The sequence below is a fragment of the Nodularia sp. LEGE 04288 genome (genome assembly GCF_963896525.1).
Classification (GTDB): Bacteria; Cyanobacteriota; Cyanobacteriia; order Cyanobacteriales; family Nostocaceae; genus Nodularia.
This window is the reverse complement of sequence record NZ_CAWQOY010000125.1, coordinates 1-42,801: the sequence shown is the minus strand read 5'-3', so window position 1 is coordinate 42,801 and position 42,801 is coordinate 1. Positions and strand designations below refer to the sequence as shown.

Genomic DNA, 42,801 nt, shown 5'->3' with positions numbered 1-42,801 from the left:
TCAAGACCGGGAGATTCTAAATCCAGTCGGTTAAAGACTTGTGTCCCGTTCATCAACCAAGCATGAACCTGTCCATTGCTATGTCGCCAGAGAATATCTGTGTTGAGATCACGGTTGAAGTCAGCTTGGGCTGATGCTGAACTAGAAGATAGGATACAGGTAACAAATGTAGTTGCGAAAAAGATAAGTTCTCTGCACTTCTTAAACATGATTTTGTGATTCCTTATTGAAGAAAACCTGATTTGCATTTAGCTATTGGGGAGATGGTAATTTTTTTCTCGCAAATAAATACAACAGCTATCGAACTCGATGGTTTTAAGAAAAGTAAAACCAGTCAAATATTCAATATCAGTCGCAACACTATAAATTTCTGGGTAAAGCAACAAGCTAAAACAGGTGACTTTTAGGCTTTGCTTTGTGCTTCACTTGAATATCTAGGTTGATAATTTAATTTTTATACTGCCTTTTGAACCCATAGGAAGACTGTACTGTAACCTTTAACCCTTGCATAGCAAGAAAAAGTGTGATTTGGTGGGGAGTTGTATAAAAAAATTGGTAATAAAAAGTAAGTTTTTGATACTTGGGTATCTAAAAAAATGCTAAATTTGGTCAATATACCAGAAAAAACCTCTTTAACGCTGCCGTAGAATGAATATTGACGATGCGGTAAAATTTACTCAAAGTATAATTGAGAACTACACGAAACAACCCCTCAACGATTTTCCAATGGCGGTGCTGAGGGATTCTTTGGAAGGTGATAGTTATAAAACAATAGCTGAATCATATAAATTTGACGACGTTTATACAAAAAAAGTCGGTTCTGATTTGTGGAGAAAACTTTCTGCGGCTTTGGGTGTGAAAGTTTCTAAAAGTAATCTCAGAAGCGTTATAGAAAGATATTTGCCTCCTGAACAACAGCTAATATCTGATGCTGAAAATTTGCCTAGATGTAATGATGAAATAATTTATATTGTTGGACGTGACGAGGCTATTAGCGATATCAACACTCTCATTAGTCAGCGTCATAAAATCATACTTATTCAAGCAGCCGGTGGGGTTGGTAAGTCAACTTTAGCCAAGGAATATCTAAATAATCAAGGATTTGAGTTAGTGTTACAACTCGAAATGGCGAAAGATAAGGAGAATATAACTGCCGTTGAAAGTATAGTTGAAGAATGGCTAAAACAAGATTTTCAGGAAGAACCAGGAAGAGAATTTGGAATTACCCTCACAAGGCTACGACGACAACTGCAAACCCGTAAAGTGGGGATATTAATTGATAATTTAGAACCTGCACTAGATAAACAAGGTAGATTTATTGAAAAACATAGTCTTTATGTAGAACTGTTGAGGGTTTTGGCTGATTCATCTGTGCAGTCTGTCACCCTAATAACCAGTAGAGAACGTTTATCTGATGAACGTGTCAATGGTATTTATTCTTATCCTTTATCTGTGTTGGATGTAGCTGCATGGGAAGAATTTTTTACATCTTTCAAAGTTAAGATTGATGCTGATACTCTTTCAGCCATGCACAAAGTTTATGGGGGTAATGCGAAAGCAATGGATATCCTCTTGGGGGTGATGAGAACAGATTTTGATGGAGATATGGCTGCTTATTGGCAAGAAAATTCTACTTTGGTGGAAACGGAATTAAAAAATTTAGTCGATAGTCAATTTAACAGATTGCAAACTTTAGATACTGAAGCTTATAAATTGCTGTGTCGCTTAGGATGCTTTCGTTATCAGGATGTACCAAGAGTTTCTAGTGATGCGCTGTTAGCTTTACTATGGGATGTTCCTGAAAATAAGCAAAGAGATGTAATTAAATCTTTGCAGAATCGGTATTTAGTTGAGTTTGAAAAGGGTGAATACTGGTTACATCCGATTATTCGTGAACAGGGTATAGAAAGGTTCAAAGCAAGTGGGGAATGGGAAAAAGTCAATCGTAAAGCGGCTGAGTATTGGAATGAAAGTGTGAAAACGGTTGAAACTATAGAAGATGCGCGAAGAGCTTTTGAAGCTTATTATCATTATTTAGTAGTTCCTGATTATGAAGAAGCTGCTGGTGTGATTATAAGAGAGAGAGATAATAAATGGGAGCATAGTGAATACCTTGGCCGCTCTTTCTATAGGTTAGGTTTGTTACAGCCAATAATTTCTGCAATTTTACTATTAATAAAAAGTGTGGAAAATGACTATTATTCAAGCTACCTTTATAATATTTTAGGAGATATATATTGGCATAGTGGCGACATTAATAAATCTATTAAATGCCATGAAAGTTCGAGAATTAAAGCGAGCAATTATATAAATTTTAAAACCTCGATCAGCCAAGAAAAAAATGTATTATTTAAACTAAAAAATCTTCAAATAGCATCTTTTGTCAATATAGGTATTTGTAAACTGGAGTTATCGGAACTGGAAGATGCAATCAATTATTTTGAAATAACTATTTCTATGTCTGAAACAACAGGTTACGATAGGTGTTTGATTCCTGCACTTTTTGGCTTATCTTTTGCAGAATCATGTTTAAATTCTAAAACTTCTAAAAATGAATCTTTTCATTTAATTGCAAAATTACACTCTTATACAAATACAGTTAATAAAAAAGTCACTACATGGGCTACTATTTGGCTCGTATATTTAGGTTTAACATATAAAAATCTGAGAAATATGGAAAAGTCTTTTGAAATGTATAAGCAAGCCATTTTTTATGCTGAGAGAACCCACTATACTCAAGTAAAGGCTAAAGCATTAACTGGTTTAGCAGAACTATATCGAATACAAGGAGACTTTGAAAAAGCACTTTCTAATCATTCTGAATCAATCGAACTATTAGATCAAATTGGTGCTAAATGTGATTTAGCAGAAGCATACTACCAACTAGGTTTAACATATCAAAACACGGGTGAAACTGAGAAAAGCTACATTAACTTTGATGAAGCTATCCGACTATTCAATGAAATGGAAGCACCCAAGCAAGTTGAGAAAGTGGAAACAGCTAAAAGAGGAAATATTGATTAACTAAACAGGCTTGTAAATAGCAAAACTTGTAGAGGTGAGTCTACAAGTTTATGGTTTGTTCTATTAAATTCTCAACTTAGGTCTAACTCAATTGTTCATGCTTAAATTTCCCTTTAATGGATTTGTTAAAGTATTGACCTTTAGACGATGCATTGTCTAAGTCTTCCTTGACGCTAGGAGGTACTTTGAAATACTCGTAAACACTGCCACTATCAAATTCAATAGTCAGTGTTTGAGTTTGGGGATTATAGCTGAATTGCCTAATCACGCTGCCTTCTGGTTTGAGTAATGGAAAGGCGATCGCATCCCGAATACTGGCACAATCAGTTAATAGCATCACCAACCGATCAATACCAATCCCCAAACCACCTGTAGGCGGCATTCCGTATTCCAAAGCTGTGATAAAGTCTTCATCCACACCTTGGGCTTCTAAATCACCAGCAGCCTTCAGCGCCGCTTGGGCTTCTAAACGTTCTCTTTGATCCACTGGATCTGTTAATTCCGAGAAGCTGTTAGCAGTCTCACGCCCCACAATAAATAACTCAAATCGTTCTACCAAACCAGGCTGAGAACGATGAGGTTTAGCTAAAGGTGAAATTTCTACAGGGTAGTCAATGACAAAGGTAGGCTGAATTAAGTTTTCCTCTATCTTTTGTTCAAAAGCTACATTCAGAAGTTTGCCGATTGTGGGGATATCTTCTATACTATGAAGCCCCGCATTTTTACTAGCCGCTTTCGCTTCATCCAATGTCGAAAAAGAATTGAAATCCAAGCCCGTATATTCTTTAACTAAATCGTGCATCGTTACCCGTCGCCAAGGTGCTGATAAATCTATCGGTGTGCCTTGGTAGGTAATTTGTAGTGTGCCGAGTACCTCTTGGGCAACAGTGGTAATAATTCCCTCTGTCAGCGCCATCATATCGTTGTAATCAACGTAGGCTTGATAAACCTCAATTGAGGTAAATTCAGGATTGTGGCGAGTTGATACGCCTTCATTCCGAAAAATTCGCCCTAATTCAAATACCTTTTCAAACCCACCGACAATCAACCGCTTCAAATGCAGTTCTGTAGCAATTCGCAGATACAACTGCATTTCTAACGTGTTGTGGTAAGTCACAAACGGACGCGCATCAGCACCGCCAGCTTCACTTTGCAAAACCGGAGTTTCAATTTCCAGAAAATCCCGTTCTGTCAAATAGCGACGAATCCCCGCAGTAATTTGGGCGCGACGGCGGAAAGTTTGCCGCACTTCGGGATTGACAATCAAGTCAACGTAGCGCTGACGGTAGCGTTTCGCAACATCCGTTAAACCATGCCACTTGTCGGGTAAAGGCAACAGGGATTTAGTCAGGATGTTGTATTCTTTGACGTAGACAGATAATTCGCCCTTTTCAGTCCGTTTAATAGTGCCTTTGGCTCCCAGAATATCACCTGCATCTGTAAGTTGTTTGAGGTGAGCGAAGGCATCAGGATCAGCCTCTCCCATGCATTCTTGGATACGGCTTTTCTCTAAGTAAAGTTGAATAGTGCCAGTTTCATCTTGCAGCGTGAAGAAAGCCAATTTACCGAAAACCCGACGCGCCATAATACGTCCAGCAACGGCAACATCTAGATCAAGTTCTTCACCACTGGGTAAATCAACAAATTTTGCTTGTAATTCGGCTGTGTGATGAGTAGACTCCCAACGATAGGCGTAAGGATTAGATCCTAGCTGCTTGAGTTGGTTGACTTTTTCCAGCCTGGCGGCACGGATATCTTCTTCCGACATGGTAAGGGACTAAATAGGGCAAGATTCATTATAGATGCTGGAAAAGTTGATAGTCATAGATATTTTTGATCTGTGGGCTACCTCAAGAATGCCAGTCTAGGGATTGAAATCTTTAATTTTGCCCTATTTGTAGCGAATGGCGGGATGAAATGGCCTGCATTTTCAGGCTAGTAAATTGCATGATCGCATTTACTAGGTCTTTTTGTTCTGGTGGCAAGTTGAGTTTTGCTAAACCCTGATTGATGTCATCGCCAGAACGCATATCGTGAGACAGTTTGGTTCGCTGGGATGAATTCAATACTGCCCCAATTTCTCTATTTCTTCTCTGACGTACAGCCTGAATTTGTTGCTGCTGTTGTGGTGTCAGGTTAGTATCCGAAAATAAGCTAGTGTCAGCAGTTGTGTTGACAAGTTTGGCAATAATGATACTAGGAGTAGAATTGATTTGAACTGGTGCAGCCAAGGCAATTCCCGGAATAAAGATCACAAAGGCCAGAATACTAGCGAATAAAGATAGCCGTTTTATCAGGTGAATTGCCATATTGAGAAGTGCCTACATCAAATTTTGTGCTGAGTTATATTTCAGCAATTTTTCACTGTGTTAGTTAGGGGGACAGCAGTCCACCTAGAAAATATTATCCAACGTCAGGGAATCTGGAAAGATAAATTATGCTACAGCCTGTGTCGCTCTGTAACCTTTTTATCGGCGGTTAGCGGGCAAGAGGCCTGCTCCACAAGAAATTTCATTAAATATCTGGTGAAAATTAAATACCCGTGATCTGGAACGTCTCTACATTGCCCGGAGCGCCATTTTATGCAGTTTAAAAGTTTTATATCGGCTATTCAGACTTTTTCATTTTGTTAATTTCTTGTTGCAATTCTTCAATTTGTTTTCGTAAAGTTTCTACTTCCTGGGGGGAGGTTTCAGCGGCAACGTTGACAGCACCTGATGTAGTGCGCTGATAATTTCCTCGGCGAATTTGCTTATATTCTTCTGATACAGCCCACTCATGTAAATACCGTAAACGTTCCACAGGGAAAGGATGGCTCAACATCGTACCTTGAGCGCCGTTGTAGATCAAGAATTTATAAACCTGATTCAGTCCATCTTCATCCAGTGCATGATAATTTTCTGACTGCTTCATAAACTCCGGCAAACTGCATTCATGAGCATATTTGATACTACCGCCAGAAACTTTCATCATGGATGACATGACAGTATTTAAGTCATCCATCACTAACAAAGCAGCCCGGTCTGCGGTTAACTCGGCTTTGCGTCGCCATTCAAAAAAGGCATAAATCAAGGCTTGAGAGACGAAATTGCCGATACCGAAGGTTAATTCCCCCAAGGCGGAAGCAGCACTCATCGCCCACATCGCCATTTGAATTAAAATAGTATGACCACATTTAATATGCCCCAGTTCATGGGCTAACACCGCCCGAATCTCGGCTTCTTCGAGTAAGTCTAGTATCCCTGTATTGATAACTATGTAAGGATTCTCTTGCCCCAGGGCATAGCTATTTGCTTGGGGGTTCTGCACGACAAACAGCGCCGGTTCGGGATAAATGTCCAAATCCCGCACGCATTCGCGGAACATCTGGTAAATAGTGGAATATTGCCGCGGCCCTACTTGGATGGCGTTACCCATTAGATAGACTAACTGAGGGCGTTCGTAGACAAATTCCACAAATTTACGAGCTATTAAATCAAATCCCGGTAAATTTCGTAAAGCTTCTTCGGCTTGGCGATCCAGTGGATGCCGGAAGGCTTCGCTGGAGATTCCTGTGTAAGTTGGCATAATTTAGGGTAGTAGGTCAGTTATCAATTATTAGTTTAGTAACTGCTAAGTGATGACTTACAGCTGAATAATAGAAATGGGGCGATTGGAATTAGAAATCACTTTGTATGGGATTAAAAGCTTGTGATTGAGGCTGAAGTTCATTTGTCACTACATAACTTCCTGCGATCGCAGTCGGGGTTTCCTTCCTGGCCCCATCATTTAACGATGGCTAGATTGGTAGCACGTGCCTTGCGCTTAGGACGTAGTGCCTTAATTCAAGTTGGGGCGGTTTCTGGCTATCAAGGTCGTTATCGCACGAGTTTTGTGGCATCGGCTTTGATGTGGCATGGCCCTGTAATTATTGTGGCCTCAGAAGCAGTACAGCAACGTCTCCTGCAAGTGGAAATTCCCCGTCTCCAGCCGTGGCTACAAGCTAATAAACCCATCAGAACAGGTGAAGCTTGGCCGGGAAATGATTTTCAAGGACTACTCCTCACCTCCCCAGAAGCTTGGTTAAAAGGGCAGTTCACATTTGCTGATAATTTTCCTCCCGGTATTCCCACAATTATTGATGGGGTAGATGATTTAGAAGATTGGGTACGTGATCAGCTTACCCAAGATATTCAACCCCATGACTGGGATCAACTGATGTTAGCTTGTCCCCACCAAGCCGAAATCATTCGCTCTACACGGGCGCAACTCACACACAAACTGTTTCAGCACCCAGCTAATCCTTATGAGTGTTATCTGATTTCCCAGTCAGAATTAGAGATTTTGAGTGATCTATATTCACAACTGGATTCAGTAGAAACATTACCAGAACCCTGGAACAGCTTCTGGCAGGAATTTTCCACCAGTAACGAAAATCTCCCCCCTTCTCATCTGTTCTGGGCAACAATTGCCCGTCGTCAAGGCTTATTTTCTTTACACTACGCCCCGATTGAATTAGGCAAAAGTCTCGCGCCTATTTGGCACAGACAACCAGTGGTCTTAATTGGTAGTGCCTTAGAACCAGAAACTGAAGCTTCATTGTTTCGTCAGCGTTTGGGTTTAGATGACGTAACTTGCTTGAAGTTTTCCAATGATCACCAAGGGACACCCATTCAACTGTATGTACCCCATAAGTTGCCTTTACCCAATACCCCAGAGTTTCAAGCCGCATTTATTCACAAAGTCCGGACACTGCTTTGTCTGAGTGCCGCAGCCCCAGGTTTGACGCTGGTATTGGTGGGAGATGTGCCTCTGAAGGCTCAAGTAGGTGCTATTTTGGCTTCTGAGTTTGGTTCACGGGTGCAGGTGGAAAAAACTTGTTTGGATGATAATGGGATTTTAATTAGTGGGTGGGAATTTTGGCGATCGCATCAATCAGTTTTACCAGCACCACATTTATTAATTATTGCCACTTTGCCGTTACCATCTTTGGAAAATCCCCTCGTGGCTGGTAGAGTGGCTCATTACAAGCGATCGCATCAAGATTGGTTTCGGTTATTTTTGTTACCAGCGGCTTTGAATGAATTACAACGAGCGATCGCACCAGTCAGAGAAAGTCAGGGTATTGTAGCCCTACTCGACAGCCGTGTAGTTAACCGTAGCTATGGCGCGCAAGTCCTGGCTGTCCTCAGTCCTTTGGCACGAATTAACTACCTTGATCCCAGTCTGTTTTCCCATCCTAGTGAGGAAGATTCTGGCTAGTTGAGTATTTACGATTTGTCAATTCCAGCGCGATCGCCTGATAGCAAGCGCTATCATCAATTTTGGTGCAAGTTATCTGAAAACCTCATTGAATTTGAATTTCTGATTATGGGTGAAGCAAAGCGTCGTAAAACTACACTGGGAGATAACTACGGTCAAGATACACGCATCTTGCCTTGGGTTCCCATCACCAAGACCCAATCTCAAAAGTTTATGGAGTTGACTACTCGTTCAACCTGGTTCTGTATTGGTGCGATCGTCGTCGCGTGGATCACTATCCGTTTTATCGGGCCTGCCTTCGGTTGGTGGGAAGTCGTCTATTAAAATACCCACCGCTATACTCAAATTACTAGGTATAGCGGTGGTTTCCAGTCTCGCGTGTCCAAATTTCTCTAGTTCTAGCAACCGCCAAGGAGGTTAAGACACAAACAGATAAGTAGGTCGGCGTAAATAAAGTTAACTAGCTAGGGTCGTCATTGGTTATTGGTCACATTGGGAAGTCACTATATTTCCCCCAGCTCCCCAGCTCCCCAGCTCCCCAGCTTGCCGCACAAGCTGAAGAACTGAAAAAATACTGGCGAAATGGCAACATACTTATTCCATGTTCAGTTATTCTCAGTGTTAAGCCATAGATATTAAGAATACATATTTGGTAATTTGTGGAAATTACTGAAATATTTTCGACCAATTCCTCCCACACAGCCGCCAGTACCGAGTTTCAACCTAAAAATAACTACCAAAATCTCTATTTTTAGGAGAATTTAACTCTGTATACCTAATACTGCAAAAGCACCATACTTTCCTTAAGGCACACATAGGCTCACAACCTGATAAAGGATATAAAGAATACTGAACTAGTTTTAAAGCCTTGGCCAGTCAAGAGCTTGGCAGTATATGTAACCAAAAAATTATATCCGTAACTTTTCTGTTGTTGACCAATACCAAATTTGCGTTACTCTTAAAACGTAATCCTTTCAGCTCGGCATTTAATCGGACAGAAATATATAAATAAAAATTTAAGTTGATCCTATCTGTCTGATCAATTGAACTTACAAATTGAATAGTTTGATACCGCAAGCTGAATATTTATCTACTACCCTAAGCAAGGTAGTCAATTAACGATTTCATGAAGTTCTGGTAAATGTAATGAATAGTTTACAATACCAGTAGATGAAAAAAGCTAAAGAAAATATAAAAGAGACTAAAATGACTGTGGTGTCTGGAGGACAAAAGTGTTTCTGAGACTAGCGCATCAACACCGACAATTCGTCCAAGACTTGGTGATGAACCTACAAGCCTTGGCAATTGTACTAGAACGACGCGGATATCCTGCGTCCTGTTATACCTGCGGCGACCAGATGAATAGTGCTTCATTTATGGTTAGCTTGGGCGACAATCACTTAATTCGATTCTTGGTATCCGATTACGGGATTACCTGGACAGAAATGCGAGATGACCGCGAATTAATGAAGTTAGAGGGTGCAGAGGCAATTAATCAGTTGCAAGAACTGGCTAATCTTGTCAAACAATCTACACCAGCTAGTTCAGACAATAAAACACTGTCCAAAAAGTGTTAGGGATTCCAGTATCTGATGAGGTACTTCAAAACAGGTTCCAATAGTCGCTCTCGCCTTGGAAATGTATCGCTAGTAATTGGTAATAGGTAATTGTGGCTGGCTTGGCGATTCCACATTACCTATTTAAAATTACTCGGAAGTGATTTGCCCATTGCTGGGGTGTCACGTATTTTAAGTTTCGTTAATTAAAACCTTATGAGAGAATTCTTTCAGATGTGAAAAATTCATAGCTGTTAAGAAACTCAAAAATGTCGGAAAAACAACCAATTCCCGCACAATTACCACCAACCAGCGCCATTGATATTCAATCGAACCGAGAATTTGAGAGTTGGTTTGAATATCCAGTCAGAGTGCAACCCCATCATACTGACTATGCAGGTGTTGTCTGGCATGGTACTTATTTAACTTGGATGGAAGAAGCACGGGTAGAATGTTTGAGATCAATCGGTATTGAATTTGCTGATTTAGTGGCGTTAGGCTGCGATTTACCAGTTGTAGAACTTTCAGTCCGCTACCACAGTGGAATTCAGTTAGGTATGGCTGTAATTGTCAAAACACGCATGACTGAAGTCACTGGTGTCCGGATCAACTGGGATTATGGAATTGTCTCAACTGATGGACAGCAATTATATACTACGGCCAAAGTGACATTAGTCGCATTGGATCGCGAAAGAGGTAAGATCATGCGTCAACTACCTGCAAATGTGAAGGACGCATTAGCTAGGATTTCCCTATTACCCAATAACTAACAAAAAAGGATGAAGAATGCAGATCCTTTGCAAACAGGTCATAGCAGGTTTGCGTGAAGATTTTGTTCTTCATCCTTGGTTTTATCTGAAATAATTACATCCACCTACTGCTTTGGCGAAATTGTTTGAGCAAAGTGTATGATTTGATGCCAAATATCTTGAGGTGTAATGTCAAATCCGATATTTAATAAAATCAGTATTGCCGCTATTGTTAAAGCATTCTTCAAAGTAGTTTTGAGAATTTTCAACAAGAATACAAATACTATCCAAGCAAGAATTAGGGTAGGAATCATCAATATCAATTCCTGAAAATATCCCTTATTTAAGGGTTACAGCAGATATTTATGCATTGAACAATTACTGTGATAAAAGTTGTTGCACCCAACATAGAAAAATTATTCCTACTAACTTTTTAGGAATTGTTTGAGTAATTGTTATTTACTAACTATACTAGGAAATTTTCAGTTTTTTTTGCTGAACAAGCTTTTTTATATAATAAATTAGTAAATTTTTCAGAGTTATTGTTAAATAAATATAAATCATCTAATTAAATAAAGCCTAAAACTAGTGAGGAGGGTTTGCTCAAACAACCGACCTCACTAATGTTTTTATCCTATCGAGTTGTTTGGTGCAGCGAAATTACCTGCGAAGGAGATTCTAACTTGTTAGCTACCGTTAAAACTTCTTGCCTTGCCCATTTATCTGCTGCCAAAATGTCATCTAAAGAAGGATTTGTACAGTTATCATTTTGATGGCGATCGCACACCAATTCGATACAACGGGGAATATCTAAAAATCGAATTTTCTCCTCTAAAAATAACGCCACAACCTGTTCATTGGCAGCATTTAACACAGCCGGCATCGAACCTCCAGCCTTACCAGCAGCATAAGCTAACTGCATACAAGGATACTTCTCGTGGTCTGGTTCACGGAAAGTTAAATTCCCCGCTTTCACCAAATCCAGCCTTTCCCAGTCAGTGTAGATGCGCTCAGGCCAAGATAAAGCATAAAGTAAAGGTAAGCGCATATCCGGCCAACCAAGTTGAGCTAAAACAGATGTATCTTGCAACTCAATCAGCGAGTGAATAATGCTCTGGGGATGAATGACAATATCAATATCTTCATAATCCAAGCCAAACAGAAAGTGAGCCTCAATCACCTCTAGGCCTTTATTCATCAAAGTAGCCGAGTCAACGGTGATTTTCCGCCCCATCGACCAGTTAGGATGTTTCAGAGCATCAGCAACTGTCACCTCTGCTAACTTTTCTACATCCCAATCTCGGAAAGCCCCACCAGAAGCTGTGAGCAAAATTCGCCGCAAGCCCCCCTGGGGAATACCTTGGAGGCATTGAAATATCGCGGAATGCTCGGAATCTGCTGGTAATAGTTTGACACCATGTTTTTCTACTAAAGGTAGAACCACGGGGCCACCAGCAATCAAAGTTTCTTTATTTGCTAAGGCGATATCTTTACCAGCTTCAATAGCTGCGATGGTCGGTAATAAACCAGCACAACCGACAATACCCGTAACCACAGTTTCAGCATCACCGTAACGGGCGACTTCTATGACTCCAGAAATACCAGCTAGTAGAATCGGTTGTGGATCTAGGTCTTTGATCGCTTCTTTGAGTGCTGGTAATTTCTCCTCCGCCGAAATCGCCGCTATACTTGGTCGAAACTGCCGAATTTGAGCCGCCAACATTTCCACATTACTTCCCGCCGCCAATCCGACAATCCGAAACTGATCTGGATACTGAGTGACGATATCTAAAGTTTGAGTACCGATTGAGCCAGTAGAACCAACAAGAGTAATAGCTTTCACAATTGCTTTAAAATTTACAGACAACTTCCAGTTTGACACTCTCCCGCCCCAGATTGTGGAGGATTCTGAGACTCAACATTTCCAGATAGTGAAAATCTGTGTGTAGCGTAGACAGTCAAATCTAAAAACCCAAAAATTATTTAATTGATGAATAAATCAAGGTAAATACCTCAGATGTGCCTAAAACTTGACCGCCAGATAAATTGAGATTCTCTAAACTGGCATGATCTAATAGTAAATAAGATTGACCTGACCACATTTGTTGTAAAACTGTGATATCTGCGGGAATGACTTGGCAATCACAGTAAAAATCTAAACTAGGACGACTATACGCAAAAGAAGTATAAATTTTTGTTCCTGGTGAAACGTGGGCGCGAATTAATGCCGCCACTGGCTTGACTGGAAACGTTTCGTTTAACTCCCAAATCCAGGATTGCGAACTCATCAATAGTCCTAAAACGAGATACATCCCTGAAAATAGCACGGGAATAAACAGGCGACTTCGCTGTTTAATTAGCCCTGCTGCTACACCCATACTGATTGCCAAAACCAGACTCATGGCTATCAACACAGGCTGAGGATCTGCAAGAGCAAAGTAAATACATCCTCCGACACCTGCTAAAGCAATAATAGCCAAAAATCCTGCCCAATATTTGTTAATCAAATGGCGATGTTGCCAAACTTCGCTCAGTTTCGCCCCAATTGCTAAAGCTAAAAACGGATAAACTGGCATGATATACCACGGCAGTTTTGTTCTCATCACAGAAATAGCGACAAAATAAACAATTGTCCCCATCAGAACTAGACGCGCCCAAGTGGTATGACGTTTTTTTGCAGCTAGATATAACCCACCCGGCAAAAATATCAGCCAAGGAAAACCGTATTTGATTAACTCAATTAAATAGTACCAAGGAGGGCCACTATGACCTTCCACTGATTGCACAAGACGGTTAAAGGTTTGTGCCTGAAAGTTTATTTCTAAGAAATTACTGCCATAATACTGCCATTGGGCAACATACCAAGCCAAAGGTGCAGCCGTACCGCAAAACATTCCCGCCCAGAAATAGGGGTTTTTCCACAAAGCTAATTGTCCCTCGGCGATCGCAAATAAACAAGCGATCGCACCCAGCAATAAAACAAGCATCCCCTTTGTCAGAGTAATCAGCCCCAAGCAAATGCCCACACCTAGAGCATACTGTTTATGTTGACGTGCTTTGAGGAGAAAAAATAACAATAAGAGGAAAAAAGAAATACTCGCACCATCTAGCATCGCCAGTCGTCCATGACGTACTATAGGCAACATTGTTAAATAAACCAAAGCCGCAAATAAAGCTGGCAAATTTTGCTGAAAAACCAACCCCCCGACCAAATACAGTATAGGTACTCCCAAGGCAGTTAAAATTGCACTAGGTAAGCGTGTTGTCCACTCATTCACTCCTCCGAGGGAATAAGCCCAAGCAATTAGTAAATGGATCAGAGGTGGTTTGTTGTGATATGGTTGATCTCCCAAAATGGGGTAAAGCCAACGCATCGAACCAACCGGGGCGCGCCAAATTTCACGGGCAACCTGTGCTACAGTACCCTCATCCCAGTCACGTAAAGGTAAGCTTCCCAAAAATATTAGCCAGAGAATCAGAGATCCCACAACCAAGCTAAATAGCCATTCTTTTTCTCCGAATGGACGCATATCTGAAATTAGAATAATCTTTTAACAATGATTAGATAATAGCTTTCCCTAGTGCTAATATCTGATCAAACATCTTTTTACCTCAGCGGGGCGTTAGCCTGTGCGGATTGCAACTAAATATATAAACATTCTTAAGTTATCAAGCCGTAATTAATTTACGTATTTATACTGCATTTATATAGCTTGAAATTCTCATACCAATGATCTATTATTCAGAATTAGCTTGCTACGGTTATTCGCAAGTGAAAATATTCTAGAAATTTAGCTATTAGCTAGTTGAAGTATCAGCATCGATAAATTAACTGCGATGCTGGGGCAATTTGTGCGGCATAAATGAGTAAAAAGTATAGAAATTAACGGCTTAATTCACCTTAACAATGGGAAACTATATCTAGTTGGTTATCGTCCGTTTAGTTCATAGCAGACAAAAAGTGACCGTCAGAAAGTTAAAAATTTAACTTTTTCTGAAAAAGGAAGCAATGGCGGTAAGCACTAAATTATACTCTACTAACCAATTATCTAGTTGGTAGAGTTAGGTCTTGATGTGAAATATTGACAAATATTATCAGGGTATTGTTCATCTAAAAACTAGATTATCTAGGTTAGAGTTGAAGCTTTATCAGCCATAGCCCATAGTTATTAAATTTCTGTGAATCTGTATCCAAAAGTTCTGGATTACCAGTAAAAATCTGCGTATCTAATCTTTAGAAATAAGTGTGCTTTAAAGTACCGTCAAAAATGTGACTGATGGTTCTACCCTTGAAGGAGCTATGAAGTGGAAAACAATAAGTCGTTTTTTTGGTCGCAAGGAATATTAATTGCGTTGCTGGCCTTGAGTGCTACTTTAAGCATTAGCTTAATGTTACTTATCAAGCCCCATACTTCTGATGCTCAGAGCAAACCAAGTATAGATATGAATAATTTATCTGCTGCCAAAATAGGAACTCAGCAACGGATTGAGGAATTAAAGGCGACTATGCTCACAAGTTGGCAGCAAGAAGCAAACACTAAGGGTTTTTCCTCTGCTGCATCAGCACGCTTTCAAGGGGCGACGATTAAGGCGGCGAAGCTTGCTCAAGGTCAAAAAGTAATTGCTCTCACCTTTGATGATGGCCCTTGGCCGGAAACCACTTCACAAGTGCTGGATATCCTGAAAAAAAATAATATCAAAGGCACATTTTTTGTAGTTGGAAAGAATGTTAAAAATTATCCCCACCTAGTCAAGCGGGTGGTTACTGAAGGTCACGCTATTGGTAATCATACGTGGCATCATTGGTATCATTATATGAACCCCAAAGCGGCTGCCTACGAAGTCGATCACACAACAGATTTAATTTATCAAACGGCTGGTGTGAAAACAAATTTGTTTCGACCACCTGGGGGGATCATGCACAATGGGGTGAGCGCCTATGCTAGAAATAGCAAGTATGCCATCATTATGTGGTCATCTGACTCATTAGACTATTCGCGTCCTACAGTCCCAAATTTAGTCAATAATGTGTTCAGAACCGCCGAACCTGGTGGTATTGTGTTATTGCATGATGGTGGTGGTAATCGCTCCTCAACGGTGCAAGCTTTACCAGCAATTATTAGTAAATTTCGCCAGCAAGGCTATGGTTTTGTCACTGTTCCAGAACTTTTAGCAATGGAAGAAAAGGCGCAAAAATTGCTCGCAAATAACAAGTAATATTATTTAACTGTTACACCGTAAGTCCCCCACTGAATTTGGGAAGGACGAATCAGTTGTGGGATATAAAGTGGATGATAACGATTGCATCCAGTATTGCTTTTTTGCTAGGCAAAAACAAATACTGGATGTATTATTTTATTTGATTGGGCTATTTTACCGCCATATCAATTGGTGGTAAAGTATTGCTACCAAGGAGGTGATGTTAAGTGTTACACAAAGCGGTTCTTGTCCGTTTGTATCCATCAAAAGAACAAGAAATACAACTAGCTCAAGCATTTGGTTGCGCTCGTTGGTGGTGGAATTACGCTCTAAATAAGTCAATTGAAACTTATAAAGAAACGGGCAAGGGACTTAGCCGTGTAGCACTCAATGCGTTTCTTCCGGCGCTCAAAAAGGCAGAAGAGACTGTATGGTTAGCCGATTGTTATAGCCAAATTTTACAGGCAACAACACTTAATCTAACCACAGCATACAAGAACTTTTTTGAGAAACGTGCTGGGTTTCCTAAGTTCAAATCCAAGCATGGTAAACAGTCTATTCACTATCCTCAAAACGTCAAAATTATCGATGGCAATGTCAAACTTCCAGGCAATATTGGGATAGTCAAAGCCAAAATACATAGGCTAATTGAGGGGAAAATCAAGACTGTAACTGTATGTAAAACTCCATCAGGTAAGTATTTTGCATCCATCCTGACTGAAGTAGAAGGGGAAAATCCAACTATTACATTCGGTAAGATTTACGGTATTGATTTAGGGTTGAAGCACTTTGCTGTTGTAACTGATGGTGAAAAGGTTTCTAAATATGATAATCCCAAGCACCTTGCCAAGCATGAGAAAAACCTCAAGCGTAAGCAGAAAAAGTTAGCCCGTAAACAAAAAGGGAGTAAGTCAAGAAACAAGTATAGAAAAGTTGTTGCCAAAGTGTACGAGCGAGTTAGTAACTCCAGGCAAGATTTTTTACATAAACTTAGTTATAAGTTGGTCAGCGATAGCCAAGCTGTCATAGTAGAGAATCTTCATGTCAAAGGCATGGTTCGTAATCACAATTTGGCGAAGGCAATTTCTGATTGTGGATGGGGAACATTCACCAATTTTCTAGCCTATAAGCTAGAGCGTAAAGGTGGAAAGTTGGTTGAGATTGATAGATGGTTTCCCAGTTCCAAGCTCTGTTCTAATTGTTTCTATCAAGTGCGTGAGATGCCATTGGATGTGAGGCAATGGACTTGTCCTCATTGTGGTACTCATCATGACCGTGATGGCAACGCAGCGATCAATATTAGAACCGAGGGGATCAGAATCATAAAGGCGGAAGGTTCAGCCGTCTCTGCTGTAGGAGGGGATGTCAGACCAAAGCTTGGGCGAAAGTCTAAGTTGCGGCATTCCCCTGTGAGTACAGAAGCCGACACTTTACTTGGTACTCCAAGTCAGTGTGGGTAGTTCACTTTGTGAATACTACAAAGTTCAGATCCCCGATTTTTTAGAAAAGCCGGGGATCTTTTTGTGCAGAAATAAGTCAGAGTGAATTAAACAGAACTCAACTGCTTCTCTAGAACAGCTTGGGGATTTGCTTCGGGACTATCAGCTTCAGACGGTGGTACTAACTGCCAGAACTTAGGCAAATATTCTGACCAGTTTTGCAGAATCATTTTCGCTTTTGGCGAACCAGTGCGATCGCCATGAGTTTTAATTAATTCTTGCAGTTGTTTAGCACCGGCTGCTGTCAGCACTCGCTGGATTTTGACAATTTCAGGATTGACTAATTCCGGGAATGAATTGTCTTCATCTAAGAAGTATGCCAATCCTCCAGTCATTCCAGCGCCGACGTTACGCCCAACTTTGCCGAGGACAACAATCACGCCACCAGTCATGTACTCGCAGCAGTGATCCCCAGCCCCTTCAATAACTGCCATACCTTTGGAGTTGCGTACAGCAAAGCGTTCTCCGGCTAAACCGTTGGCAAACAATACCCCACCGGTAGAACCATAAAGACAGGTATTGCCAACTATCACATTTTCTGCTGGGTCATAAGTGGCATCAGCCGGCGGTTTGATGATGATTTCACCACCGTGCATTCCCTTACCTACGTAGTCGTTGGCTTCTCCTTCTAATGAGAGAATCATGCCGGGAAGGTTGAAAGCACCAAAGCTTTGTCCCACACTACCTTGGAAGTTGAGGTTAATTTGTCCTTCAAAACCACTATCACCATATTGGGTAGCGATCGCACCAGCCAACCGTGCGCCCACTGTTCTATCGGTGTTGACTAACTTTAAGCTTTTGCTAACAGTGGATTGATTGCTAATAGCCGCTTGAATTTCGGGATCAGCCAGCAATTGGTCATCGATCACCGCACCGTTGCTGTGGACTTCTTCATGTACCAACCAGCTACGATCATTTCTGGCATCTGGTAACTGAAGTAAACAGTCGAGGTTGAGTCCTTGGGTTTTGGTAACTGTTGCATCGGCGCGTGTTTTCAACAAATCAGCACGTCCCACGATATCCAACAAAGAACGGTAACCGAGTCTTGCTAGTAAATGACGCACTTCTTCAGCAATAAAGCAGAAGAAATTCACAACGTGTTCCGGCATTCCGGTGAATCGTTTGCGGAGTTCTTCCTTCTGAGAAGCAACACCCACAGGGCAGTTATTGGTGTGGCAAATCCGCGCCATAATACAGCCTTCCGCAATCATGGCGATGGAACCAAAACCAAATTCTTCACCACCCATCAATGCACCTATTACCACGTCCCAACCACTTTTGAGTCCACCGTCCACACGCAAAATTACGCGATCGCGCAGGCCATTTTGCATCAAAACCCGATGTACTTCACTTAAACCCAGTTCCCACGGTGAACCCGCGTGTTTAATAGAACTCAGAGGTGATGCACCTGTACCACCATCATGACCAGATACTTGAATGATATCGGCGTTAGCTTTCGCTACACCCGCCGCAATCGTCCCAATGCCAATTTCTGCCACCAGTTTCACTGATACCTGGGCTTTGGGGTTAATTTGGTGCAGGTCGAAAATTAACTGTGCTAAATCTTCAATGGAGTAAATATCATGGTGGGGTGGTGGTGAAATCAGTGTGACACCGGGTTTGGAACGCCTTAACATCGCAATGTAAGGACTAACTTTTGCCCCTGGTAGTTGTCCACCTTCCCCAGGTTTTGCACCTTGGGCAATTTTAATTTCAATTTGTCTGGCGCTGCTTAAATATCCTGGTGTGACACCAAAGCGTCCTGATGCGACTTGTTTAATAGCACTAGAAGCAGTATCACCATTCCGTAATCCATGTAAATGGGGCAGAGTTGGAGATTTACCTGCTGCGTCTACATCATTGAGAACTTTATAGCGGACGGGATCTTCGCCGCCTTCCCCTGAATTAGATTTTCCGCCAATGCGGTTCATGGCGATCGCTAAAGTTTCATGGGCTTCTCGTGACAACGCGCCCAAAGACATCCCACCTGTACAGAAGCGTTTGAGAATCTCACTGACTGATTCTACTTCCTCTAAAGGAATGGGTGAGCGATCGCTTTCAAAATCCAACAAGTCACGCAAAGCAGTCACTGGTCGGCCTTGCAGATGCTGTTTATAAACCTCATAGTGGTCATATTGCTTTCCATCCACCGCCTTATGCAGCGCCTTAGCCAGTTCCGGGTTATTCATGTGATATTCACCCTTGGGAAGACACTGCACAAAACCCAAATTTTCTAACTTCTTCGCCGTCAATTCTGGAAAAGCCTTGCTATGGAAAGACAGCACCTCTTGCGCCAATTCGCTCACACTTAACCCACCAATGCGGGAAGTTGTGCCATAGAATCCCAGTTTTAATAAATCCCCACCAATCCCAATAGCTTCAAAAATTTGTGCTGCTTGATAGCTGGAAAGCAGAGAAATTCCCATTTTAGAGAGAATTTTCAGTAACCCTGAATTTATCGCTTGGCGGTAATTTACGATAGCTTCATCTAAAGTCAGGGTAGCAATTTTACCCCGTTCCATGAAGCTTTGAGTTTTAGGTTCAAACCACCAATTGCGGACAGTATCCAAAGCTGTGTAAGGACAAACAGCATCCACACCATAACCAATCAGGCAAGCAAAATGATGTGTACTCCAGCACTGGGCTGTATTCACAATCAGCGAAGTTTTGGTTCGTAATCCTTGGCGAATCAAATAATGATGTACAGCACCTGCGGCTAACAAAGGTGGAATATAGGTATACTCTGTACTGATGCCATTTTCTCCTTCCAGGTGGCAGTCGCTCAAAATTAAAATCTTTGCCCCAGCCTTGACAGATTCCGCAGCTTGTGCTTGCAAAGACTCTACAGCATTTTTCAAACCATCGGGACCGTTAGCAATAGCAAACAACGTTGATAATTCCGCCGTTGCAAATCCTGATAACTGAATCGCCTCCAATTCCGTCTCAGTCAATACAGGCGATTCTAATTTCAGTTTCCGGGCGTGTTCTGGCTTCACTTCCAGTAAGTTACCCCGTTCACCCAGTTCCACATTCAGCGACATCACCAACTTTTCCCGTAACGGGTCAATAGCTGGGTTTGTGACTTGTGCGAAACGCTGTTTGAAATAGTCATATAGCAGGTGAGGTTTTTCTGACAGCACCGCCAAAGGAATATCATCCCCCATGCAGAAAGTCGCTTCTTTACCCTCAGCCGCCATTGGCTGAATTACCATTTCTACATCTTCTGTGGTGTAGCCAAAGGCTAATTGATGACGCAGTAAGGTTTGTTTATCACTTCGACTCCGCTCAGTGTTAACAATTGTGTTTGTAGGAGAATGACTCTTGCCATTACCATTAACTGATGAAGGCTGACTAACAAGATTTTTCAGTTCTTGACGATACTGTTTTAACCATTCCCCATAAGGATGCTGCTTGGCGATCCGCTGCTTAATTTCCCAATTTTTCAGCACTTCATGATTGACTAAATCCACAGCAATCATTTGTCCTGGGCCAAGTCTGCCTTTTTCCACAATGTTGGCTTCTGGGATGTCCACTACACCAGCTTCGGAACCGACAACAATATAATCATCTTTAGTAATCACGTAACGAGCTGGTCTTAAACCATTCCGGTCTAAGGTCGCACCAACTTTTTCCCCATCACTAAATACTAAAAGCGCTGGTCCGTCCCAGGATTCTTGTAGACCACTGTAATATTCGTAGAAATCGACAATTTCTGGATATTTAGCCAAAGAAGGCTGATTTTGGTATGCCTCTGGAACCATCATCATTAAAGCTTCCAGGGGGCTACGTCCAGAAAGCACCATTAATTCTAGGACGTTATCTAACGTAGCTGAGTCACTATTATCAATGTGAACTAAAGGCTTAAATTCATCGGCGCGATCGCCCCAGACTGGATGATTCAGGCTAGCTTCTCGTGCCGTCATCCAGTTAATGTTACCCAATAAAGTATTAATTTCACCGTTATGACCCAATAGCCGCATCGGTTGAGCTAAAGGCCACTTAGGCAGAGTGTTAGTACTAAAGCGGCGATGATAAACAGCAAAAGCACTTTTGTAAGCTGGATTTTTTAAATCAAGATAAAAGTCTGCCAAAATCGCAGAACGCACCATGCCTTTATAAACAATTGTGCGACTGGACAAGGAGCAAATATAGAATTCCTCGGAAATATTTTTGGTAGCTTTGAAAATTCTTCTGCGGGTGATATATAGTTCTCTTTCTAGTTCTTCACCACTCTTATCGGCTGATGCTAGAAAAACTTGTTCTATCTGGGGTTGATTTTCTCTGGCTTGTCTCCCCAGCAAATGAGGCTGCACTGGTACTACTCGCCAACCCAGGACAGTGAATTTTTCTTCTGCGGCTATTTGCTCAATAGTGGCTTTAGCTTTTGCGGCTATTTCGGGATTTTGGGGTAAAAATATCATTCCTACCGCTACATTTCCCACAGTATAGTCCTTTTGGAACAATTCCCAAGGGATAGCTGTCAATATTCCTGCACCATCACCAGAATCTTGGTCAGCGCTACAACCGCCCCGGTGTTCTAAGCAGGTCAAAGCAGCTAAAGATTTTGTGACAATTTCATGGCTGGCATGATTCTGGCGATGAGCAATAAAACCTACACCACAGGCATCTCGTTCTTCTACTAACCACCTTTGTCCCTGATAGTTCTCTTGAGAGTTAATATCCGCAGTTTTCATTGTTTGTGATTGATGCATCGCTTTATCTTTCATAGCCTGTTCCTGAGATGGTTAGTCACAAATCTTGCCAGTATTTGTGAGAAAAATTTGCTAGTCCTGAGCGTAGCCGAAGGGCTAAAATTGGTTCCCTGGAAAATACATAAATAACCGAAATTTAGGAAAAAAAATTTTAACTTCGGATTTGTTTTTTTCTTTAACCGTGTTAAAATGGTTGCGGTATTTTATTATATTTTATGTGGTAATGCTGAGTTAAACAAATTGCTTTTGCCCTCACATTCCTTGATTGATATCGTGATAGTGCAGCTTGGCCTTAACCATAGCGATTGTTTTGCTCAATGCCCTATTCCCAGATTAAGATTAGCTTTCAAGTAAAACGTGTTTGGCTTACCAATAACACAAGTTAGTTTGAAAGGCCAAAATAATCCTGATTAATTCACAAAATCAGCGTATTACACAATATACCCATTTGACAATTCCTAGAAATATCTATTGTTGTGTATATTTATTCCGTGCTGATCATGTGATCTCTCTTGCAGAAATCCAAACCTCACTTAAATATCAACCATCGGTGAGGATTAAATATGCTCAACCAGTTTAAAACACTCAAACTACTCTGTATAGTCCGACTGAAACTAGTGATAGTTAAAACACTTAGTAACAGTGCTTTTAGTGGTATGATTACTTGTTGAATTTTACAAGAGACAAAGATCCAATATATAGAATATCATATTTGTTCAAAAATTAAATCACTATTTTTTAAGATTTCCCCACAATTTAGTTAGCTACTTGTTGTGGTGATAATTTTCTCCAGTACCTAGTCAATTATCGTAAAAATGTCGCATCACCGCCGCAGAAAACATCACAGCGCTGTAGCCAAAAAGGCTAATCAAAAGTTGTTCCGCTTGATAGCGCCAACAATCGTCGCAATTATTATATTGTGCTTATCTACTACTTGGGCGACAAGCGCCCAGGAATCTCCGATTAATACCCAACCCATTGGGGAGTTGATTGTCCAGTCACCCACCTCTCCCACCACAGCATTAGCTTCTGGTAACCAAATCACCCTCAATGGTCGTACCTTGTCCGGGGCTTGGTTGCAGCAACGCGGAACAGACGGACAGCTAAAAACTCATCTGAGTGATGGAGCATTTAGGCAATTTATTGGAGTAGATTTTTTAAGCAGCAATAATGCAGCCCAACAACCAGTAGAGTGGTTTTCACCAGTTAATCAGCTACTGGTTTTAGCTACAAGGCTGTTAAAAGGTTATCGCTATCTTGATATTACTAATTTTGCCCAAACAGCAGGTTGGCAATTACAAGGCAATGGCAATACTTTGGCGATCGCGATTCCACAAGCCCAAATAAAAGATATTCGTCAGAGTCAGCAACCGTCAGGGGTCAGTAATCGTCCTTTCCAGTCAGCCCGCATCGTCCTAGATTTAGATCGCCCCGCACCTTGGCAACTTTCCCAAGGCTTACCCATAAATACACCTGTTGACTCTGACGGTCCGACCACCCAAGCAACTACACCACCCAATAGAGAGTGGGTAGTGGCAATGGAAGGCATAGCGAATCCGGCTTTAATCCAACGCTACGCGCCGCCAACATCACCAACGGATCTGCTGCCAGAATTACCCGTACAACGAACTGCTGAACAGCTAATTAGAAAATTGGAGGTAGTCAACAACCGCACAATTATTAGTCTGAGTGTGCCTTTTGGGATGACTCCTCAAATCATCACCTTAGCAGACCCGCATCGCCTGGTGATTGACCTTCGTCCCGATGCCCTGGTACAAAGAAATATTACTTGGGCTTCCGGATTGCGCTGGCGACAGGAATTTGTCAATTTAGGTACAGAACGTTTTCCTATAGTTTGGTTAGATATTAATCCCCGCCAAGCTGGGTTAACTTTAAAACCCATTGGCACAGAAGCCAACACTCAAACGGGTACTGCACCGCTCATTCAAATGGCAGCGCAGTCTTCAGCAGTAGCAGCAATTAACTCTGGTTATTTCAACCGCAATAATAGATTACCTTTGGGAGCGATTCGTCGGGATGGTCAGTGGTTATCAGGGCCGATTCTCAACCGGGGAGCGATCGCTTGGAATGATTCTGGACAATTTTACTTCGGTCGTCTCACCTTGCAAGAAACTTTAATCGCTCCGAATAATCAGAAATTGCCGATTCTATTCCTCAATAGTGGCTACGTTCAGAGTGGTATGGCTCGTTACACCCCAGCTTGGGGAAATAGCTACACCCCTTTAACAGACAACGAAATTGTCCTGGTTGTCCAAAAAAACCGAGTGACAAATCAGTTACCAGGTGGCAAAGTTGGCGAAACAGCCGTTCCCATTCCCCAGGATGGCTACTTATTAACGTTACGTGCTAATGCTACTAACATTGCATCACAACTGCCTATTGGTACAGCAGTCAGCATTACAAGCACCACTAATTCGGCTGACTTTAACCGCTATCCCCAGATTATGGGAGCCGGTCCGTTGTTAGTACAAAACAATCAAATTGTCTTGAATGCTGAAAGCGAAAAATTCAGTAAAGCTTTTAGTACACAAAAAGCAATTCGCAGTGGTATTTGCACAACAGCAAGCGGCTCTTTGCTCATTGCTGCTGTACACAATCGTGCTGGCGGGCTAGGGCCAACCTTAGCGGAACACGCCCAATTAATGAAGAATATTGGTTGTGTGAATGCCCTCAATTTAGACGGTGGTAGTTCAACCAGCCTTTATCTAGGAGGACAACTACTCGACCGTTCCCCGAATACTGCTGCACGTGTCCATAACGGCATTGGGGTTTTCTTGCAACCACAGTAATCAGAGAGCAGGGGGAAGAAGAAGCAGGGGTGCAGGGTGCAGGGAGCAGGGGGGAGAAGACCGTAACTTCCCAATGACTAATGACTAATGACCAATGACTAATGACTAATGACCAATCCTTTTTTAAATTTCAGGATAAGCTACGATTTGTTGAATGAAGACTTGGTATGGATAGGGCAGATTTGGCAGTAATGCTTTACAGCTTCAAGTTTGATTTTGCTATGTTTAGCAAAGTGCAACTAAATTAAGAAGTTTTACGGTTGCAAAACCACGACAAATTTTTCCATTAATGGTTAAGAGTAATGACGGTTTGTTATGTCTCCCAATGAGGTAACTATGGCTCAATTTCAAGAAACCACACAAACTAACACTCTGCCTCTACCCGTGGCGATCGCGAATAAAGGCGTTGCGGCAACTGAACTGCGTCCTTGGGGTTCTTTTACAGTTTTGGAAGAAGGGCGCGGATATAAAATCAAACGCATCGAAGTCAAGCCTGGACACCGCCTCAGTCTGCAAATGCACCATCACCGCAGCGAACACTGGATTGTGGTTTCTGGTACAGCCAGGGTAGTTTGTGGCCAGCAAGAAGTGCTACTTAGCAACAATGAATCAACCTATGTACCCCAATGTACATCCCATCGTCTAGAGAATCCTGGTGTGATTCCTTTAGTGTTAATTGAAGTCCAAAATGGCGAATATTTAGGCGAAGATGACATTATTCGTTACCAAGATGACTACGCCCGCACCAAGGATTAACACCGCAGCAGCGCTGGTTAGGGTGTAATAATTACAAAGTTAATATACTGAGTATTTCTCTAAACCGTTTGAAATAACTACCTTCAAAGAAGGGGAAAGGCAGTTAAGCAGCCGGAAGTGCAAAGTAATTTCAATCCCCCCGTTCGGCTACTCATGGCGCAGCCTGTTTCTTCAGTCCCTACCGAAATTTTGGTGGGGACTAACACTGAATAGTGATATGCTTAGGTAATAATAGTAATCTACGACAGACAGAAATAGGAGCGCTTAGTCAAGCATAGGCTCATATCTAGTCTCAAAAAATCAAAACCAGATTTTTGCTTAAGTGTAATTTTTGTACCTCACTCGTCTGTAACATTTAAGATAGGGTTTTTTATTGCCAAAACTAATTCCATGATTCACCTGAGTCAAGCAGCCATTAGTGAAATTAGACGATTACAGTTAAAACAGCAACCAAATGCTTTGTTGAGATTAACAATTAAGCTAGGCGGCTGTTCTGGTTGGTTTTATGATCTGTCGTTTGATGAAACTGTAAAAACTGACGATCGCGTCTTTAACTTGAGCAGTATTAAAGTTGTCATAGATGACGAAAGCTTTAATTATGTAAATGGGTTGGCATTGGATTATTCAGAAGATTTAATGGGTGGGGGTTTTCGCTTCCACAACCCTCAAGCGATCGCTACCTGTGGCTGTGGTAATTCCTTCTCCATTGCTACGCCCGTCCCTGTTTAACTAAAAAAATCTATAAGTTTGACATAAAAGCCCAAAAAAAGATATAATCAGGATTTGTTAAAACTTAGACCTCTAAGCAGCTTTACGCGCTGTAACTCATGCCAACAATACAGCAACTCATCCGTACTGAACGCGAAAAAGCGCGTCAGAAAACCAAGTCTCCAGCTCTGAAGCAATGCCCACAACGTCGGGGTGTTTGTACAAGAGTATACACGACTACACCGAAAAAGCCTAACTCAGCTCTACGTAAAGTAGCAAGAGTCAGACTGACCTCTGGATTTGAAGTCACAGCTTACATTCCAGGTATCGGTCACAACTTGCAAGAACACTCAGTAGTCATGATTCGTGGCGGTCGGGTGAAAGACTTACCAGGTGTGAGATACCACATTATCCGTGGCACATTAGATACAGCTGGAGTCAAAGACCGCAAGCAAGGGCGTTCTAAGTATGGAACCAAGCGCCCGAAAGAAGCTAAAAAATAGGAAATAAGCGATAAATCGTATTGGATGACGATTGAGCTTCTTCGGTGATCAGCGCCGAAGAACAAACGAATTAGCGGTACTTGCTATTTGCAGAAATCTCGCTCAAGCCTGATCAAGCTGGCAGAAGTAGGTAATGTTCAGCAGTATCCAGCAAAGCGGAGCTTGCCAACCTCAGCATCGCAGCGGTTGCATCTAAATATTAAAATTTATGATGTTATCGCCTTCTCTAGTTGTAGTGAGCAAATTAATCGGTCAGTCTCGCTGCAACTGTAGAGAAAAAAAGACAAAGTTTGAACGGTGGCTTTCTCCGCTCATATATCCAGTGTCTGATAGCATATAATTTCGTTGCCAAATCCGAATTAAAGGTAAAGTATGTCTCGTCGTGGTGTTATTCAAAGGCGTCCAGTTCCGCCTGATTCCGTATATAACAGTCGCCTGGTAAGCATGATAATCCGGCGGGTGATGCGTCATGGGAAGAAATCACTAGCTGCAAGGCTGGTTTATGATGCCATGAAAACTATTGAAGAACGCACTGGTGCTGCTCCTTTGGAAACCTTTGAAAGAGCAGTGCGAAACGCCACACCTTTGGTGGAAGTAAAAGCTCGACGAGTTGGTGGAGCAACCTACCAAGTACCGATGGAAGTGCGTTCAGATCGTGGTACAACTCTAGCCTTACGCTGGCTAGTAAATTTTTCCCGGTCTAGGCCCGGTCGCACAATGGCAAGTAAATTAGCCAACGAGTTAATGGATGCTGCCAACGAAACCGGGAATGCAATTCGTAAGCGCGAAGAAACACACCGGATGGCAGAAGCTAACAAAGCTTTTGCACACTATCGTTACTAAAAAAAGCAGCGGTATATCGTGGATCTAAAAGCGGTATATCGCGGACTCAGAAAGATAAATACGGTTTTCCGTAGAAGTATAGAATCTTAACAAAGAGTAATATACAAGCTATCATGAGGCAAAAACTATAATAGGAGGCTACTGTGGCACGTACCATCCCGCTAGAGAGAGTACGCAATATCGGTATTGCGGCGCATATAGATGCGGGCAAGACAACGACAACCGAGAGAATATTGTTTTACTCTGGCATTATTCATAAAATTGGCGAAGTTCACGAAGGAACTGCCGTCACCGACTGGATGGAACAAGAGCGTGAGCGGGGAATTACCATCACCGCGGCGGCGATCACTACCAGCTGGAAAGATCATCAAATTAACATTATCGATACTCCAGGACACGTAGACTTCACAATTGAAGTGGAACGTTCCATGCGCGTGTTGGACGGCGTAATCGCAGTATTTTGTTCTGTAGGTGGGGTACAACCGCAGTCGGAAACAGTGTGGCGACAAGCAGACCGCTACAAAGTACCTCGAATCGCCTTTATCAACAAAATGGATCGTACAGGCGCGAACTTCTATAGAGTTCACGATCAAATGTGCGATCGCCTGCGGGCTAATGCCATTGCCATTCAACTGCCAATTGGTAGTGAAACTGAATTTAGCGGCATCGTTGATCTGGTACGGAAATGTGCCTATATTTATAACAACGACGAAGGCACAGATATCGAAGAAACCGATATCCCCGCCGAAATGCAAGAGAAGGTAGACGAATACCGCACGAAGCTGATAGAAGCTGTGGCAGAAACCAGCGACGTACTGATGAATAAGTACTTCGAGGGAGAAGAACTGACAGAAGCGGAAATTCGGACTGCCCTGCGTAAAGGTACAATTGCCGGTAAGATTGTGCCGGTACTTTGCGGTTCGGCATTTAAAAACAAAGGCGTGCAGTTGATGCTGGATGCAGTGGTAGATTATCTACCAGCACCAACTGAAGTACCAGCAATTCAAGGTACATTACCGAATGGTGAGACTGTTGAGCGCAAAGCTGATGACAATGAACCGCTATCAGCTCTAGCGTTCAAGATTATGGCTGACCCCTACGGTCGTCTCACCTTTGTTCGTGTTTATTCTGGTGTTCTGAAAAAAGGTAGCTACGTTCTCAACGCTACCAAGAACAAGAAAGAGCGCATTTCCCGTCTGGTGATTTTGAAAGCAGATGAACGCATGGACGTGGACGAAATGCGGGCTGGCGATTTGGGAGCAGCATTAGGATTAAAAGATACCTTGACAGGTGACACCATCACTGATGAAGGATCACCAGTAATTCTGGAATCTCTATTCATTCCTGAGCCTGTAATCTCGGTAGCGGTTGAACCCAAAACCAAGAATGACATGGACAAGCTCTCCAAAGCGCTGCAATCTCTTTCAGAAGAAGATCCCACCTTCCGCGTTCATGTTGATCCGGAAACGAATCAAACCGTGATTGCCGGCATGGGGGAGCTACACCTGGAAATCCTGGTAGACCGGATGTTACGAGAATTCAAAGTAGAAGCGAATGTCGGTGCGCCGCAAGTAGCTTACCGCGAAACGATTCGTAAAGCAGTCAACAAGGTGGAAGGGAAATTCATTCGCCAAAGTGGTGGTAAAGGTCAATATGGTCACGTTGTGATCAATTTGGAACCAGGCGAACCTGGTACCGGCTTTGAATTTGTTTCTAAGATTGTCGGCGGTACTGTACCTAAAGAGTACATTAACCCCGCAGAACAAGGAATGAAAGAAAGTTGCGAATCCGGTGTTTTAGCTGGATATCCATTGATTGACGTGAAAGCAACTTTGATTGATGGGTCATACCACGATGTAGACTCTTCAGAAATGGCTTTCAAAATTGCTGGCTCAATGGCAATGAAAGAGGCAGTGTTGAAGGCTTCACCCGTACTTTTAGAACCTATGATGAAAGTTGAGGTGGAAGTTCCGGAAAACTACCTTGGGGATGTGATGGGCGACCTGAATTCCCGTCGTGGGCAAATTGAGGGTATGGGATCTGATGATGGAATTGCCAAAGTAACTGCTAAAGTCCCATTGGCAGAAATGTTTGGCTACGCTACTGATATCCGTTCGAAGACCCAAGGACGGGGCATCTTCTCAATGGAATTTAGCCGCTACGAAGAAGTACCTCGCAACGTGGCTGAAGCAATCATAGCTAAAAGCAAAGGGAACGCTTAATTAATAAAGGAAACGAGCATTCATGGCACGCGCAAAATTTGAAAGGACTAAACCCCACGTTAATATCGGTACAGTTGGCCACGTTGATCATGGTAAAACCACTTTAACAGCAGCTATTACCATGACTCTGGCCGCTTTGGGTCAAGCAACAGGTAAAGGCTACGACCAAATTGATAACGCCCCCGAAGAAAAGGCGCGGGGTATTACCATCAATACGGCTCACGTAGAGTATGAAACCGAAGGTCGGCACTATGCTCACGTAGATTGCCCAGGACACGCTGATTATGTCAAAAACATGATCACTGGTGCGGCTCAAATGGATGGTGGTATTCTCGTAGTTTCGGCGGCTGATGGCCCCATGCCCCAAACCCGCGAACATATCCTGCTGGCAAAGCAAGTGGGTGTTCCCAGTCTAGTTGTCTTCTTGAACAAGGAAGACCAGGTAGACGACGCAGAACTACTAGAGTTGGTGGAATTGGAAGTCCGCGAGCTATTATCTAGCTACGATTTTCCTGGTGACGACATTCCCATCGTCACAGGCTCCGGTCTCAAAGCACTGGAAGCAATGACTGCTAACCCCAAAACTAAACAGGGTGAAGATCCGTGGGTAGATAAAATCTATGCTCTCATGGAAGCAGTAGATTCTTACATTCCTACTCCTGACCGTGCTATAGATAAGCCCTTCCTGATGGCTGTGGAAGACGTATTCTCGATCACAGGTCGTGGTACTGTTGCCACTGGTCGGATTGAACGTGGTAAGGTCAAAGTCGGCGATAACGTTGAACTGGTGGGCATTAGAGACACTCGCAACACCACTGTGACTGGTATCGAGATGTTCAAGAAGAGTCTCGACGAAGGTATGGCTGGAGATAACGCCGGTGTACTCCTACGCGGTATTCAGAAGGCTGATATTGAACGCGGTATGGTGATAGCCAAACCAGGTTCCATTACTCCTCACACTCAATTTGAAGGTGAAGTGTATGTGTTGACAGAAAAAGAAGGCGGTCGGAAGACTCCATTTTTCTCTGGCTATCGTCCTCAGTTTTACGTGCGGACAACCGATGTAACTGGCACAATTAAAGCTTTTACTTCCGATGATGGTAGTGAAGCCGAGATGGTGATGCCAGGCGATCGCATTAAAATGACAGTAGAACTGATCAACGCGATCGCTATTGAGCAAGGAATGCGCTTCGCAATTCGTGAAGGTGGCCGTACCATTGGTGCTGGTGTCGTCTCTAAAATTCTGAAGTAATACCTTTTTGTCCCATAACAAAGGAGCAGAGATGGTAGAATTCCTCTCTGCTCCTTTCTCTTCCTTCTGGGATTATGTATAATTACGGTTTACAAAAATCTGGCCGCTCAGGCAAGAATCCCCAAAAATTGTCACAACAATCACAAATATTCATCAGAACCTGGAAAATTAAAGATGGCAACTCTACAGCAGCAGAAAATTAGAATTCGTTTACAAGCTTTTGACCGTCGTTTATTAGACACATCTTGCGAGAAGATTGTAGACACGGCTAACAGAACTAACGCTACAGCCATAGGACCAATTCCCTTACCCACAAAACGCAAAATTTTCTGTGTGCTGCGATCGCCTCACGTAGATAAAGATGCGCGGGAACACTTTGAAACTCGCACCCATCGCCGGATTATTGACATTTATCAGCCTTCTTCTAAAACTATTGATGCCCTGATGAAACTAGATTTACCTTCTGGTGTGGACATTGAAGTAAAACTATAATTTAGTCATTGGTTATTAGTCATTAGTCCTTGGTTATTAAAACTAATGTAGAGACACGATTAATCGCTTCTCTACTAATGACTCGCCCATTCGGTTGTGATCAAAAGCAGCGACAGTCATTTTTTCATGGCCGGGGATGCTTTAAATTCATGGCTATGAATATTTACCCAGCCCTGAAGAAATTTATCTCAGGGCTTTTTATTGCCTGGGAAACAAATGATAGAATATAAATAAAGTACGGGAAAAGCAGAGAATAGTAAATTTTAAAATTAAATTTATACCAAGGTAACAATGACATCCTCGAATATAATTGCAGTTCGCGAACTACCTCTGTTCCCGTTACCTGAAGTAGTTCTATTTCCCACTCGACCATTGCCCCTACACGTCTTTGAATTTCGCTACCGAATCATGATGAACACGATTTTGGAAAGCGATCGCAGGTTCGGTGTGTTGATGGTCGATCCAGTCGAAGGTACAATTGCCAACGTTGGTTGCTGTGCAGAAATCATTCATTACCAACGGATGCCAGATGACCGCATGAAAATGTTGACTTTGGGACAGCAAAGATTTCGGGTCTTAGAGTATGTTCGTGAAAAGCCTTACCGTGTAGGCTTAGTGGAGTGGTTAGAAGACCAGCCACCAACTAAAGATTTACGTCCTTTGGCTAGTGAGGTAGAACAACTGCTGCGGGATGTAGTGCGTCTCTCAGCCAAGTTAACCGAACAAAATATGGAATTGCCAGAAGAATTACCCGACCTGCCCACAGAACTTTCATATTGGGTAGCAAGTAATCTCTATGGTGTGGCCTCAGAGCAGCAGGCACTGCTAGAAACACAAGATACTGTGCTTCGCCTGGAAAGAGAAGCGGAAATTTTGACTACTACTCGTAATCATTTAGCAGCCCGTGCTGTTCTCAAAGACACTTTTAATAATTCGTAATGGGCTGCGCCCCGCTGCGCTAACGTAATTTGTAATTCGTAATTACGCGTATGTAACGGTCACGGTTCAATGCTGATCGGTAGAACATGATAGCTGCCAAAAATCTTGATGATTTCGGCATAAGTACTTAGTTGTGCTAAAGCGGATTGCATTTGGGCTTGCTTGACATCTGCTTCCAAGTCAATAAAAAATAAGTATTCTCCGAGCGATCGCTTTGTTGGTCGAGACTCAATGCGGCTGAGATTAATCCCTAGTTGAGCAAATACTTGTAGCGGTTTAAGCAGCGCTCCAGGTAAATTTGCAGGCACGCTAAAGGCTAGGGAGGTGTGACTTGGACTATCTGAGATATTGATTAAATCGTCTTGACTTTGACTGACCACCCAAAAGCGAGTACAGTTTTCTGGATAGTCGTTAATATTACTGGCTAATATAGGTAGGTTATAGATTTGAGCGGCTCTGCTGGATGCGATCGCAGCTGCTGTTGAGTCTTGCTCTAGTCCCTGTAGTGCTTCGGTTGTGGAATTGCTGGGTATTAGCTGTGCCGTTGGCAGAAACTGCCCCAACCATCCTTGACATTGCGCCAAAGCTTGTGGGTGAGAATAAACAGTTTGAATACTATCTAAACTAGTGGCACAGGAAATAAAAGCATGGGCAATGGGCATGACTAAAGCCAACTGAATTTGTAACCGATCCAATTGCCACAGTGTATCCATTGTCATAGTTACACTGCCTTCAATAGAATTTTCCACTGGCACAACAGCTAACTGGGTTTGTCCACTAGCAACGGCTTGGAGTGATTGGGCAATGCTGGAATAGGGACATAACATAGCTTGAAGTCCTGTTTTCTGAGCTAGCCAGTGGGCATAAAAAACAGTTGCTTGTTCTGCGTAAGTGCCAGGAGGCCCCAAATGGGCAATGGATATGGTCACAGCGTTTATTCCTGAGTGATTTTTTCGGTTAATCGAAATTACTTCATTTGGTGGCTTTTATCAATGATTCTCTAAATTTAATTAATAATAGAAGTATTAAACAATTAGGGCTTCTTTAATTCATGTCCACCCAGTTTACCGCCTCCCAAACTGTCAAAATTAATGTTCCACCACAACCCATTCCTATTCAACACTATTTACGTCAGCCCCAACGTTTAGTCAATGCCTTAGCCGACAACAGCCGCATATATCAGCTTTCGGAAGAAATATTTCGCTTGAAAATGCGGCCTCTATCTTTTATGTCCCTCAGCATTCAGCCCACCGTAGACCTGAGAATCTGGGCAGAATCAAATGGCACAATTAACTTGCGATCGCTAAGTTGCCAAATTCTAGGCTTCGAGTATATTAACCAACGCTTCGCCTTAAACCTACAAGGACATTTGTCATTGCACGAGCTAAACGGTATTACTAGCCTGCAAGGAAAAGCCGATCTAGAAGTTCAGGTAGAGATACCACCACCATTTTGCTTTACGCCCAAGGCCATCTTAGAAGCCACTGGCAATGGTTTGCTCAAGAGCGTACTGATGACTGTGAAACAACGCCTGCTACATCAACTTTTAGCTGACTATCGCGCCTGGGTGACATCACAAATCTCAGCCAACCCGCGAGAAAATTATAGTGCAGAACTACCCATCCTCAATCAGTGAATAACCTGGCATTTTCTCAGTATTTTGTCACATTAGTTAGACCAATTTTAGCCCAGCCGTCAGGGCAAATCTTCCCCTGATAAATCTAGTAAAGCCTATGGCTACACCACACCAAGGCATAGCCCCAAGTCCATAAAAAATCAGTCCTCCTATCCTTCCAGCATGGAGAAATTAATTGCACCAACGCTACTGACTACAAGGGAAAACACACACCGACTGTCTAACCTACGGACTTGGGAGTGATCACAGGGCTGACTTGACAAGGACGAAAAGACTGGCGATGCAATGGTGAAGCCCCGTATTGTTGCAGAGCTGCTAAATGTTTTTGACTGCCATAACCTTTGTTCTGCTCTAGATGATACAGGGGGTACTTTAATGCTAGACGTATAATCAAGTCATCGCGCCACACTTTAGCGACAATACTAGCAGCCGCAATAGTTAGCGATCGCTCATCCCCCTTGACCATTGTTTCTTGCGGGAGTAACAAATCCTGAATGGGCTGATTACCATCAACTAAGCATAGCTGAGGACTGACCTTCAGTTTCAGCACAGCCCTCTTCATAGCCAACAGCGTCGCCTGCAAAATATTTATTTGATCAATTTCACTGGTGGAAGCAAAACCAATCTTCCAGTCAGTGGCCAGCCCACAAATCTGCTCTGCTAGGCGAATTCTTCGAGAACTAGACAGCTTTTTACTATCCTTAATCTCAGATGCCACTAATTTTGGCAAAGCACAAGCAGGCAAAATCACTGCTGCGGCCACGACTGGACCAAATAGCGCACCTCGCCCAACTTCATCCACACCGGCAACCAAGTCCGGAAACTCCAACCAATTTGCCGAAAACTCCAGCCAAATCGGTTCCTTCTTGAAAGTAGAGGCAGAAATATCAGCCCCAGCTTTTTCACTCCTCACCATGAGAAATTTAATTATCCTCTCCGGTAGAAGAATCAGACTCTAGAGCTGAAGAACGACGGCGGCGGCGACGGTTACCAGGAGAAATATGGTTTTCTGGATCCCCGGGTTCGGGTTCGGGTCTGATGGATGCGGTAGGAGGGTCTTCAGGTTCGGGTTCGCGTCTGATGGATTCGGTAGTATTTTTCACCACTTCCACGAGGTTTCCTTCGACTGCGTTTCCTTCGACTATGCTCAGGGGTTTCAATTCTAGCTCTACCTGTGAAGTCTTCACTTCAGCATCGAGGGTTTTGACGGCGGTGGAACCTGAACTAGTTTCATTTGGTTTAGTTCTCACAGCATCGGGGCCAATAATATTAATAATTACAGACTTGGAACTTTTAACCTCTTGATCTAATTTCACTAAAGGAGAAACTCCCATCAATGCGAACACGTCTTGTTCCTCTAGAGTCATTTCCACGCTTCTAATCTCCGGTGGCTCGACTACGGGTTTGACAGGCTCGACTTTGGTCACTTTAGTTCGTTCTGCCCTTTCCTGCCAACCGGATTTACCCAGGGTGGGGGAGGGAATTTCTGGACTAGCTCTTTCCAGTTCTGGGACTGAACGCAGCCGCAGTTCCACCTCAGCATCGGAGTCCAAAACTGGCTCGTTGTCAAAACCTAGTGGCAGAGGCGTAACCCCACTTTCATCCTTGAGGTTGGCTCCATTGATACCAGTCCGACTCCGACGGATGCGTTGACGACGCTTGTTGTCTCCTGGTTCTTGATAGCTGGGATGATTTATTAAATCCAAGGGACTGATGTCACCATCACCATCAAAGACTTCCCCAAAACTATCGTATGCTTCTCGTGGTTCGCTGATTCGAGCTATTGGCAGACGTGGTTCTTTCTGAGGCAATGATACCTTGGACTGAGTGTAGCCAAAGTCAGAACGGTCGGCTAAATCTGCTGTGGTTGGCGATCGCACTTCCGATTCTCCAGGCAGATGCATAATATGTCCCAATCCACCACAAGTTGGGCAAGTATGACCAAACAATTCGTAAATATTTTGTCCTTGGCGCTTACGGGTCAGTTCTACTAGACCTAATTCGGTTAATTGAGCAATCTGAGGACGAGCTTTGTCGGCTTTCAGTGCTTTATTAAAGTGTTCTAGGACTTGCAATTGGTCACGCCGCGATTCCATATCAATGAAGTCAACGACTATGACTCCGGCAATATTTCGCAGACGTAACTGACGAGCAATTTCTGTTGCGGCTTCGCAGTTAGTCCACAGAACTGTTTCTCTGGCGGTGGCCGAGCGGGTGAAGGAACCAGAGTTGACATCGACAACTGTCAATGCTTCTGTGGGTTCAATGATAATATAACCGCCAGAAGGTAAATCTACTCTCGGCTTGAGGGCTTCTTTGATGGCGGCACTGATGCGGAAATACTCTAATATAGGTGAGCGATCGCGGTGATGATCAATCAACACACCTTGGGGAGTTTGACCTCCACTCCAGTTCTGCAAATAATGTTTGACTCGTTTCAAACCCGTACTAGAATCGACGACAATCCGATTCACATCGGCACCGTACATATCCCGCAGGACACGCTGGATAAAATCATCATCTCGATTTAAGAGGGCGGGCGCACGAGTGGAATGAGCTTCTTGCTGAATGGCTTCCCATTGCTTTTGCAGCACTTCCAAATCTTCGATAATCGCTTCTTCTGGTTTGCCTTCGGCTTCGGTACGCACGAGCAGACCCATACCGGCGGGTTTAATCAAAATCGCTAAGGCGCGCAACCGGTTGCGCTCACTTTCACTTTTAATCCGTCTGGATAAATTTACACCCCTACCATAAGGCATCAGCACGACATAGCGCCCTGGTGAGGTAATATTCCCGGTGAGCCTGGGACCTTTTGACCCTGTTGGCTCTTTCATTACCTGGACTAGGACTTTTTGCTGTGGTGCTAATAGTTCGGTAATGGCGGCGGCGGTCCGCTTCAGCTTCAATGGCCCCAAGTCTGTAACATGAATAAAGCCGTTGCGCTCTGGGTCGCCGATATTCACAAAGGCTGCATCTATTCCAGGTAATACATTTTCTACTACACCCAAATAGACATCACCGATTTGGTGATGACCAGTAGCGACGACGAGTTCTTGGATTTGATCTTCCGAAAAGACGGCAGCAATTTGATACTGTTCAGCTATGATAATTTGCTTTGGCATTCAATTTCCTCAAAAATTGGCAGCACCAACCAGAGACATGGAGGTTTGTGATACCCTTCGCCTCTGCGGTTCCCTAAAAGGCGCTGCTGATCATAAAAATTGTGACTTTTTTGCTCAATTTTCCGGTGAGCTTTTACGACTAAAACAATTGCGCTGACACGCTCTCGACTATTCCAAAACGCCTGCATAAAGTTTTAAGCAAATAAGCCATCCAGTGTTGATATTTTAGGCAATACCATCACATCTAAGGATTAGGCATTGCTACAGTTGTTTAAAAGGCATTGAGAAAAACTCGCCGATGGAAACTGTGTTTAAATTACTAGTTCACAAAATAGCTGGAGAAGGAGTGGGTTCTGTGAATCTGCCTCACCGTTGGGCTGAGGGCTGATATCGTTCGCCGTTGGCGTTGCGTTCGCTTTTGGTGTTACGAAGTCAAGCAAGGCCTTTGTCTGGGATACAATCTTTAGAAATCACACTCTCATATCTTGGCTTTCGCTCCCGTGATTACCACCAGGAGTGAACTAGTCCATTTAATGCAGCGCCAGAAAATTCTCTTGATTTGATTCTAACCCAACTGAGGGAATCAAACCTCATAATCATCCTCGGTCTGAGCAACTACTAGCAAATTGCCCTTGAGCTATTATACTCCTAAAATTAGCTGATTGCGGTGGATGTGCAGAAGTTGAAATTCTTCCTCTGCGACCATTTCCAGCATGGACAGGATGTGTTCAGGACGCAATATCACACCATCAGGGCGACAACTACCTAGATAGCGCAGGACAACTGTAGATTCTGCAACACTGGTCTGGAGGCTCTCTAGGAAATCCAATTCAAATAAGCGCGATCGCAGATTTATTAAGGTCTGCTTGCCTGACTTGCTTGTTTTCTGCCACCAAAGCTCTTCTTTGGCTTTGATTGTATCAATCCAGTTTTGCCATTGTGCAGGGGTAACGGATGCGGATGTTGCCACTGTGATTGAATAATCTGCTGCTTCCATGACTTGGTTAGCTGCTGTAGATTTTAAATCTATTGTACTAACATCATAGATGGGGATATCTGTGGGCAGTTCCTGAACGAGTCGTTGGCGGAAGGTTTCAACTTCCACAGACTCAGTTAATTCAAAATCTACAATTTCCCCACTGCTGGTAGCTCCTAGAGCTAAGGCAGAAGCGATCACAATTCGCGGCCCAGGATGAAAACCACCTGTGAAAGCAATTGGTAAACTGGCTCTGCGAATGACTCGATCAAACAGACGCATCAAATCCAAGTGACTCACCAGTGCCATTGTTCCTTGCTTGCCAAAGCAGACACGCAATCTTTGGGCTTTGGTGGTATTAGGCACAAAATTCCCGGCAAACTCTGGTATGGCTGGCGGCGGAATCACCACATTATGTCCAAAGTCGGTGCCGCAGACACCGCAGTGAGAGCAACCTTCAAATGAGCAATCAGGTACTATGGCGGCTTCCAAGGCACGTTTTAAGTCTTCTTGGAGCCATTTTTTATCGATACCAGTGTCAATGTGGTCCCAAGGTAAAGGTTGATTTAACGAATCTCCCCCGCTCCCTGCTCCCTGCTCCCCTGCTTCTTCTACTAGACGGTATTTCCAATGTAAACCAGCTTCGGCGATGGCTGTCTCCCAAGCACCATAGGCGGCATCTAAATTTTCATACCAGGAATCCATGCCGGCTCCCAATTCCCAAGCGCGACGGACGACTTTTCCTAAAGTGCGATCGCCTCTACCCACAAAGTCTTCCATTGCGGAAATGCGGACATCGGTAAAATTGACTTTGACACCCCTGATGCGGCGGAATTCTTGCCTGAGTAAATTTTGTTTACGTTTGAACTCGCTGGTAGACACTGAATGCCACTGAAAAGGCGTATGGGGCTTGGGTGTAAAGTTAGAAATTGTCAAGTTAAAGTTTAAAGGTTTTCTACCTCTACCCCGACACTCTTGTTGTAGCCAGCTAACTGTTTCTGCAATGCCGACAACATCAGGATCAGTTTCACCAGGCAAGCCAATCATGAAATATAACTTGATTTTATCCCAACCTTGTGACCAGGCAGTTTTTACACCTCTGAGTAATTCTTCATTAGTTAAGCCCTTATTTACAATGTCCCGCATTCTTTGGGTGCCGGCTTCTGGGGCAAAAGTCAATCCCCCCTGCCGTGTGCCGCCAAGAATATTGGCAATATTTTCGTCAAATCTATCTACCCGTTGACTGGGAAGAGTTAGGGAAATATTTTCGTTTTTTAACCGATTTTTGATTTCCATCCCTACTGCTGGTAAGGACAAATAATCAGAACAACTCAGCGATAACAACGAAAACTCGTTGTAACCGGTGGCGCGCATTCCGGCTTCAATGGCTGTGACTACCTGATCTGGTTCTACATCCCTAGCTGGACGAGTCAGCATTCCTGGTTGACAAAAGCGACAACCGCGAGTACAACCCCGGCGAATTTCCAGTGTCAGGCGGTCATGGACGGTCTCGACATAGGGAACTAGGCCGATAGAATAAGCGGGGATGGGGGTGGCGACCCGGCGCAGAATCCGTTTTGGCACATCTGGGCGGGAAGGATGAACTGAGCCATCGGTGGCCATATCGTAAAACTGAGGGACATATACGCCTGGTATCTGTGCTAAATCCAGGAGCAATTTTTCCCGATTCAGTTTTGCTTGTTTGCCTTCTGCCAAGACTAAACCAATTTCTGGGAGTAATTCTTCCCCATCTCCGAGGGCGAAAAAGTCAAAGAAATCGGCGTATGGTTCAGGGTTTGATGTTGCTGTCTGTCCTCCGGCAAAAATTAACGGGTAGTTACCCTCGGCTCTTTCAAGCCATGTGAGGGGAATTTCTGCCAGGTCTAACATTTCTAGGATATTAGTAGCTCCCAGTTCGTAACTGAGACTAAAACCCAAGATGTCAAATTCTCTGAGCGATCGCTTCGATTCTACGGCAAACAGGGGTGTATTAGTAGTCCGCAATTTAGCCGCCAGGTCAGCACCTGGTAGATAAGAGCGATCGCATAACTGCTGAGGCTGGGCATTCAAAATGTTATAAAGAATGATATGCCCAAGGTTGGAAGATCCGACTTCATATACTTCTGGGTAGGTTAGCGCCCAGCGTATTGTTGCCGTATCCCAAGGTTTATGTACCGCTAAATGCTCGTTACCCAAGTAACGTGCGGGCTTTAAAATATCCGGTGTGATTAATTTTTCGACTGCAACAGCCACTATGCTATCTTCTAGCTACCTTAATTACAGCTTATCTACTCTAACTTAGCATTGATTTAGGCTTTTCAGTAGAGTTGATCGCTGCAAATAACAACTCCTTTACACAAATTTACTTTTCGACTATTGATGCACATAATGTGCTAAAGGATAACTTTAATTTTCCGACACTTCAGGAATATTTGCATATTGACATCCTCATCTAATTAGAGTTCTGGAATCTTCAATTCGAGATTTCTTGGAACATAAACTGTTTTTTCGGATCTTGACCACACTTTTCCGGTGTCTTTGCGAAATCTTTATGACTTTCATCGGTCTGTTTAAAGATTGTCATAAATACAGGATAAATTGTATTCATATATACTTTTTTTCCAACCCAGTTCTCAAACAATCTACATAGACCGCCAGAGAGCAGACAAATTAGCTGTGACTTTGCTGACAAAGCTTACCTAGTCCATCACTCCAGCTAATTTCGGCAAGTCGCAGGTGTAGATTCAATCATTTTATTTTCATGCTGGCTAGGGTTGCATACCAGACTTTACGACAAATTATTGATCCAATTCCTTAGTGATATTGATCACAGAAATAGGGGAATTTAGATCACATTTTATACCAATCACTATCTTGGATAATTATTATCATATATAATTGGTTTATTAGTTATGAGAACTAAGTACGTTATTCGTCAATTGGTAGAAAAAGCGCTAGACATTAAAAAACTAACACCTGAAATCGAAAATGAAATCAATTCGGAGTTGACCCAAATGGGTCACATTTCAGATGTTGACTATGAAGCTCTAGAGCTATTAATGGCAGAAATGGATGCTGGTCGAATTAAGTTAGTACCGAGTTGGGGATATTAATCCTGATTTTGGCACTGGAATTTAATGGTAATTAAAACCCATTTTGACCATAAATAGCAAAATAAAGCCTTAAATATAGATTAACAGCAATGCTGATGGCAGCCACGAGATGATTGCTGGTTTTTTTCCGTGAACTTTAGTATTTCTCTCACCAGTGTGGCGTAAACTGTGCTAATGAGCATCCACAATTTGCATTAGTAGTAAACCGCCATGCAGCCCGCTAAACGTTTAGAAAAAATTCCTCCCTATTTGTTTGCTGAAATTAACCGCAAGCGGGAACAACTTGTGGCTGAGGGAGTTGATATCATTAATCTGGCACTGGGCGATCCAGATAAACAGACTCCGGCTCATATTCTTCAAGCCATGCATGAAGCAATTGATGATGCTTCCACCCATAACTACCCACCTTATCAGGGGACGACAGAATTCCGGGAGGCGGCGGTTAATTTAATGGAACGTCGGTTTGGGGTAACAGGGTTAAATCCAGAGACAGAAGTTATCTCTTCCATTGGTTCCAAAGAAGCAATACACAACACCTTCTTAGCTTTTGTCGAAGCGGGAGACTATACCCTCATCCCAGATCCTGGTTATCCTGTGTATCAGACTGCGACAATTTTCGCTGGTGGTGAACCTTATACCATGCCTTTGAAGGCAGAAAACAATTATTTACCTGATTTAAATACGATTCCTGAAGAAATTGCCCGTAAAGCCAAATTATTGTGGATTAATTATCCGAATAATCCCACTGGAGCCTTAGCCAGCTTAGAATTTTTTGAAGAACTGGTAGCTTTCTGCAAGCAGTATAATATTTTGCTATGTCATGACCATGCTTACTCAGAGATGGCTTATGATGGCTATAAACCGCCGAGTGTCCTGCAAGTTCCTGGTGCAAAAGATGTAGCCATTGAGTTTCACAGTTTGTCTAAGTCGTATAACATGACAGGCTGGCGCATTGGCTTTGTAGTTGGTAACGCCATTGGTATTCAAGCTTTGAGACAGGTGAAAACCAACGTCGATTCTGGAGTATTTAAGGCAATTCAAAAAGCCGCGATCGCAGCTTATTCTACCAGTGAAGCAGAACTGCAATCTCTCATGTCAGTTTACCAAAAGCGTCGCGACATTATTGTGCAAGGATTACAATCCCTGGGCTGGCCAATTGCACCGCCGAAAGCTACACTTTACGTCTGGGTTCCTGTACCTCCAGGATATTCTTCCACAGAATTTGTCTCCCTTTTACTTGACAAATGTGGCATTATGGTTCCTCCGGGTAATGGTTATGGTGCAGCCGGCGAAGGTTTTTTCCGAATTGCCCTCACAATTCCCGATGAGCGGATGCATGAAGCCATTCAACGCCTCAGAGATGCTGGTATTCGTTACGCTTGATTGGTAATTTGTCATTTGTCATTTGTCATTGGGAAATAAATATCTTCTCCCCCCTGCACCCTGCCC

General features: G+C 43.0%; 30 protein-coding genes and 1 pseudogene. 19 read left to right on the top strand and 12 right to left on the bottom strand.

Going from position 1 to position 42,801, the window contains the following annotated elements:
• Nucleotides 1-209, bottom strand: a pseudogene (locus tag AACX33_RS16420) (hypothetical protein); the annotation flags it as partial.
• A gap of 439 nt (nucleotides 210-648) precedes the next feature.
• Here AACX33_RS16420 and AACX33_RS16415 point away from each other — a divergent pair.
• Nucleotides 649-3,024, top strand: coding sequence for a tetratricopeptide repeat protein (locus AACX33_RS16415; protein ID WP_193997420.1), 2,376 nt, complete (start codon nucleotides 649-651; stop codon nucleotides 3,022-3,024).
• Between the two features lie 82 nt (nucleotides 3,025-3,106).
• Here the strand turns inward: AACX33_RS16415 and lysS are convergent, their stop codons facing one another.
• The 3 genes from lysS to AACX33_RS16400 all read right to left on the bottom strand — a co-directional run bounded on the left by lysS (nucleotide 3,107) and on the right by AACX33_RS16400 (nucleotide 6,591).
• Nucleotides 3,107-4,792, bottom strand: a complete 1,686-nt coding sequence (lysS, locus tag AACX33_RS16410) for a lysine--tRNA ligase (RefSeq protein WP_193997421.1) — start codon at nucleotides 4,790-4,792, stop codon at nucleotides 3,107-3,109.
• Nucleotides 4,793-4,904: 112 nt separating this feature from the next.
• On the bottom strand, nucleotides 4,905-5,333 hold the full coding sequence (locus tag AACX33_RS16405) for a hypothetical protein (RefSeq protein ID WP_193997422.1): 429 nt from the start codon (nucleotides 5,331-5,333) through the stop codon (nucleotides 4,905-4,907).
• A 298-nt stretch (nucleotides 5,334-5,631) separates the two neighbouring features.
• Complete coding sequence (locus AACX33_RS16400; RefSeq protein WP_193997423.1) at nucleotides 5,632-6,591, bottom strand: M48 family metallopeptidase; 960 nt, start codon at nucleotides 6,589-6,591, stop codon at nucleotides 5,632-5,634.
• A 123-nt stretch (nucleotides 6,592-6,714) separates the two neighbouring features.
• Here AACX33_RS16400 and AACX33_RS16395 point away from each other — a divergent pair, with 123 nt between their 5' ends.
• The 4 genes from AACX33_RS16395 to AACX33_RS16380 all read left to right on the top strand — a co-directional run bounded on the left by AACX33_RS16395 (nucleotide 6,715) and on the right by AACX33_RS16380 (nucleotide 10,591).
• Complete coding sequence (locus AACX33_RS16395) at nucleotides 6,715-8,265, top strand: ATP-dependent DNA helicase (protein WP_193997424.1); 1,551 nt, start codon at nucleotides 6,715-6,717, stop codon at nucleotides 8,263-8,265.
• 108 nt (nucleotides 8,266-8,373) lie between these two features.
• The gene (locus AACX33_RS16390; RefSeq protein ID WP_193997549.1) at nucleotides 8,374-8,589 is read left to right on the top strand and encodes a DUF2839 domain-containing protein; all 216 of its coding nucleotides are present in this window, start codon (nucleotides 8,374-8,376) and stop codon (nucleotides 8,587-8,589) included.
• 908 nt (nucleotides 8,590-9,497) lie between these two features.
• Complete coding sequence (locus AACX33_RS16385; protein WP_193997425.1) at nucleotides 9,498-9,842, top strand: DUF1815 family protein; 345 nt, start codon at nucleotides 9,498-9,500, stop codon at nucleotides 9,840-9,842.
• Between the two features lie 248 nt (nucleotides 9,843-10,090).
• Entirely contained in the window at nucleotides 10,091-10,591 is a 501-nt protein-coding gene (locus AACX33_RS16380; protein WP_193997426.1) for an acyl-CoA thioesterase, read from the top strand.
• Nucleotides 10,592-10,695: 104 nt separating this feature from the next.
• On the opposite strand, the gene AACX33_RS16375 is transcribed toward AACX33_RS16380, so the two are convergent.
• The 3 genes from AACX33_RS16375 to AACX33_RS16365 all read right to left on the bottom strand — a co-directional run bounded on the left by AACX33_RS16375 (nucleotide 10,696) and on the right by AACX33_RS16365 (nucleotide 14,100).
• Nucleotides 10,696-10,884: a hypothetical protein gene (locus AACX33_RS16375; RefSeq protein ID WP_193997427.1), complete on the bottom strand. Its 189-nt coding sequence runs from the start codon at nucleotides 10,882-10,884 to the stop codon at nucleotides 10,696-10,698.
• A gap of 320 nt (nucleotides 10,885-11,204) precedes the next feature.
• Complete coding sequence (dxr, locus tag AACX33_RS16370) at nucleotides 11,205-12,413, bottom strand: 1-deoxy-D-xylulose-5-phosphate reductoisomerase (protein ID WP_193997550.1); 1,209 nt, start codon at nucleotides 12,411-12,413, stop codon at nucleotides 11,205-11,207.
• 136 nt (nucleotides 12,414-12,549) lie between these two features.
• Complete coding sequence (locus AACX33_RS16365; RefSeq protein WP_193997428.1) at nucleotides 12,550-14,100, bottom strand: ArnT family glycosyltransferase; 1,551 nt, start codon at nucleotides 14,098-14,100, stop codon at nucleotides 12,550-12,552.
• A gap of 775 nt (nucleotides 14,101-14,875) precedes the next feature.
• Between AACX33_RS16365 and AACX33_RS16360 the strand changes: the two genes are divergently transcribed.
• Entirely contained in the window at nucleotides 14,876-15,787 is a 912-nt protein-coding gene (locus tag AACX33_RS16360; RefSeq protein WP_193997429.1) for a polysaccharide deacetylase family protein, read from the top strand.
• Nucleotides 15,788-15,996: 209 nt separating this feature from the next.
• Nucleotides 15,997-17,229, top strand: a complete 1,233-nt coding sequence (locus AACX33_RS16355; RefSeq protein ID WP_193997430.1) for an RNA-guided endonuclease TnpB family protein — start codon at nucleotides 15,997-15,999, stop codon at nucleotides 17,227-17,229.
• An 86-nt stretch (nucleotides 17,230-17,315) separates the two neighbouring features.
• Here the strand turns inward: AACX33_RS16355 and AACX33_RS16350 are convergent, their stop codons facing one another.
• A complete protein-coding gene (locus AACX33_RS16350) occupies nucleotides 17,316-21,995 on the bottom strand; it encodes a glutamate synthase-related protein (RefSeq protein ID WP_193997431.1) in 4,680 nt (1,559 codons plus the stop codon).
• 800 nt (nucleotides 21,996-22,795) lie between these two features.
• On the opposite strand from AACX33_RS16350, the gene AACX33_RS16345 reads away from it, so the two are divergent.
• From AACX33_RS16345 to AACX33_RS16305, 9 genes are all read left to right on the top strand, one after another.
• Nucleotides 22,796-24,790: a phosphodiester glycosidase family protein gene (locus AACX33_RS16345; RefSeq protein ID WP_193997432.1), complete on the top strand. Its 1,995-nt coding sequence runs from the start codon at nucleotides 22,796-22,798 to the stop codon at nucleotides 24,788-24,790.
• 336 nt (nucleotides 24,791-25,126) lie between these two features.
• Nucleotides 25,127-25,546, top strand: a complete 420-nt coding sequence (locus tag AACX33_RS16340; protein ID WP_193997433.1) for a cupin domain-containing protein — start codon at nucleotides 25,127-25,129, stop codon at nucleotides 25,544-25,546.
• A 390-nt stretch (nucleotides 25,547-25,936) separates the two neighbouring features.
• Nucleotides 25,937-26,275: a HesB/IscA family protein gene (locus AACX33_RS16335; protein WP_193997434.1), complete on the top strand. Its 339-nt coding sequence runs from the start codon at nucleotides 25,937-25,939 to the stop codon at nucleotides 26,273-26,275.
• A gap of 98 nt (nucleotides 26,276-26,373) precedes the next feature.
• Nucleotides 26,374-26,757 carry a 30S ribosomal protein S12 gene (gene rpsL / locus AACX33_RS16330; protein ID WP_006196398.1) on the top strand — a complete coding sequence of 128 codons (384 nt, stop codon included), beginning with the start codon at nucleotides 26,374-26,376 and terminating at the stop codon, nucleotides 26,755-26,757.
• Between the two features lie 372 nt (nucleotides 26,758-27,129).
• Nucleotides 27,130-27,600, top strand: a complete 471-nt coding sequence (gene rpsG, locus AACX33_RS16325) for a 30S ribosomal protein S7 (RefSeq protein WP_089091537.1) — start codon at nucleotides 27,130-27,132, stop codon at nucleotides 27,598-27,600.
• Nucleotides 27,601-27,743: 143 nt separating this feature from the next.
• A complete protein-coding gene (fusA, locus tag AACX33_RS16320) occupies nucleotides 27,744-29,822 on the top strand; it encodes an elongation factor G (RefSeq protein WP_193997435.1) in 2,079 nt (692 codons plus the stop codon).
• Between the two features lie 22 nt (nucleotides 29,823-29,844).
• Nucleotides 29,845-31,074: an elongation factor Tu gene (tuf, locus tag AACX33_RS16315; RefSeq protein WP_193997436.1), complete on the top strand. Its 1,230-nt coding sequence runs from the start codon at nucleotides 29,845-29,847 to the stop codon at nucleotides 31,072-31,074.
• Nucleotides 31,075-31,248: 174 nt separating this feature from the next.
• A complete protein-coding gene (rpsJ, locus tag AACX33_RS16310; protein WP_193997437.1) occupies nucleotides 31,249-31,566 on the top strand; it encodes a 30S ribosomal protein S10 in 318 nt (105 codons plus the stop codon).
• A gap of 291 nt (nucleotides 31,567-31,857) precedes the next feature.
• Nucleotides 31,858-32,505, top strand: a complete 648-nt coding sequence (locus AACX33_RS16305; protein ID WP_193997438.1) for an LON peptidase substrate-binding domain-containing protein — start codon at nucleotides 31,858-31,860, stop codon at nucleotides 32,503-32,505.
• A gap of 59 nt (nucleotides 32,506-32,564) precedes the next feature.
• On the opposite strand, the gene pheA is transcribed toward AACX33_RS16305, so the two are convergent.
• The gene (pheA, locus tag AACX33_RS16300; protein ID WP_193997439.1) at nucleotides 32,565-33,434 is read right to left on the bottom strand and encodes a prephenate dehydratase; all 870 of its coding nucleotides are present in this window, start codon (nucleotides 33,432-33,434) and stop codon (nucleotides 32,565-32,567) included.
• Between the two features lie 122 nt (nucleotides 33,435-33,556).
• Between pheA and AACX33_RS16295 the strand changes: the two genes are divergently transcribed.
• Entirely contained in the window at nucleotides 33,557-34,141 is a 585-nt protein-coding gene (locus AACX33_RS16295; protein WP_193997440.1) for a DUF1997 domain-containing protein, read from the top strand.
• Nucleotides 34,142-34,361: 220 nt separating this feature from the next.
• Here AACX33_RS16295 and AACX33_RS16290 read toward each other — a convergent pair whose 3' ends face one another.
• From AACX33_RS16290 to AACX33_RS16280, 3 genes are all read right to left on the bottom strand, one after another.
• Nucleotides 34,362-35,057 carry a ribonuclease HII gene (locus AACX33_RS16290; RefSeq protein WP_193997441.1) on the bottom strand — a complete coding sequence of 232 codons (696 nt, stop codon included), beginning with the start codon at nucleotides 35,055-35,057 and terminating at the stop codon, nucleotides 34,362-34,364.
• A gap of 7 nt (nucleotides 35,058-35,064) precedes the next feature.
• Complete coding sequence (locus tag AACX33_RS16285) at nucleotides 35,065-37,263, bottom strand: Rne/Rng family ribonuclease (protein ID WP_193997442.1); 2,199 nt, start codon at nucleotides 37,261-37,263, stop codon at nucleotides 35,065-35,067.
• 640 nt (nucleotides 37,264-37,903) lie between these two features.
• Complete coding sequence (locus AACX33_RS16280; RefSeq protein WP_193997443.1) at nucleotides 37,904-40,492, bottom strand: TIGR03960 family B12-binding radical SAM protein; 2,589 nt, start codon at nucleotides 40,490-40,492, stop codon at nucleotides 37,904-37,906.
• 659 nt (nucleotides 40,493-41,151) lie between these two features.
• Between AACX33_RS16280 and AACX33_RS16275 the strand changes: the two genes are divergently transcribed.
• Together AACX33_RS16275 and AACX33_RS16270 are read left to right on the top strand one after the other, a co-directional pair.
• Nucleotides 41,152-41,352, top strand: coding sequence for a hypothetical protein (locus AACX33_RS16275; RefSeq protein ID WP_006196413.1), 201 nt, complete (start codon nucleotides 41,152-41,154; stop codon nucleotides 41,350-41,352).
• A gap of 210 nt (nucleotides 41,353-41,562) precedes the next feature.
• Entirely contained in the window at nucleotides 41,563-42,735 is a 1,173-nt protein-coding gene (locus AACX33_RS16270; protein ID WP_193997444.1) for an LL-diaminopimelate aminotransferase, read from the top strand.
• Nucleotides 42,736-42,801: the final 66 nt, after the last annotated feature.

What these genes read in the sequence shown, in the direction of transcription:
- AACX33_RS16415 (WP_193997420.1), top strand. Translation starts at nt 649, where the DNA reads ATGAATATTGACGATGCGGTAAAATTTACTCAAAGTATAATTGAGAAC.
- lysS (WP_193997421.1), bottom strand. Translation starts at nt 4,792, where the DNA reads ATGTCGGAAGAAGATATCCGTGCCGCCAGGCTGGAAAAAGTCAACCAA.
- AACX33_RS16405 (WP_193997422.1), bottom strand. Translation starts at nt 5,333, where the DNA reads ATGGCAATTCACCTGATAAAACGGCTATCTTTATTCGCTAGTATTCTG.
- AACX33_RS16400 (WP_193997423.1), bottom strand. Translation starts at nt 6,591, where the DNA reads ATGCCAACTTACACAGGAATCTCCAGCGAAGCCTTCCGGCATCCACTG.
- AACX33_RS16390 (WP_193997549.1), top strand. Translation starts at nt 8,374, where the DNA reads ATGGGTGAAGCAAAGCGTCGTAAAACTACACTGGGAGATAACTACGGT.
- AACX33_RS16380 (WP_193997426.1), top strand. Translation starts at nt 10,091, where the DNA reads ATGTCGGAAAAACAACCAATTCCCGCACAATTACCACCAACCAGCGCC.
- AACX33_RS16375 (WP_193997427.1), bottom strand. Translation starts at nt 10,884, where the DNA reads ATGATTCCTACCCTAATTCTTGCTTGGATAGTATTTGTATTCTTGTTG.
- AACX33_RS16365 (WP_193997428.1), bottom strand. Translation starts at nt 14,100, where the DNA reads ATGCGTCCATTCGGAGAAAAAGAATGGCTATTTAGCTTGGTTGTGGGA.
- AACX33_RS16350 (WP_193997431.1), bottom strand. Translation starts at nt 21,995, where the DNA reads ATGAAAGATAAAGCGATGCATCAATCACAAACAATGAAAACTGCGGAT.
- AACX33_RS16345 (WP_193997432.1), top strand. Translation starts at nt 22,796, where the DNA reads ATGTCGCATCACCGCCGCAGAAAACATCACAGCGCTGTAGCCAAAAAG.
- AACX33_RS16340 (WP_193997433.1), top strand. Translation starts at nt 25,127, where the DNA reads ATGGCTCAATTTCAAGAAACCACACAAACTAACACTCTGCCTCTACCC.
- AACX33_RS16335 (WP_193997434.1), top strand. Translation starts at nt 25,937, where the DNA reads ATGATTCACCTGAGTCAAGCAGCCATTAGTGAAATTAGACGATTACAG.
- rpsL (WP_006196398.1), top strand. Translation starts at nt 26,374, where the DNA reads ATGCCAACAATACAGCAACTCATCCGTACTGAACGCGAAAAAGCGCGT.
- rpsG (WP_089091537.1), top strand. Translation starts at nt 27,130, where the DNA reads ATGTCTCGTCGTGGTGTTATTCAAAGGCGTCCAGTTCCGCCTGATTCC.
- tuf (WP_193997436.1), top strand. Translation starts at nt 29,845, where the DNA reads ATGGCACGCGCAAAATTTGAAAGGACTAAACCCCACGTTAATATCGGT.
- rpsJ (WP_193997437.1), top strand. Translation starts at nt 31,249, where the DNA reads ATGGCAACTCTACAGCAGCAGAAAATTAGAATTCGTTTACAAGCTTTT.
- AACX33_RS16305 (WP_193997438.1), top strand. Translation starts at nt 31,858, where the DNA reads ATGACATCCTCGAATATAATTGCAGTTCGCGAACTACCTCTGTTCCCG.
- AACX33_RS16295 (WP_193997440.1), top strand. Translation starts at nt 33,557, where the DNA reads ATGTCCACCCAGTTTACCGCCTCCCAAACTGTCAAAATTAATGTTCCA.
- AACX33_RS16290 (WP_193997441.1), bottom strand. Translation starts at nt 35,057, where the DNA reads ATGGTGAGGAGTGAAAAAGCTGGGGCTGATATTTCTGCCTCTACTTTC.
- AACX33_RS16285 (WP_193997442.1), bottom strand. Translation starts at nt 37,263, where the DNA reads ATGCCAAAGCAAATTATCATAGCTGAACAGTATCAAATTGCTGCCGTC.
- AACX33_RS16275 (WP_006196413.1), top strand. Translation starts at nt 41,152, where the DNA reads ATGAGAACTAAGTACGTTATTCGTCAATTGGTAGAAAAAGCGCTAGAC.
- AACX33_RS16270 (WP_193997444.1), top strand. Translation starts at nt 41,563, where the DNA reads ATGCAGCCCGCTAAACGTTTAGAAAAAATTCCTCCCTATTTGTTTGCT.